Source organism: Clostridium yunnanense (assembly GCF_016595795.1).
In the GTDB taxonomy this organism is placed as follows: Bacteria; Bacillota; Clostridia; order Clostridiales; family Clostridiaceae; genus Clostridium_AR; species Clostridium_AR yunnanense.
Genome location: NZ_JAENHN010000006.1, coordinates 1 through 57,671, shown reverse-complemented (window position 1 = coordinate 57,671; position 57,671 = coordinate 1). Strand labels below are relative to the sequence as shown.

General features: G+C 30.7%; 57 protein-coding genes, 3 tRNA genes and 2 other annotated features (1 of these 62 running past the window's edge). Of the genes, 41 read left to right on the top strand and 19 right to left on the bottom strand.

Going from position 1 to position 57,671, the window contains the following annotated elements; genetic code table 11:
* Both JHL18_RS01325 and JHL18_RS01320 read right to left on the bottom strand, forming a co-directional pair.
* Nucleotides 1–407, bottom strand: partial view of a TIGR03915 family putative DNA repair protein gene (locus tag JHL18_RS01325; protein WP_200265833.1) — the 5' portion only. 334 nt of this gene lie to the left of the window's left edge; only the first 407 of its 741 coding nucleotides appear in the window; it begins with the start codon at nt 405–407; the stop codon falls past the left edge of the window.
* Between the two features lie 12 nt (nt 408–419).
* On the bottom strand, nt 420–1,775 hold the full coding sequence (locus JHL18_RS01320) for a putative DNA modification/repair radical SAM protein (RefSeq protein ID WP_200265832.1): 1,356 nt from the start codon (nt 1,773–1,775) through the stop codon (nt 420–422).
* A gap of 299 nt (nt 1,776–2,074) precedes the next feature.
* Here JHL18_RS01320 and JHL18_RS01315 point away from each other — a divergent pair, with 299 nt between their 5' ends.
* Nucleotides 2,075–3,271, top strand: coding sequence for a glycosyltransferase family 4 protein (locus JHL18_RS01315; protein WP_200265831.1), 1,197 nt, complete (start codon nt 2,075–2,077; stop codon nt 3,269–3,271).
* Between the two features lie 113 nt (nt 3,272–3,384).
* On the opposite strand, the gene JHL18_RS01310 is transcribed toward JHL18_RS01315, so the two are convergent.
* The 5 genes from JHL18_RS01310 to JHL18_RS01290 form a co-directional block, all read right to left on the bottom strand.
* Nucleotides 3,385–4,413 (bottom strand): lysylphosphatidylglycerol synthase transmembrane domain-containing protein, encoded by a 1,029-nt coding sequence (locus JHL18_RS01310; protein WP_200265830.1) that lies wholly within the window; start codon nt 4,411–4,413, stop codon nt 3,385–3,387.
* On the bottom strand, nt 4,414–5,451 hold the full coding sequence (locus JHL18_RS01305; RefSeq protein WP_200265829.1) for a glycosyltransferase family 4 protein: 1,038 nt from the start codon (nt 5,449–5,451) through the stop codon (nt 4,414–4,416).
* A 366-nt stretch (nt 5,452–5,817) separates the two neighbouring features.
* The gene (locus tag JHL18_RS01300; protein ID WP_200265828.1) at nt 5,818–6,462 is read right to left on the bottom strand and encodes a hypothetical protein; all 645 of its coding nucleotides are present in this window, start codon (nt 6,460–6,462) and stop codon (nt 5,818–5,820) included.
* 443 nt (nt 6,463–6,905) lie between these two features.
* On the bottom strand, nt 6,906–7,157 hold the full coding sequence (locus tag JHL18_RS01295) for a TIGR03905 family TSCPD domain-containing protein (protein ID WP_200265827.1): 252 nt from the start codon (nt 7,155–7,157) through the stop codon (nt 6,906–6,908).
* Between the two features lie 260 nt (nt 7,158–7,417).
* Nucleotides 7,418–7,948 (bottom strand): DUF4364 family protein, encoded by a 531-nt coding sequence (locus tag JHL18_RS01290; protein ID WP_200265826.1) that lies wholly within the window; start codon nt 7,946–7,948, stop codon nt 7,418–7,420.
* Nucleotides 7,949–8,085: 137 nt separating this feature from the next.
* Between JHL18_RS01290 and JHL18_RS01285 the strand changes: the two genes are divergently transcribed.
* Together JHL18_RS01285 and JHL18_RS01280 are read left to right on the top strand one after the other, a co-directional pair.
* Nucleotides 8,086–8,838 carry a polysaccharide deacetylase family protein gene (locus JHL18_RS01285; protein ID WP_200265825.1) on the top strand — a complete coding sequence of 251 codons (753 nt, stop codon included), beginning with the start codon at nt 8,086–8,088 and terminating at the stop codon, nt 8,836–8,838.
* Nucleotides 8,839–8,954: 116 nt separating this feature from the next.
* Nucleotides 8,955–9,614: a single-stranded DNA-binding protein gene (locus tag JHL18_RS01280; protein ID WP_183278219.1), complete on the top strand. Its 660-nt coding sequence runs from the start codon at nt 8,955–8,957 to the stop codon at nt 9,612–9,614.
* Nucleotides 9,615–9,668: 54 nt separating this feature from the next.
* Here JHL18_RS01280 and dapD read toward each other — a convergent pair whose 3' ends face one another.
* On the bottom strand, nt 9,669–10,379 hold the full coding sequence (gene dapD, locus JHL18_RS01275) for a 2,3,4,5-tetrahydropyridine-2,6-dicarboxylate N-acetyltransferase (protein ID WP_200265824.1): 711 nt from the start codon (nt 10,377–10,379) through the stop codon (nt 9,669–9,671).
* Between the two features lie 481 nt (nt 10,380–10,860).
* Between dapD and cobO the strand changes: the two genes are divergently transcribed.
* Together cobO and JHL18_RS01265 are read left to right on the top strand one after the other, a co-directional pair.
* Nucleotides 10,861–11,400 (top strand): cob(I)yrinic acid a,c-diamide adenosyltransferase, encoded by a 540-nt coding sequence (gene cobO / locus JHL18_RS01270; protein ID WP_200265823.1) that lies wholly within the window; start codon nt 10,861–10,863, stop codon nt 11,398–11,400.
* A gap of 1 nt (nt 11,401) precedes the next feature.
* Entirely contained in the window at nt 11,402–12,541 is a 1,140-nt protein-coding gene (locus JHL18_RS01265) for a pyridoxal phosphate-dependent aminotransferase (RefSeq protein WP_200265822.1), read from the top strand.
* 154 nt (nt 12,542–12,695) lie between these two features.
* Here JHL18_RS01265 and dapB read toward each other — a convergent pair whose 3' ends face one another.
* Genes dapB through JHL18_RS01250 form a run of 3 tightly spaced genes read right to left on the bottom strand, consistent with a single transcriptional unit; the run spans nt 12,696 to nt 15,383 of the window.
* The gene (gene dapB / locus JHL18_RS01260) at nt 12,696–13,457 is read right to left on the bottom strand and encodes a 4-hydroxy-tetrahydrodipicolinate reductase (RefSeq protein ID WP_200265821.1); all 762 of its coding nucleotides are present in this window, start codon (nt 13,455–13,457) and stop codon (nt 12,696–12,698) included.
* Nucleotides 13,458–13,470: 13 nt separating this feature from the next.
* A complete protein-coding gene (gene dapA / locus JHL18_RS01255; RefSeq protein WP_200265820.1) occupies nt 13,471–14,352 on the bottom strand; it encodes a 4-hydroxy-tetrahydrodipicolinate synthase in 882 nt (293 codons plus the stop codon).
* Nucleotides 14,353–14,393: 41 nt separating this feature from the next.
* On the bottom strand, nt 14,394–15,383 hold the full coding sequence (locus tag JHL18_RS01250) for an aspartate-semialdehyde dehydrogenase (protein ID WP_200265819.1): 990 nt from the start codon (nt 15,381–15,383) through the stop codon (nt 14,394–14,396).
* A gap of 423 nt (nt 15,384–15,806) precedes the next feature.
* Between JHL18_RS01250 and JHL18_RS01245 the strand changes: the two genes are divergently transcribed.
* The 12 genes from JHL18_RS01245 to JHL18_RS01190 all read left to right on the top strand — a co-directional run bounded on the left by JHL18_RS01245 (nt 15,807) and on the right by JHL18_RS01190 (nt 21,910).
* Nucleotides 15,807–16,058: an alpha/beta-type small acid-soluble spore protein gene (locus JHL18_RS01245; protein ID WP_183278212.1), complete on the top strand. Its 252-nt coding sequence runs from the start codon at nt 15,807–15,809 to the stop codon at nt 16,056–16,058.
* 260 nt (nt 16,059–16,318) lie between these two features.
* A complete protein-coding gene (locus JHL18_RS01240; RefSeq protein WP_200265818.1) occupies nt 16,319–17,068 on the top strand; it encodes a class I SAM-dependent DNA methyltransferase in 750 nt (249 codons plus the stop codon).
* 2 nt (nt 17,069–17,070) lie between these two features.
* The gene (hslO, locus tag JHL18_RS01235; RefSeq protein ID WP_200265817.1) at nt 17,071–17,955 is read left to right on the top strand and encodes an Hsp33 family molecular chaperone HslO; all 885 of its coding nucleotides are present in this window, start codon (nt 17,071–17,073) and stop codon (nt 17,953–17,955) included.
* Nucleotides 17,956–18,016: 61 nt separating this feature from the next.
* A tRNA-Asp gene (locus tag JHL18_RS01230) sits at nt 18,017–18,093 on the top strand.
* 3 nt (nt 18,094–18,096) lie between these two features.
* A tRNA-Phe gene (locus JHL18_RS01225) sits at nt 18,097–18,172 on the top strand.
* Nucleotides 18,173–18,191: 19 nt separating this feature from the next.
* A tRNA-Cys gene (locus tag JHL18_RS01220) sits at nt 18,192–18,266 on the top strand.
* A gap of 230 nt (nt 18,267–18,496) precedes the next feature.
* A complete protein-coding gene (locus JHL18_RS01215) occupies nt 18,497–19,156 on the top strand; it encodes a nucleoside deaminase (protein ID WP_200265816.1) in 660 nt (219 codons plus the stop codon).
* The gene (locus JHL18_RS01210) at nt 19,140–19,823 is read left to right on the top strand and encodes a hypothetical protein (protein WP_200265815.1); all 684 of its coding nucleotides are present in this window, start codon (nt 19,140–19,142) and stop codon (nt 19,821–19,823) included. Before JHL18_RS01215 ends, JHL18_RS01210 begins: the two co-directional genes overlap by 17 nt.
* A gap of 166 nt (nt 19,824–19,989) precedes the next feature.
* Nucleotides 19,990–20,310, top strand: a complete 321-nt coding sequence (locus JHL18_RS01205; RefSeq protein WP_200265814.1) for a rhodanese-like domain-containing protein — start codon at nt 19,990–19,992, stop codon at nt 20,308–20,310.
* A gap of 144 nt (nt 20,311–20,454) precedes the next feature.
* Nucleotides 20,455–20,733, top strand: coding sequence for an ArsR/SmtB family transcription factor (locus tag JHL18_RS01200; protein ID WP_200265813.1), 279 nt, complete (start codon nt 20,455–20,457; stop codon nt 20,731–20,733).
* A 101-nt stretch (nt 20,734–20,834) separates the two neighbouring features.
* Nucleotides 20,835–21,290 (top strand): 8-oxo-dGTP diphosphatase, encoded by a 456-nt coding sequence (locus tag JHL18_RS01195; RefSeq protein ID WP_200265812.1) that lies wholly within the window; start codon nt 20,835–20,837, stop codon nt 21,288–21,290.
* An 83-nt stretch (nt 21,291–21,373) separates the two neighbouring features.
* Complete coding sequence (locus tag JHL18_RS01190; protein WP_200265811.1) at nt 21,374–21,910, top strand: cysteine hydrolase family protein; 537 nt, start codon at nt 21,374–21,376, stop codon at nt 21,908–21,910.
* A gap of 145 nt (nt 21,911–22,055) precedes the next feature.
* Here JHL18_RS01190 and JHL18_RS01185 read toward each other — a convergent pair whose 3' ends face one another.
* Both JHL18_RS01185 and zupT read right to left on the bottom strand, forming a co-directional pair.
* Nucleotides 22,056–22,574, bottom strand: a complete 519-nt coding sequence (locus tag JHL18_RS01185) for a nitroreductase family protein (RefSeq protein ID WP_200265810.1) — start codon at nt 22,572–22,574, stop codon at nt 22,056–22,058.
* A gap of 259 nt (nt 22,575–22,833) precedes the next feature.
* On the bottom strand, nt 22,834–23,628 hold the full coding sequence (gene zupT / locus JHL18_RS01180) for a zinc transporter ZupT (protein ID WP_200265809.1): 795 nt from the start codon (nt 23,626–23,628) through the stop codon (nt 22,834–22,836).
* A 551-nt stretch (nt 23,629–24,179) separates the two neighbouring features.
* Between zupT and JHL18_RS01175 the strand changes: the two genes are divergently transcribed.
* The 6 genes from JHL18_RS01175 to JHL18_RS01150 all read left to right on the top strand — a co-directional run bounded on the left by JHL18_RS01175 (nt 24,180) and on the right by JHL18_RS01150 (nt 31,109).
* Nucleotides 24,180–24,926 carry a nitroreductase family protein gene (locus tag JHL18_RS01175; RefSeq protein ID WP_200265808.1) on the top strand — a complete coding sequence of 249 codons (747 nt, stop codon included), beginning with the start codon at nt 24,180–24,182 and terminating at the stop codon, nt 24,924–24,926.
* Between the two features lie 365 nt (nt 24,927–25,291).
* Nucleotides 25,292–26,650: an ABC transporter substrate-binding protein gene (locus JHL18_RS01170; RefSeq protein ID WP_200265807.1), complete on the top strand. Its 1,359-nt coding sequence runs from the start codon at nt 25,292–25,294 to the stop codon at nt 26,648–26,650.
* A gap of 84 nt (nt 26,651–26,734) precedes the next feature.
* Nucleotides 26,735–27,577: an ABC transporter permease subunit gene (locus tag JHL18_RS01165; protein WP_200265806.1), complete on the top strand. Its 843-nt coding sequence runs from the start codon at nt 26,735–26,737 to the stop codon at nt 27,575–27,577.
* Nucleotides 27,577–28,410: a carbohydrate ABC transporter permease gene (locus JHL18_RS01160; protein WP_200265805.1), complete on the top strand. Its 834-nt coding sequence runs from the start codon at nt 27,577–27,579 to the stop codon at nt 28,408–28,410. Before JHL18_RS01165 ends, JHL18_RS01160 begins: the two co-directional genes overlap by 1 nt.
* Before the next feature lie 40 nt (nt 28,411–28,450).
* Nucleotides 28,451–29,929, top strand: coding sequence for a 4-alpha-glucanotransferase (malQ, locus tag JHL18_RS01155; protein WP_200265804.1), 1,479 nt, complete (start codon nt 28,451–28,453; stop codon nt 29,927–29,929).
* A gap of 151 nt (nt 29,930–30,080) precedes the next feature.
* Entirely contained in the window at nt 30,081–31,109 is a 1,029-nt protein-coding gene (locus JHL18_RS01150; protein ID WP_200265803.1) for a LacI family DNA-binding transcriptional regulator, read from the top strand.
* A 122-nt stretch (nt 31,110–31,231) separates the two neighbouring features.
* Here JHL18_RS01150 and JHL18_RS01145 read toward each other — a convergent pair whose 3' ends face one another.
* Both JHL18_RS01145 and JHL18_RS01140 read right to left on the bottom strand, forming a co-directional pair.
* A complete protein-coding gene (locus JHL18_RS01145) occupies nt 31,232–31,531 on the bottom strand; it encodes a hypothetical protein (protein ID WP_200265802.1) in 300 nt (99 codons plus the stop codon).
* A gap of 22 nt (nt 31,532–31,553) precedes the next feature.
* Entirely contained in the window at nt 31,554–32,396 is an 843-nt protein-coding gene (locus tag JHL18_RS01140) for a GNAT family N-acetyltransferase (RefSeq protein WP_200265801.1), read from the bottom strand.
* 307 nt (nt 32,397–32,703) lie between these two features.
* Between JHL18_RS01140 and JHL18_RS01135 the strand changes: the two genes are divergently transcribed.
* The 5 genes from JHL18_RS01135 (at nt 32,704) to JHL18_RS01115 (ending at nt 37,638) form a co-directional block, all read left to right on the top strand.
* Nucleotides 32,704–33,594 carry an NUDIX hydrolase gene (locus tag JHL18_RS01135; protein ID WP_200265800.1) on the top strand — a complete coding sequence of 297 codons (891 nt, stop codon included), beginning with the start codon at nt 32,704–32,706 and terminating at the stop codon, nt 33,592–33,594.
* A 20-nt stretch (nt 33,595–33,614) separates the two neighbouring features.
* Nucleotides 33,615–34,409 carry a ribose-phosphate pyrophosphokinase gene (locus JHL18_RS01130; RefSeq protein WP_200265799.1) on the top strand — a complete coding sequence of 265 codons (795 nt, stop codon included), beginning with the start codon at nt 33,615–33,617 and terminating at the stop codon, nt 34,407–34,409.
* A gap of 12 nt (nt 34,410–34,421) precedes the next feature.
* Nucleotides 34,422–34,961 (top strand): cysteine hydrolase family protein, encoded by a 540-nt coding sequence (locus JHL18_RS01125; RefSeq protein ID WP_200265798.1) that lies wholly within the window; start codon nt 34,422–34,424, stop codon nt 34,959–34,961.
* Between the two features lie 60 nt (nt 34,962–35,021).
* Nucleotides 35,022–36,494: a nicotinate phosphoribosyltransferase gene (locus JHL18_RS01120; RefSeq protein ID WP_200266017.1), complete on the top strand. Its 1,473-nt coding sequence runs from the start codon at nt 35,022–35,024 to the stop codon at nt 36,492–36,494.
* 334 nt (nt 36,495–36,828) lie between these two features.
* On the top strand, nt 36,829–37,638 hold the full coding sequence (locus JHL18_RS01115; protein WP_243277753.1) for a putative ABC transporter permease: 810 nt from the start codon (nt 36,829–36,831) through the stop codon (nt 37,636–37,638).
* A gap of 139 nt (nt 37,639–37,777) precedes the next feature.
* On the opposite strand, the gene JHL18_RS01110 is transcribed toward JHL18_RS01115, so the two are convergent.
* From JHL18_RS01110 to JHL18_RS01095, 4 genes are all read right to left on the bottom strand, one after another.
* Nucleotides 37,778–38,944 carry a hypothetical protein gene (locus JHL18_RS01110; protein WP_200265796.1) on the bottom strand — a complete coding sequence of 389 codons (1,167 nt, stop codon included), beginning with the start codon at nt 38,942–38,944 and terminating at the stop codon, nt 37,778–37,780.
* Between the two features lie 263 nt (nt 38,945–39,207).
* Nucleotides 39,208–39,780 (bottom strand): GNAT family N-acetyltransferase, encoded by a 573-nt coding sequence (locus JHL18_RS01105; protein WP_200265795.1) that lies wholly within the window; start codon nt 39,778–39,780, stop codon nt 39,208–39,210.
* Between the two features lie 508 nt (nt 39,781–40,288).
* Nucleotides 40,289–40,684 carry an HsmA family protein gene (locus JHL18_RS01100; RefSeq protein ID WP_200265794.1) on the bottom strand — a complete coding sequence of 132 codons (396 nt, stop codon included), beginning with the start codon at nt 40,682–40,684 and terminating at the stop codon, nt 40,289–40,291.
* Nucleotides 40,685–40,997: 313 nt separating this feature from the next.
* Entirely contained in the window at nt 40,998–41,702 is a 705-nt protein-coding gene (locus JHL18_RS01095) for a DUF6873 family GME fold protein (protein WP_200265793.1), read from the bottom strand.
* A gap of 271 nt (nt 41,703–41,973) precedes the next feature.
* Between JHL18_RS01095 and ytxC the strand changes: the two genes are divergently transcribed.
* The 13 genes from ytxC to JHL18_RS01030 all read left to right on the top strand — a co-directional run bounded on the left by ytxC (nt 41,974) and on the right by JHL18_RS01030 (nt 57,472).
* Nucleotides 41,974–42,864, top strand: a complete 891-nt coding sequence (gene ytxC / locus JHL18_RS01090) for a putative sporulation protein YtxC (protein ID WP_200265792.1) — start codon at nt 41,974–41,976, stop codon at nt 42,862–42,864.
* A 42-nt stretch (nt 42,865–42,906) separates the two neighbouring features.
* Nucleotides 42,907–43,029: a sequence feature (ribosomal protein L20 leader region), on the top strand.
* 36 nt (nt 43,030–43,065) lie between these two features.
* Entirely contained in the window at nt 43,066–43,578 is a 513-nt protein-coding gene (gene infC, locus JHL18_RS01085; protein ID WP_200266016.1) for a translation initiation factor IF-3, read from the top strand.
* A gap of 20 nt (nt 43,579–43,598) precedes the next feature.
* Nucleotides 43,599–43,796: a 50S ribosomal protein L35 gene (gene rpmI, locus JHL18_RS01080; protein WP_183278181.1), complete on the top strand. Its 198-nt coding sequence runs from the start codon at nt 43,599–43,601 to the stop codon at nt 43,794–43,796.
* Nucleotides 43,797–43,821: 25 nt separating this feature from the next.
* On the top strand, nt 43,822–44,181 hold the full coding sequence (rplT, locus tag JHL18_RS01075; RefSeq protein WP_200265791.1) for a 50S ribosomal protein L20: 360 nt from the start codon (nt 43,822–43,824) through the stop codon (nt 44,179–44,181).
* Between the two features lie 295 nt (nt 44,182–44,476).
* Nucleotides 44,477–45,823 carry a TrkH family potassium uptake protein gene (locus JHL18_RS01070; protein WP_200265790.1) on the top strand — a complete coding sequence of 449 codons (1,347 nt, stop codon included), beginning with the start codon at nt 44,477–44,479 and terminating at the stop codon, nt 45,821–45,823.
* Between the two features lie 11 nt (nt 45,824–45,834).
* Nucleotides 45,835–46,500 (top strand): potassium channel family protein, encoded by a 666-nt coding sequence (locus tag JHL18_RS01065; RefSeq protein ID WP_200265789.1) that lies wholly within the window; start codon nt 45,835–45,837, stop codon nt 46,498–46,500.
* Nucleotides 46,501–46,516: 16 nt separating this feature from the next.
* The gene (locus tag JHL18_RS01060) at nt 46,517–47,293 is read left to right on the top strand and encodes a TrmH family RNA methyltransferase (protein WP_200265788.1); all 777 of its coding nucleotides are present in this window, start codon (nt 46,517–46,519) and stop codon (nt 47,291–47,293) included.
* 50 nt (nt 47,294–47,343) lie between these two features.
* Nucleotides 47,344–47,550 (top strand) — a binding site (T-box leader).
* A gap of 60 nt (nt 47,551–47,610) precedes the next feature.
* Nucleotides 47,611–48,630, top strand: a complete 1,020-nt coding sequence (gene pheS, locus JHL18_RS01055; RefSeq protein ID WP_200265787.1) for a phenylalanine--tRNA ligase subunit alpha — start codon at nt 47,611–47,613, stop codon at nt 48,628–48,630.
* Between the two features lie 12 nt (nt 48,631–48,642).
* Nucleotides 48,643–51,021, top strand: a complete 2,379-nt coding sequence (gene pheT, locus JHL18_RS01050) for a phenylalanine--tRNA ligase subunit beta (protein ID WP_200265786.1) — start codon at nt 48,643–48,645, stop codon at nt 51,019–51,021.
* Between the two features lie 392 nt (nt 51,022–51,413).
* Nucleotides 51,414–52,088, top strand: coding sequence for a cell division protein ZapA (gene zapA, locus JHL18_RS01045; RefSeq protein WP_200265785.1), 675 nt, complete (start codon nt 51,414–51,416; stop codon nt 52,086–52,088).
* A gap of 164 nt (nt 52,089–52,252) precedes the next feature.
* Nucleotides 52,253–54,613, top strand: coding sequence for a U32 family peptidase (locus JHL18_RS01040; RefSeq protein ID WP_200265784.1), 2,361 nt, complete (start codon nt 52,253–52,255; stop codon nt 54,611–54,613).
* 12 nt (nt 54,614–54,625) lie between these two features.
* Nucleotides 54,626–56,983: an endonuclease MutS2 gene (locus JHL18_RS01035; RefSeq protein WP_200265783.1), complete on the top strand. Its 2,358-nt coding sequence runs from the start codon at nt 54,626–54,628 to the stop codon at nt 56,981–56,983.
* Between the two features lie 45 nt (nt 56,984–57,028).
* Nucleotides 57,029–57,472 (top strand): 2-thiouracil desulfurase family protein, encoded by a 444-nt coding sequence (locus JHL18_RS01030; RefSeq protein WP_200265782.1) that lies wholly within the window; start codon nt 57,029–57,031, stop codon nt 57,470–57,472.
* Nucleotides 57,473–57,671 lie beyond the last annotated feature (199 nt).

Below are 57,671 nucleotides of genomic sequence, written 5' to 3'. Positions count from 1 at the left end.
ATCTCTTTGAATCTAACAAAGCCTTTAAATCTATGAGCCTCATAGGAGACTCTTTGATGGTATTTATCAACCTTCATAATGGTATCGTTATTTTTGGCTAGATTTACTTTTACTCCATATGAAAAACATAATCTTAGGTATTCTAAAATTAAATCTTCACTATCTGGATATTCACTAAGATATAGATTATATACATTTTCTAGAGTGCTGGAGCTAAGTTTAAGCTCTATTGAAGTATATACTCTATCATATTTATCTTCTTCTGTAGCAACATCTACACTTTCAGCAAGAAGGCTAGGTGTATAGTTAATATTTCTTTTGATTGTGCATTGTTGCTTACAAGAAAATGCATAAAATATTGAAGTAAGTAAACCTTCGAAGGTACCATCGTAGACAAATTCCTTCATAAAATAGACCTCCTAAATTTCACCAGTTAACGAAGTGGATTTATCGTTAAGTAGTAAAAGTTTTTTACTTGAATTAATTGCACTAAAATCCTTTGGAAGTAAGAACTTTTTATCAATATGATCAAATAAGTTTAATTGTTCTCCTTCTTGCTCTATAATGTTTAAGTCAAATTTAGGAGTAAGTACATCTTTTATCCTTTCTTCATCAAGAGGAACAGAACCAAAATACTTTCCTTTACACGTTATAAAATATTGGGCTCTCTTTAATACAACTCCAAGTTTTTTTAAGTCGTAAAAATTAAGAGAGTTTATCTTTCTCGCACTCATTATTTTTTGCGCACCTCGTATTCCGATGCCAGGGATTCTAATAAGCATTTCATAAGGAGCTCGATTAATTTCAATTGGAAACAAGTGTATATTGTTTAAAGCCCAAAAGGTTTTAGGATCAAAGTTTATATCAAAGTTAGGATTTCTATCAGATAATAGCTCGTCAGCTTTGAAGCCATAAAGTCTTAGAAGCCAATCACCTTGATAAAGTCTATGTTCTCTTAAAGTAGGTGGATTTCTGAGCTCTGGTAGGTTATTCCCCGTATTTACTGGAACATAGGCAGAGTAATAAACTCTTTTTAATGAATATTTATTGTAAAGTCCTTCAGAAAGATTAAGTATATTTAAATCACTTTCTTTAGTAGCACCTACTATAAGCTGTGTACTTTGTCCACCAGGAACAAATAATGGAGCTTTCTTAAAAAATCTATTTTCCGTTTTACTTATTTGGATATTATTTTTAATTAGTTTCATCGGCTGAAGAATAGTTTCTTTTGTTTTTTCTGGTGCTAGAAGCTTTAGAGATTGTGAAGATGGAAGCTCCAAGTTTACACTCATTCTGTCAGCAAAAGAACCAGCCTTTTTTATAAGCTCATCATCTGCTCCAGGAATGGCCTTTAGGTGTATGTACCCTTTAAAACCATGCTCAACTCTAAGTTTTTCAACCACTCTTGTTAAAGTCTCCATAGTGAAATTAGCATTCTTAAAAACTGCAGAGCTTAAAAATAATCCTTCTATATAATTTCTTCTGTAAAAATTCATAGTAAGTTCTACTACTTCATCTGCAGTAAATGCAGCTCTTTCGACATCGTTACTTCTACGGTTTATGCAATAAGCACAATCATAAATGCAGTAGTTGGTTAAGAGTATCTTGAGCAGAGAAATACATCTTCCATCAGGAGTAAAGCTATGACATATCCCTGAGCTAGCTACAGATCCTAAGTCGCCTTTTTTTGAAGATCTATTTGAACCTGAAGATGAGCAAGATACATCATATTTCGCAGCACCACTTAGGATTCTTAGTTTTTCATTTATATCCATATAATCACCATCTTTATGTTAATAAATATATTATAACTAAATAGATTCGATAGAACAAGTGTTCTTGATATGTTTTGCTGAAAAACAATTTTATATACAAATCGAAAATAAAAAGAAAAATATGGGCCTGCCAAGTTTTCCATATATGAATTCGAAAAGGCTTATGCATAAAAAATCACTAAAGAAAGTCACTTCAACGATTTTTTACTCTATTAATGGAAACACTAGTTAATGTTTAGAGGAAATTTGTAGTTTAGAGAAAAGAATGTTTTAAATAGCAGTAACAGGAGGCAAAGCTAATGAAGATTTTAATAACCACAGATACGTATTTCCCAATGGTAAATGGTGTAATAACCTCGGTGAATAATTTATATAATGAATTGATAAGAATGGGGCATAAGGTTAAAATTCTGACTTTATCTCATAATGGCAATGAAGAAATATATGGGGATGTATATTATTTGAAATCTTTTGGAGTAGGGGTTTATCCTGATGCTAGAATTAAATTTCCTTTACAGAATAAGTTAGTAAGCGAAGTTATAAGATGGAATCCAGACATTATTCATTCTCAAACAGAATTTTCTATGATGATGGTATCAAAGTATATTTCAAATAAGTTAGATATTCCGCATATACACACTTATCACACAATGTACGAGGATTATTTATGCTATTTATTAGGTGGAAAACTTATAAATAAAAATACTTCAGCTAAGATAATAAAGCTGTTGTTAAATAGCTTGGATAGTATTATAGCCCCAACTGAAAAGGCTAAAAAATCACTTGTGAGTTATGGAATTAATAAGCCGATTTATGTTATTCCAACAGGGATTGATTTAAGTAAGTTTAAACAGCAAGTGTCAATAGAAGAAAAACAGGAAATTATGAATAAGCTCAATCTTAGAAATGATGATAGAATTGTAGCATATATAGGTAGGATAGGACAGGAAAAAAACATAAGTGAAATAATTTCATTTATGCCTAATATAATGAAAACGAATAAAAACTTGAAACTCCTAGTTGTAGGTGGTGGACCATATTTAGATAGCTTAAAAAATCAAGTAGTTAATAAAAAGATAGAGGATAGAGTTATATTTACTGGAATGGTAAATTCAAATGAGGTATATAAATACTATAAAATAGCTGAAATATTTGTTACAGCATCAACTAGTGAAACTCAAGGACTAACTTATCTTGAAGCCTTAACTAGTGGGTGTCCAGTGGTATGCAAATATGATCCCTGTATAGATGGAGTTATTGATGAAGGGAAAAATGGTTATACATATAATGATGAGTTGGAATTTGAAAAATATCTTGATAGAATTTTAAAGGATGATTCTTTGAGGGGTGATATGAAAAAGTATGCTGAAATTAAATCCAATGAATATTCAAGTGAAATTTTCGCAAGCAAAGTTTTAGAAAAATATATTAGCGCAATAAATAGAAGTGAAGAAATAGGATTAGATGTAGGTGCTTTGATAAATCATAAAACTTAATATAATAAGACTCTAGAAGCAAATAAAAGAATTTATAGAGTAGATTACTTTAAATACAATTATGCTTAAAGTATAAGTCTATAAGTAAAAACTAGTATAATCTATTAATTATACTAGTTTTTATTCATGTTTCTACTTGAGTTACTATTTGGAAGGAGTAAAGTAAATATACTACCAATTGCAATTGAAGAGTAGTATGTGATTAATCTCCATAAGAAAATAGCAGTTATGATGGTTCCGGACTTGAAGAATAAACCATATATAAGATAAAAACCACCTTCAGCCCCTCCTTCAGCGCCAGGAAGAGGTATTATAGCCATGAAGTTTACCAAGAAAACTTGAGCTGCTACCATTGTGAATATATCAGAATAATTAAAGCCAAAGCCTCTATAAATGCAATAAGGTATACTAAAGTATGCTAACCACTGCAGAAGTGTGAGGATAGATGAATAAAGGCATAATTTTTTATATTTGATAATCATGAAAACAGTTTTATGAAAAGTCTTTAACTCAGTTTCTAATTGTTTATAAGTTTCTTCCGGATTCTTCAGTAATTTAACTTTTTTAAGTAGATTTAGACAATAAATTACTATGGTACTTGTTAATTTTTTGTTTAATAAAAATAATGTTGCTATTATCATAATCATTACATGAACCACAAGGCCAGATATACAAAAATATAAGAAATATGGCACTTTTGAATAGAAATATTTAAACTTAAATAATATTGCTAAAACTAAAATAATAATATTTATAACTTGGTGAATCATAAACTTAATCATTAATATAGAAACACCAGTCCCACCAGAAATTCCACTTTCACTCATTTCATATAATTGTGCAGGATGACTAGCAGCTGCAAAGGGAGTAATGGCTCCAAAAAATTGACCAATGATTTCGAATCTTAAACATTTTACAAACAAGTTATTTATCCTATGAAATTGCCTAATTATTACGTATAATACCAACGTCTCGAAAAACAAAAACATAATCATCATAAGAGCTGATAATATAATCCAGCTGGTACTTAAGGTTCTTATTTCATTAATTAATGTTTTAAGACCTTTGGTAAAAAGAAAAAATGATAGGAAAATACAAATAGATACGACTACAATGATTATGTTTAATATCTTACTTTTCATTTAACTTCTCCTGAGCTTCTTGTTATAAATTTCATCATAAAACTGTTTCCACATTTGCAATACATAGTCTTTAGAATAAAAATCATGGCACTTAGCTGAATTATCACACCAAAGTTGATAGTTTTCATTCTTATTTTGAATAGATCCTATTATGTTAGTGAACTCTGCGTTACTATTTCCTTTTAAATAACTATCAAATAGAATGTTCTTATATATATCTAAATCTCGTAAAAGTATAGGCGTTTTTAATGCCATAGCCTCTAGAATTGACATAGGAAAAAGTTCATTATATGATGGCAAGAACATTAAATCACAAATATTATAAATATCATTCATCTTGCTTCTTTCCACTATACCTAAAAATTTAACATTAGAAGGTGGATTTTCAATGACCTTTTTTAACTCTTTATAACCATCAGTTATTGAACCAAAGGAAAAGCCACCAGCCCATATAAACTGTATATCAGGAAGGGTTTTGGCAACTTCGATAAAATCCATTACACCTTTTCTAGTTTGAACTTGCCCAACTCCTAAAACAACGAATTTATCTAAAGGAATTTCGTATGAACTCCTTATATTCTTGATTTTAGAAGCCTCATATCTATAAAAATTATCTTCTGACACAAAGTTTGGAATATAGGTTACCTTATGTTCATCAATTTTATAACTTTTTAGCACATCTATAAAATAAGGATTAACTACCACTAAATGGTCAACACTCCTGTAGAACCAAATCATATATTTATAAAATATCTTTTTTATAAATGAAGGTAGTTTTAGGCTTTCTTCTATGGTTTCTGGAACAAAATGTACATATGCCACGCTTGTTCCTAGAAGTTTTGCTAGTGGAATACTTAGAAAAAATTTGAAATCAATTGTATGATAGTGCATTATATCACAAAAGAATATGTTATTTACCTTTACTTTATAGTTTTCTGTAAGTCCTTGTCTTACTAGATTTACTTGTTCAATGTAGGCAGACATAACTCCTTGGCCTTTTACCTTTTCAGCAGAGGAGAGCATATTAATAGTAGGCATGAAGGTTCCTCCTTTAAAAGTTATTAAATTACTTTCATGCTTAGTTTTTGTAAATTTTAATTACATATTCTTGATTACACTATTTAATATAAAAATATATAGATATGAAGATGCCCTTGTACATATGGATAATAAATTTAGATATAAAAGATAAAAAATACGTGAAGAAACTGCCCATGATATACCGAAGTAACATGAGCAGTTTTATAGAGTATGTGTTTATACATCTTTTATATTATTAGTTATTAACTATTTAACTTGAAAGTGATAATTTAATAAAAGTTAAATTAATTGGTTATATCAGAGAAACTCATTGAAGCATCATATGTATGGAAACTTCAATTGGGATTTCAAAAAACAATTTATTTAAGTAAAATATGCCAATCTTATTATGTCCTTAGGTCGTCTGTTATTCCAAAGTAAATCTAAATCAATTTCGTGAAATTCTCCGTAAGTTGAAACTGAAATATAATACTTGCTATTATTAGAGTCAAAACGCAAATTTGTTATTGTCATCCAATGCCAAGTATAATCTTCTAGTTCCTTTACTGGATGTTTAAGTACTAAAATAGCAACTGGCAACTTAAGGTGAAGGGCTTCTAGGATAAAGTCCATAGCTTCTTGCATGTTTGCTTGTTCGTCTAATATATGGGGAACCAATGATACGCCCCTGCTTTCACTAAAAGCTAAAATGTTATCGCTAAATTGAGTTACAGAAGTAAGTCCAAACATACCTGGAACTACAAATTTTCGGACTTCTATCATATGTTCTATAAAATCTTGCTTATTTATAATATCCTTGTATGGATAAAGAGTGCTAAACTTATCAGGAGCTAACTTGGATAGGTAGGCAGTTATATTAGCTGCAGCAACAGGGCCGCAACCGCTTAATTGGTGATGCTTTTTAGGGAACCAATGCTGACTTCCACCATAATGTATGTTGTCAAAATCGTAAATTGAAAGTTTTATTTCTACAAGTTCAGGGTGATTTTTTGTATTAAAGTCTTCCATGGCTACCACCTTTCTGCATAATATTCATTACTTTTTAAAAATATATAAGTCTTGCAATTGGTTTTATTAAGATAGCATGTACTATTAAAATTAAAGCTATTAAGTATATTACAAAAAAATATCTTAAAATCAAAATATAAATTAGCTAGTATTAATACTATACTATATTTTTATACCATAGAAAAGTCTAAAAATATTTAAGTTAGTTTGATATATACTTCATCGGGTTTATTTATATTTTTTAATATATATTAAAAAATAAAACTTATCAACTTGTAAGATTTCTCATATATGCGGAAAGGGTAATGTACCCAAAAACATTTTAGTAATTTTTTTATTAAAATAGAAGCTAAGACATGGATATGTTATGTGAACCTCGAATATAAAAAAAGCATGAAGGATATAAGATATCTTTTCATGCTTTTCTTTAGCTGACTATATAATTAAACAGTGGTGCTTAAATATTCTTCTAAGGCTTTCGACAATTGGTCTGGACATGAAGTGCCCTTAGTACCGCAAGTAATGCCTCTTAACTTGTTCATAGCATCATTAACTTCCATACCTTCGATAAGTGAAGATATTCCTTTTAGGTTACCATTGCAACCACCTACAAAGTTTACACTAGATATTTTGTTGTCAACTATTTCAAAACTAACTTCTTTTGCACACACGTTAGATGTTTTGTATGAGTTCATTTAAGGCTTCCCCCTCTTAATTTTGATTTTATTTGAACATAATCTGTAGAAATTATATCCAATCTCATTCTAAAGTAATTATACTACATTACTAGGTTTTATTAAAGAGTCATTAATCATTAGGAGTAATTTCTTAAATTGTAAGCTTATAATTTTTTCGTTTTTTTGTATAAATGGACTACACAGTAAAAAAATATACATGCGTAATAACAATCTTAATAAGAGTGTTTTTAGCATGCATTTTACGTGTATCAAATTTCTTAATTATCTTCTATGAGTACGTTGATTATATTATTGTAGATTGTGGAAGGATTTTCTTTCCACTTGCTACACAATGCAACGGCTTGTTTTTTTGAAGCTACACTTACCTTTAACTCCATCAACAAACTATCATCTTCCACTGCTTTTAAATTAACTATAAAGGTATTATTTTGGTCTGGTGTATAATCTGCAGATATAGTGAGTTCTCTTTTTATCTTTTCTATACTTGATTTTAGATAATCATCTATTACGTTTAATCGCTGAGGAGAAATTCTATCCTTAAATAAAGTTAAAACTTTATTCCCTACATCCGTAATATATAACAGTTTCTTTTCATTTGTATCTTCATATTTAATAAAACCCGAAGAGATAAGCTCTGTAAGATACTGTTGAAGGAAAAAGTAATTAATGAAACTATTTTCTAAAACAATTTCAGTTAATTGGGCATTAGATATTGGATACTTAATAGATTTAATTATATATAAAAGCAGAAGCTTGTTTTCCGCTAGTTCTAATGTGTTATCATTCATACGTTTATCCTCCCACTCACCAGTATAGCTTTATTATAGCATAAAACTTAACTATTTCTCTATGAAAATTTTTATTGTCATTATTTAATAACTTACTGAATATTATTTTAAAGAGACTTCATTGTGGAGGAGTTCATTTGAGAAAAAATAAAAAAATTATATTTTTGATTGTAGTACTAATATTTGTTACAACAGCAATTGCTTCAAGAGTAGTGAATGCTTGGATGGTAAAAAAGTCCCTGCCTATATATTCTGTTGATACTGAGGATAAGAAGATTTCTATAACCTTTGATATCAATTGGACAGATGAGGATAACCTTGGAAGTATATTAGACATAATGAAGGAATATAATGTAAAAGGTACATTTTTCATCATGGGAGGCTGGGTAAATTCAAATGAAGAAAATGTAGAGAAACTTAAACAAATAAAGGAAGGGGGGAATGAAATAGCCAATCATAGCTATATACATCCAGATTTCATTAAGATATCAACTGATAGGATGATTTCTGAAATAAAAAAGACCGAAGATATTATATATAATAATACTGGCTATAAGACCAAGCTTTTTAGGTGTCCAAGCGGTTCTTATAATGATACTGTGGTAAATACAGTTAAAAATATGGGGTACTATTGTATACAATGGGACGTTGATAGTGTTGATTGGAAAAATAAAGGAGCAGATGAAGAGTATGAAAGGGTAATAAAAAATGTAAAACCAGGATCCATAATACTTTTCCATAATAACGGAAAGTATACTCCTGAAAATCTTAAAAGAATTTTTAAGAAATTGAAGGATGAAGGTTATGAATTTGTACCTGTAGGTGACCTTATTTATAAGGATAATTTTGATGTGGACAACGATGGTAAACAACATAAAGTTAACCAATAAAAAAACATATTGTAAAAAAGGCATTAAATGTATTATAATGGAAATAAGTTGTTTTCTAATTTATACTTTATAACAAAAAATAAAAATTTTAAAAAACGAGGGAGAGAGGGGTTTAAATGGATAATTTAATGTTAAATAATAAAATTTACCTTGAGGGAACTGTTGCTTCAGGATTGGATTTTAGCCACGAAATGTATGGGGAGAAGTTCCTTACTTTTTCTTTAGAGGTAATGAGACTAAGTGATTCAAAGGATATGTTAAACATTACAATATCTGAAAGATTACTTACTAGTTTTGATTTAAGCATAGGTACTGATATAATTGTTGAAGGACAATTGAGGTCTTATAATAAATTTGTAGATGGAGCTAACAAGCTTATATTGACAGTTTTTGCTCGTGACATTAGACCATGCGATGAAAGAAGCAAAAACCCAAATGAAATTTTTTTAGACGGGTATATATGTAAGGAACCAGTATATAGGACAACTCCTTTTGGCAGAGAGATTGCTGATGTACTGCTTGCTGTAAACAGAGCTTACAACAAATCCGACTATATACCTACAATAGCATGGGGAAGAAACTCTAGATTCTGCCAAACTTTAAGCGTTGGAGACAATATTAGAATATGGGGAAGACTTCAAAGCAGAGAATATCAAAAAAAGGTTTCTGATGAAGAAGTAATTAGAAAAGTAGCTTACGAAGTTTCCATTTCAAAGATGGAAAGAGTAAATGGGGAAAATGAATTAGTAGATGATGATCAAATAGGTGCAGTTTAAAAGCTGATTTGAACATATTAAAAGGGCGAATATTTCGCCCTTATTTTTTTATTATTATTTTCTTAAATCGTCAAGTATTTTAGTCTTATCTTTTGTCTTATCATCAACTCTTTTAATTATCTTTGCAGGAGTTCCAGCAACAACAACTCCTGATGGAACGTCGTCTACTACAACTGATCCGGCTGCAACAACTGATCCAGCACCAACTTTTACTCCTTCAAGGATAACTGAGTTTGCACCGATAAGAACATCATCTTCTATTATACAAGGGCTTTTGCTAGGTGGTTCTAAAACACCAGCTACAACAGCTCCTGCACCAAGGTGAACTCTCTTTCCTAGCTTTCCTCTAGCACCTACTACTGCGTTCATATCCACCATAGTAGCTTCGCCTATTTCAGCTCCTATATTAATTACTGCCCCCATCATTATTACAGCATTTTTTTCTATTGTAACCTTATCTCTTATAATTGCACCTGGTTCAATTCTAGCATCTATATCAAGTAAGTTTAGCATAGGAATTGCTGAGTTTCTTCTATCATTTTCAACTCTAAAATGTTTTACTTTATGTTTATTATCAAGAATCACTTTTGTTATGTCGTCACTTTCTCCGAAAAGCACGTAGAAATTGTCAGAGCCATACCATTCGATATTTTTCATGTCGCTATCTTTTAAATCTCCATTAACGTAAACTTTTACTGGAGTTGATTTCTTTGATTCTTTTATAAATCTAGCTATTTCATATGGATCAGTAAAATTATAACTCATTATATCATCCTTTCCTCTATTGCGTAGTTATGTAATATGCAATAAGATAATTATAATAAAACTTAACTGATTATGAAAGGGGTAAGGAGAAAAAATTCATTTTTTATAAAATATTATGGCGAAATTGCCTTAGCTTATGTAAAATATAGTTTATAAGATTTTTAATTAATAATACATTTTTTTATCGTTTTAGTAATGTATTATGATTATATATAAGATATGAAAATTAGAAAAATCCTTGTATAATTGCTGATTTGCAGGGTGTGTCAAAAGTATTTTATATAACTGAAATATAAATAAAGGTCATAATAGCTATGGTTAGATATACTAGTATTTTTTATTTAAAAACTTATTTGTTTATACATATTAGATGTATTTTTATGCAATCCGGAAGAATAAATATGTATATTATATAATGGTGAGATGAACTAAGAATGAGTTTGTTTTCCTTGATTTAAAATCCAAAAAGGAGTGATAATTGATGGCGAAGTTAGAAAAAGGGTATGTTCAGATATATACAGGCAATGGAAAAGGAAAGACTACCGCGGCGTTAGGATTAGCTTTCAGAGCCGTTGGTGATGGAATGAAGGTAATAATGGTTCAATTTTTAAAGAGTAATAAAACTGGTGAACTTAATTCTTCAGAATTCCATGCACCTAATTTTAACATATATAGATTTGAAAAAAGAAGAGGCTTTGTATGGACTTTAAATGATCAAGAAAAACTTGAACTTAAGAGTGAAATACTGCAGGCATATAACTTTGTTGTAGAGGTAATAAAAGAAAGAAAATGTGATATATTGATATTAGATGAGATAATGGCTGCTATTTATAATAACTTTTTAGAAGTTTCAATGGTTACAGACCTTATAGATATCAAGCCTGATGATATGGAATTAATTTTAACAGGCAGAAATGCTCCGAAAGAATTAATTGAAAGAGCAGATTTAGTAACTGAAATGAAGGATATTAAGCACTACTATGAAAAAGGGGTAGCAGCAAGAGAGGGGATAGAATACTAATATGAATAGTAATGTAAATAAGATAGAGCTTTCAGGTATAAGGAAATTTTCTAATAAGGTTGCGAAAATACAAGGTGCTATATCACTTACCCTTGGACAGCCGGATTTTCCAGTGCCTAAGAAGATTAAAGAAGCTATGATAGAAGCTTTAGAGCAAGGGAAAACCACATATACATCAAATGCAGGATTAGAGCAATTAAGAACTGAGATAAGTAGATATTTAGGTAGCTTTGGAATTGATTATGACAAAGAAGAAGTTTGTGTAACAGCAGGAGGTAGTGAAGCCCTCTTTACAGTGTTTACCACACTGATAGACAAAGGAGAGAAAGTACTTATCCCTACTCCAGCATATCCTGCTTACGAAAACTGCGTTAAGCTTGTAGGTGGAGAAGTAGTTAACTATAAATTGAATAAGGACTTCTCTTTAAATATAGACTTTTTAGAGGAAGCTATACAAGATAGTGGATCAAGATATCTTTTATTATCTTTTCCTACAAATCCTACAGGTGCAATACTTGAGGAGAACCAGTTAGGTGAGCTTAAAGAGCTTATATTAAAATATGACCTTACTGTAATAACAGATGAGATGTATAGTGCTCTTTGCTACGGCAAATATCACTCAATAGGCCAAGTTAAGGAGCTTAAAGATAGGATTATATTCATTGGTGGATTTTCTAAAATCTTTTCAATGACAGGATTAAGATTAGGTTATTTCTGTTTAAATAAAGATATAATGGATGACTTTATGAAGGTACATCAATATAATGTTTCTTGTGCCACATCAATATCTCAATATGGTGCATATGTAGGACTAAGAGAGTGCCTTAACGATGTTGAATATATGAAATCTCAATTTATTAAAAGAAGAGATTATGTATATAATAGGCTTAAAGATATGGGCTTTGAGGTGGAATTGCCTAAGGGGGCATTTTATATATTTCCATCAATAAAGAAATTCAATAAAAGTTCTGAGGAATTTTGTGAAATGTTACTAGAGAAAAAGAAAGTAGCTTGTGTTCCGGGAAGTGCATTTGGTGAAGGTGGAGAAGGTTTTATGAGAATTTCTTATTGCTATAGTAATGAGGAATTAGAGAGAGCTTTAGATCTGATTGAAGAGTTTATAAATGAACTTGAAAAATAAAGCTAGTTTGGGTTTTGGAAATAGGCGCACTTAATTTCAACGATATTTTAAATATAGCCCAAAAACATTAAAAAGGCTGTAGTAGATTTTTAGTCTACTACAGCCTTTTTAATGTTTAACTGAACACAAAATTATGATTTGGAAAAGTAATATTTTAGAATGATATATTTAATACATCTTCCATATCATAATGTCCTGGTTTTGAGATTTTTCCCATGTAAGCACTTGCTTTTAAAGCGCCTACAGCGAAAACTTCTCTTGAAATAGCTTTATGAGTTATTTCAATAACTTCACCATCTCCGGCAAAAATAACATCATGATCTCCAACAATACTTCCACCACGTATTGCGTGGATACCAATCTCTTTATGCTCTCTTTTTGCAATTCCTTCTCTTCCATATATGAAGTGAGTATCTTCTTCAATTGAGTTCTTTATGGTTTCGGCAAGCATTACTGCAGTGCCAGAAGGAGCATCCACTTTTTGATTATGATGCTTTTCTATAACTTCAATATCAAAGTTTTCATATAGGACAGGTGATATTTTTCTAAGAAGCATGTTTACAAGGTTTACTCCAACACTCATGTTGGCAGATCTGAATACAGGAAGCACCTTTGATTTTTCTTCAATTAAAGCCAAGTCCTCGGCAGTATAGCCAGTAGAGCAAAGAACCACTGGTTTACTATTTTTTTCTGAAAAAGTTAGTATTGGTCTTAGTGAGTCTGGTCTTGAAAAATCAAGTAATACATCGTATTCTATAGTGCACTCATTTAAGTCACTAAAAATAGGATAGCTTCTGTCGCCTTTTGGAAATTTATCTATTCCAGCTACTATTTGAAGATTTTCATCTTTTTCTACAAGATTTGAGATAACGGTGCCCATCTTTCCACAGCAACCGTTCAATATTATTTTTGTCATAGCTTTACCTCCATTACTTTATAAGATTATGCTTTCTTAAAACATTGCTTAATTTATCAAGATTTTCGCCTTCCATTTTGTAAAGAGGTAATCTTAGAGGTCCAACATTGCAATTCATTAGATTTAAAGCTGTCTTTACTGGAATTGGGTTAGGTTCGATAAATAAGGTGTTTGCGAGTTCCAAAGTGCCTATTTGAAGAGCTAAAGCTTCCTTTATTTCTCCTGCTAAGAAAAACTCACACATATCATGAACCTCTTTAGGAATAACATTTGCAAGCACTGATATTACACCTATTCCACCTAAAGATAGTATAGGGATTATTTGGTCATCGTTGCCAGAATATATATCTATTTTATCACCACAGATAGACTTTATTTTTGCTATTTGACTTAAATCTCCGCTTGCTTCTTTAACTGCTACTACATTTTTTAGTTCAGTAAGCTTTAAAAGAACATCTGGGCTTATATTTACATTTGTTCTAGCTGGTACATTATAAAGCACAATTGGTGTATTTACAGCATTATCTATAGCTTTAAAATGTTCTATTAGTCCTCTTTGAGATGTCTTATTATAGTAAGGAGTTATTATTAAAAGTCCATCAACTCCGATACTTTCAGCCCATTTGCTCATTTCGATAGAGTAGGCAGTATTATTTGTTCCTGTACCTGCAATTACTGGTATTCTCTTTTTAACTACATCTACAGTAAACTTTATAGTTTCCTTCTTCTCACTTTCAGTCATAGTTGAAGCTTCACCTGTAGTGCCACATACAACTATTGCATCAGTTTTATTTGCAATATGCCATTCAAGAAGTTCTTCTAATTTTTTAAAATCAACTCCATTTTCCGTAAAAGGAGTAACTATGGCAACACCAGATCCTTTAAATAAAGACATAATTATACCTCCATGCCCAATAAATTAATTTTATCTTATAATTATTTGTTTTTAATCATTATCTCAGCAATTTGAACTGCATTTAAAGCAGCACCTTTTCTTATGTTGTCAGCTACAACCCAAAGATTTAAACCGTTATCTAAACTGAAATCTCTTCTGATTCTACCAACATAAACATCATCCTTACCGTCTACGTATAATGGTGTTGGATACTTTGTATTCTTAATATCATCATATACAACTACGCCTTGAGAGTTTCCAAGTAAAGTAAGAACATCTTCAATATTAAACTCTTTTAAAAGTTCAACATTAATGCTTTCGCTATGGCTGTTTAGTACTGGAACTCTTGCTGTTGTAGCAGTGATTTTTAAATCATCATTATGGAGAATTTTCCTTGTTTCAAGTATCATTTTTATTTCTTCCTTAGTGTATCCATCTTCAGTGAACACATCGATATGAGGAAGTATATTTCCTGCTATAGGATAAGGAAATTTCTTTGGTGCTTCTCCTTTAACTCCATCTTGAAGATCTAAGATTCCTTGAAGACCTGCACCTGACACAGCTTGATAAGTAGAATATACTATTCTCTTTATTCCATAATTATCATAGAGTGGCTTTAAAGCAACCACTGCTTGGATAGTAGAGCAGTTAGGATTTGCAATTATTCCGTTATGCCAAGATATATCTTCTGGATTAACTTCAGGAACTACAAGAGGAACTTTAGGGTCCATTCTCCACGCACTACTATTATCTATAACAACTGCACCTATTTCTGCGAATTTAGGAGCAAACTGAAGGCTTGCGTCTCCACCAGCAGAAAATAATGCAAAATCAATTTTCTTAGATTTAATATTCTCATCACATAATTCTTCAACTACATAATCAATATCTTTAAATTTCATAGTCTTGCCTGCAGATCTTTTTGATGCAAACAAGTACAGGTCTTTGATTGGAAAATTCCTCTCTGCAAGTATTTCAATAAATTTTCTTCCAACATTACCTGTTGCCCCAACAATTGCTACATTAAACAAAACAATCCCTCCTAAGTTTTTTTACATTTATGCATAAATATAAATTAGGTCTATTATATCACAACCTTAATGTTACATTAAATTAATTATACACTATAATTTATGACGAAGATGAAATTTTTTGAATTTTAAATTTTAATTTTCGCATAATATATGTATGTAACATCATAATAAAAAGTATATTTTAAAATCATATTCAAGATTCTTAAGAATACTTGGTTTAGTATAGATGGTTCAGTAAAAATAAGCTGAAAAAATATATGCAGTAGTATCTTCAAAAATATTCAAATGTGAATAAATAAAAAGCAGTAGTGATATTCAAAATAATAACTATAGTTATTATTTTCACTAAATTATAGTAGGGGTATAACTGTAAATTGATATGGCAATAATAGAAAAAAATAAGAAAAAGGAGACTTTCTTATGAGTAAAACACCATTAAAAAAGATAATAAAATCTAAAATCAAATCAAATAGAGAGCTTTCTGATGCTGAAAAGCTTAGAGAGTCTATGAAATATGAAATCGCAGAAGAATTAGGACTTAAAGATAAAGTTGATTCAGAAGGCTGGGGAGGACTTACAGCAGAAGAAACCGGAAGAATAGGCGGCATAATGACTAAAAGAAAAAAGAATCTTAAAATACCTAGTAATGATGAAATTTTAGGGAGAAAGTAATAAGAAGTTCATATGGCGAAACTCTATATAGATGTACCATTTCGTATTAAAACTTATATTTTAAAAATCTCTAATTTTAAAAACTTTAGAGTTTTTAAAATATACATGAGTCGAATTGGTACATCTTTAATATATAGCAATAAGTTAGAGATAATGATTTTAATTAGTGAATAAAAGGAGAAGATAAACATATATCATTGACTTAGCAGAAAATTAATAATATATTATTTAGTAGATTTAGTGTGGGGGATTATTATTAGATGGACAGTTATAATAAATTTGCAAATCTTTATGATCAATTGATATATGAAGATATTAATTATAATAATATAAGTGAATTCATTTTGGATTTATGTAAAAATAACAATATAAATTATGAATATTACTTAGATTTAGCTTGTGGAACAGGAAATGTAGCTGCAATTTTAGGGAAAAACTTTAAAAACATATTTTTAGTTGATTCATCTGACAGTATGCTTATAAATGCAGATAAAAAGTTTAGAGATGAAAGAATGAAATGCAAGATAGTATGCCAGGATATGAGCGAACTATCTCTTAATCGAAAATTTGATTTAGTGACTTGCGTTTTGGATTCAACTAATTACATATTAGACACTGAAGATTTAAAAAACTATTTTCTTTCTGTAAAAAAGCATATGAGTGAAAATGGCATATTTGTCTTTGATATAAATTCCTATTATAAATTAAGTGAGATTCTTGGTAACAATATTTTTACATATAATTCTGAAGAGATTTTTTACACTTGGGAAAATATATTTGAAGATGAAATAGTGGAGATGAATCTAACCTTTTTCGTGAAGGAAGGAGAACTCTATGAAAGATTTGAAGAAATTCATGAGGAAAGAGCTTACAAAGAAGAGTTTATAGAGTCAATGGTGAAGGACGCAGGGTTTGAAATAATTGGAAAGTACGATGGATATAAAGATAACTGTGTAGAGCAAGATAGTGAAAGAATAGTATATGTACTTAAGAATTTGGAGGTAAATTAATTATGAATGATAAGATTATAAGAGCTACGGCTAAAGATGGAATGGTTAGAATTATAGCTGGAATAACTACTAATTTAGTTGATGAAGGAACAAAAATACACGGATGTAGCACTACAGCAGCTGCAGCTTTTGGAAGAATGCTTACTGCAGGAACTCTAATGGGAGCAATGCTAAAATCTGAAAAAGAAATCTTAACACTTCAAATAAATGGTGGTGGAGATGCTAAAGGGATTACTGTAACCGCATATCCAGATTGTACGGTTAAAGGATATATAGGGAACCCAGCAGTTGAACTTCCTTTAAATATTAAAGGAAAGCTAGATGTAGGTGGAGCTATAGGAAAGAATGGTAACTTAACTGTAATAAGAGATTTAGGATTAAAAGATCCTTACGTAGGACAAGTGCCGATTTATACTGGAGAGGTAGCAGAAGATCTTGCGTATTATTTTACAGCATCTGAGCAAACACCATCAGCTGTTGCACTTGGAGTTTTAGTTAATAATGATTTATCAATTAAAGCTGCTGGTGGATTTATAATTCAAATGATGCCAGGGGCAGACGAACTTCTAGCAGATCTTCTATCATATAGAATGGAAGAAATACCTTCTGTGACAACTATGATAGCTGAAGGAAAGACTATTGAAGAAATAGTTGAATATATATTTGACGGAATGGATTTAAAGATCAATGATAGCATTGAGCCATTATATAAATGTGATTGCTCAAGAGAAAAAGTTGAAAGAGCCTTTATAAGTATTGGTCTTAAAGATCTTACTGAGATATATGAAGAAGGAAAAGAAGAAGAATTAAAATGTCACTTCTGTAATAAGGCTTATAAGTTCACTAATGAACAAATTGGAGAATTAATAAATACTTTGACGAAATAATTTATTGACAAAGTCTTCTAAAGTTCATATAATATAATACGTGGACGATAGAAGTACTTGTGGCTCAGTAGCTCAGTTGGTTAGAGTGCCGGCCTGTCACGCCGGAGGTCGAGGGTTCGAGCCCCTTCTGAGTCGCCACGTGGCTAGATAGCTCAGTCGGTAGAGCAGAGGACTGAAAATCCTCGTGTCCCTGGTTCGATTCCTGGTCTGGCCACCATTTATTTTAAATTTAATTTGGCGCTATAGCCAAGCGGTAAGGTCAAGGTCTGCAAAACCTTTATGCCCCGGTTCAAATCCGGGTGGCGCCTCCAAATTAATATTGATAAAAAGCGGTCTATATTATAACTTATAAAAAGTTGTAATATAGATCGCTTTTTTACTGTATAAAAAATTATAAAGACAAAGTTTTTATAATTTTATGCTGTGATAAGAATAGAAAGCTGAAGAGCAATTCAAGTTTTTGAATAATTAAGAATGTAAAACTTACGGAATAATGTGCTATAATAACTATAAATTGTAAGTTGAAAAAGGGGAGATTTTAATGTGGAAAGATTTAAATTATGCTTGGCAGGAGGCATTCTCTTTAGCTTGGGAGTCTTTTAAGAAAAATACTATTCCAATTGGTGCTGTTATAGTTGATGAGAACGAAAAGATTATATCGAGAGGCAGAAATAGAATCTTTGATACTTCAAGTAGCAATCCATTGGCTGGTACTGGGATGGCACATGCGGAAACTACTGCTATGTTAACTTTAAAAAGAGATGAACATATAAATATAAAAAAATACACATTGTATACCACAATGGAGCCATGTCCAATGTGTTTTGGAGCTATGGTTATGGTAGGAATAAGAAACGTAAAATATGCAGCGAGAGATGGTTATGCTGGAGCAACGGAACTAAATGATAAGACGAGTTATATAAAAGGTAAAAATATGAGTATTAGTAGAGAAAATGAGGAGCTAGAGGCATTTCAGATTTGTCTTCAATCTGCGTATGAATATAAAAGCAGACACAGCATAGCGCAAGCTGTACTAGATTCTTGGAGTGAGTATTGTAGTTGTGGGATTTTATTAGCAAAGGAGTTATATGAAGAAGGATATTTTCAAAATGCTTTAAGTATATGCAAACCGATTGAGGAAGTATATGATGAAATAATTAATAGATTGTATAAGGGAGAAAGTTTTGAAAAAGTTATCTAAAATGCAAAAAGTAATACTTTGCTACTTAGGATTAGCAATATTGTTTGTATTAGAAGGAAATAGCAATAATACAAAAGATATATTTTTAGAAAGAATATTTAAACCCATTAGAGGAGAGAATTGGGCGTTTCATTATGCTGCATTAATACTTATAATAGGAATATATTTTTGTTTAAAACAGCTTAATGAAATAAAAGAAAAAGCGCCTATTAAGACAGCTTTCAGAAGAGTAATAGTGACCATAATATTGATAATTATTTTTCCCTCAATGTGGGGGCTTTGCACTCAATTTTATAAAGGATTTTATAAAGATTTAAATTCAATATATCTTGATAGAGAGAGAACTTCAGTGAACTTTAGTAAAAACAATGACAAACTAACTGTAAGTGGAAATATAGAAATAAAAAATTGCAGCAATGATATACAAAAGTTTTACATAAAGATTAAGGCACCATCCTTAGTGAAAGAGGATATAAACGAAGAGTATATTACTTTAAAGAATGAATTTATAGTGCATCCTAAAGAAAGAAAAAGGTTATTATTAAATGAAGAGTTGAGTCTTGATAAAGAAGTTCAGTATTTAGGATATGGTTCAAAGACCTTTGGATATATATTATTTAATGATAAAGATGAAGTTGTTTTTCAAGGAATGTCAGAAGAATATTAAACAAAATTGTATGATTAATTATCTTATTAGTTGATGTATTGACGTAAGTAGAAAGTTAGAATATGATATAACTAAATAAGTAAGTTCTAATATTCTTATATTATACTTTTAGTAATTATGGGCAAAATATAAAAAAGTATTTTAGTTATATCAAAGGAGAAACTGTATGTTTTCATTCATTAAAAGAGGAAATTTTAGAGCAATAAGTGTGCATGATGTTGATGATGTTATAAATAAGATAAACTTAATAGATATAAGAGAGCCCTACGAGTATGAAGAGGGGCATGTTCCTAGGGCAATGAATATACCAATGGGAACGATACTTAGAGATCCAGAAAAGTATTTAGATAGAGAAAAAGAGTATCATATAATATGCCAATCTGGAGGTAGAAGCGCAAAGACTTGTAGTGAACTTAGTACAAGGGGATACAAGGTAGTAAATATATCAGGGGGAACTGGATCGTATTTAAGACCACTAGAGAAGTAGGATATAAATACATAAAGATGCTTCAGTATAAATTAAATAGAGCTTGAAGATTATGATTTAATTATAATGTAAAAAAACAAAGTCGTATTTATTAAATTAGGGGACCCTATATAAATCGAATGATAGGAAAGTCAGGGGTAAATAATGCTAGACAAAGCTAAAGAAGTTTCCGAAGTTTTAAAAGTACTCGCAAATGAAAATAGACTCCTAATAGTATGTCATTTACTAGAAAAACCTATGACAGTAAGTGAATTAAATGAGAGTTTGAGTAATTTGACTCAATCAGCTATTTCTCAGCATTTAGCTATGCTAAAAGCACATAAGATAGTTGATTATAACAAAAAAGGATTAACAAGTACTTACTTTATTTTAGATCAAAGAGTAAGCAAACTAGTAGAAGTACTAAAAGACAATTATTGTTAAATAACTTAATATAAAGTCCTATCATGACTTAAAGTTTTGGTAGGATTTTTGTATTATAGATAACCTATGAGTTAAAATTGAGTCTTACGGAGAGGAAATAAATGAGTAAAGTTGAATTAACTAATATGTGCATGATTTATGATAAAATAAATAACAAGGTTTTAGTTCAAAATAGGATTAAATCTTGGAAAGGAATATCGTTTCCAGGAGGACACATAGAAGATGGAGAAAGTATAGTAGAATCAACTATAAGGGAGATAAGAGAAGAAACAGGTCTTACAGTATATGATTTAGAGGCCTGTGGAGTTGTATATTGGTATAATGATGAAACTAAAGAGAAATATTTTGTGTTCAATTTTAAAACAGATAATTTTACAGGGGAGATCACAAAAAACACAGAAGAAGGTAAAGTATTCTGGGTAGATAAAGATATTCTGCAAGATCTTGATCTTGCTGAGGGATTTAAAGAGAGATTGCCTATGTTTTTCGAAAATAAGTACTCTGAAGGTTTTGGGGTTTGGAACGAACATACTTTAAGTAAGTTAAGATTGTTGTAGAGTTAAATAGTATAATATATGGATAAGTGTTATAATTTAACTTTAAATAATTTTTATATTACTTTGAAAGTGAGGAGTTTGTAATGTCTAAAGATACTGCGTTATTAATTGTAGATGTACAAGTTGCTATGTACTCCTATGAGAATCAATCCTTATATAACGGTGAGAAGGTTCTAGATAATATTTATATTTTACTTCAAAAGGCTAGAAAAACAGGTACTCCAGTAATATACATTCAGCATACTAGTGAAGATGATGACGAATATAATAGAGCAAAGCCAACGTGGCAGATTCATCCTAAAATAGCTCCGTTAGATAACGAAACTGTAATAGAGAAGACAACTTGGGATTCTTTTTATAAAACAAGTTTAGATGATACATTGAAGAAGAAGGGAATTAAAAGACTTATTATAGCAGGAATGCAGACGGAGTTTTGTTTAGACACTACTTGTAGATGTGCTTATAGTTTAGGATATCATGAAAATGTATTGGTTAGAGATGCAAATAGTACTTTTGATGGACCTATACTTACTTCAAAGCAAATAGTTGACCATCATAACACTCTTTTAGGTGGAAGATTTGTTAAGTCTATGTATACAAACGAAATTGAGTTTGATTAAGGGTGATGTGTATAGAAAATTAAGTTTTTATAGTGAAGATAGGCTGAGTTTAATATTAAAAGAAAGAATCAATAAAGAAGGTATTAATATTTATATATAAAGACACTCAATAGGATTTAAGTGAAACCTATTGAGTGTCTTTATATTAAAATTCATTATAAAAAACAGTTTCAGAAATATCTTTTCTCTTTTCATGATTAGGATTTGGCTTTGAATCATTACTTGGATATCCCAATGGCAAAATGCATACTGGAACTAAGTTTTCAGGGATATTGAAAGTTTTTATAACAGATTCAGGATCAAAGTGACCAACCCATGTTGTACCTAGACCAAGCTCAGCAGCTTGGAGCATCATGTGAGTTGCGACAATACTGCCATCTATATCGGTATGTATTTTTTCGTCATATTTACGTTTCCAAGCTTCATTTTTATCAGCACATACAATTAGTGCCATAGGAGCATTAAAAGAATAAATTGTGCAATCTTTTAACTTAGCAACAGCCTCATCACTTTCGATAACTAAAATTCTTTGAGGTTGAAGATTAGCTGCAGTAGGTGCTATTCTACCGGCTTCTAAAATTAAAGCTAGTTTATCTTTTTCTACTTTTCTTGAATCAAAATTTCTTACAGAGTATCTTTCTTTAGCAAGTTCTATGAAGTTCATAAAATACCTCCTCATAATAAAATATATAATTAAAGATTATATATCAACATGGTAGACAATGTAAGTATGCACATATTTGTTATTTACTAACCTTACAGTTAGTAAGGTGTTATTATATTTTTTTGTTTAACTGCAAATTTTAACTGATATTTTAAATATTCTAAGAAGTAATAAGTTAGACACTTTGGGAAAAAACAAATTTTATTTGACTTGGATTATCATTCTTATAAATACAGTTTTAGAATATATGATAGGTTTACTATAAGAATAAGAGCAAACTAACAGCCATTACAGCCATTCCTGAAATAAGACCATATATGTAGAGATTTTGGTCGCCATAGTCTCTTGCTGCTGGGATTAACTCATTCAAAGATATAAATACCATAATACCAGCTACCGCTGCAAATATGATACCAAAGGTAAGGTTGTTTATAAAAGGCATAAGGATTAAGTATCCAATAATTGCACCTAAAGGTTCGGAAAGGCCTGAAAAGAAAGAATATAAAAAGGCTTTTTTTCTGTCGCCAGTTGCATAATATATGGGAACTGATACTGAAATACCTTCCGGTATATTGTGAATAGCAATAGCAATAGCGATTGGCACTGCTATCGAAGGACTATGTATTGCAGAGATAAAAGTTGCTATTCCCTCAGGAAAATTATGAATAGCAATAGCGACAGCAGTTAATAGTCCTATCCTAAGTAATTTTACATCAGAGTATCCATTATTAAAGTTAATGGTGTATGCAGCTGTAGAGTTTTCTTCACTTGGGATAAAGGTGTCAATGAGATATATAAGAAGAATACCACAGAAGAAAGATATTACAGTGAGCCAAGATCCATCTCTTACTCCAAGTTCAGCAGTTAAAGAGTCTTTTGCATTTACAAAGATCTCAACAAGTGAAACGTAAATCATCACTCCTGCAGAGAAGCCAAGACTTAATGAAAGAAATTTAGTGTTTGTTTTTTTTGTGAAAAAAGCTAAAGTGCTTCCTATGCCTGTAGATAAGCCTGCAAAAAGGCTTAATCCTAAGGCAAATAATACATTATTCATATAACATCCTCCTTTAAAGACGTAAAGTTTCAATAAATAATCGCCTAAAAAATTAATGAAAAAATGCTTGTCCGATGATTTTCCTAATAATTAGGTGCCGTAAAAGCACCATGTTGGAATTAAGTAATTGTTGTCAGATATTTTAATTAGCTTACTTTTAAAAATAGTCTTAAATATATCCAACAATTAAAAGGTTTATTGTGTTAAACACTAAGTATAGTATGAATGTTTGAGCTATAAATTTGCTATACCTTGATAAATATGATTTTTATAAGTGGATTATGATTAATATCATATATGAGGTGAATAGAATTATTCTGATTGGGATATAAATGACTAATAAAAATGACAATATTATAGATAGTATAGTAAATATTTGATATATAATATAATTATGTTAATTTAGATACGCAGTATAGATGGAGATAAGCTCTAATATTAAGTTGTATATGTATGAAAATTATTTAATGAGAGGATTTTTTAACTATAAGTAAGTTATGTATAGAGGAAATCATGATTGGAAGAAAATAAAATAGGGGAGGATAGATGAAATGAATGAAGTTTTAGAACAAATAAAAACAAGAAAGTCAATGAGGATATTTGAGGATAGGAAAATTGAAGATAATATTAAGAATGAAATATTGCAGGCTGCTTTTGAAGCACCAACTGCAGGAGCTATGATGCTTTATAGCATAATAGATGTAACTGATAAAAAACTTAAAGAAAGGTTATCGATACTTTGTGATAACCAACCGTTTATAGCAAAGGCTCCAATGGTAGTAGTATTTCTTGCTGATTATCAAAGGTGGTATGATTCATTTGTTTATACAGAGTGCAACCCTAGAAAACCTGGGGAAGGAGATATCCTACTAGCCATGGCAGATGCAATGATTGCAGCCCAAAATACAGTAGTTGCAGCTCAGTCGCTAGGGGTGGGGTCCTGTTATATTGGTGATATAATTGAAAACTGCGAGAAGATTACAGAAATATTGGATTTACCTGAATATGTTATACCTGCTTGCATGTTAGTTTATGGCTATCCAGTTGATGCTCAAGAGAATAGAAAGAAACCTGTGAGATTTGAGAAGCAATATGTTGTTTCTGAAAACAAATATCATAGACTTTCACAGGAAGAACATCTAGAGATGCATAAAGCCAAGAATGAAGGTTCTGGTATAAAAGATAAGAATATAAAAGAGCAAATTCAAGTTTTTTGCAAAAGAAAGTATATGTCTGAATTTGCTCATGAGATGAATAGATCCGCATCAAGTTACCTTGAAAAGTTTAGAAATAAATAAAGTGAATTTTTATAAATTTTATAATAATATTTTATAGCTATCAAAGTTTTTGTTTGATAGCTGTTTTTGTATACAGTTTTGTAATTAAGCAATAAATCATAAATTTTCAATGCTAGAATAATATGATATCAAGTTATGTAAGCTCAATAAGAAAATAGGTATAATATTTCGGAAAATGAATGAAAAGGGAAAAATATAGAAAATAATAATTTCCAATATATGGTTGTAAACGTATTTGAAAGATGTTATATTTAATTTGTAATAATTGGAAACGGTACCGATAACGGTGCCAATGATTAATTATTTATTCATCGATATATTTTGATGATGATTTTACAAATAATTAAAGGGGAGAGGAAATCATTATGAAAAAGAAGTTACTAAGTCTTATAATGTGTGTGGCTATGGGGTCTACTTTATTTGTAGGGTGTGGAAACAGTGGGAAAACATCAGCATCAGCAACAAAAGAAATTTATTTCTTAAATTTCAAACCTGAAATTGCTCAAGTATATGACAATATAGCAAAGGCTTATGAAAAAGAAAAAGGTGTTAAGGTAAAAGTTGTTACAGCAGCAAGTGGTACTTATGAAACAACTTTAAAATCAGAAATAGCAAAATCTGATGCGCCAACAATATTCCAAATAAATGGGCCTGTAGGATATCAAAGTTGGAAGGATTATACTTTGGATTTAAAGGATACAAAGCTTTATAGTTACTTAACAGATAAATCTTTGTCGGTAAAGAGTGGTGACGGAATTTATGGAATTCCTTATGCAATAGAAGGATATGGAATAATTTATAATGAAGCTATAATGAAAAAGTATTTTGCACTTACTGATAAAGCTGTATCAATAAATTCTACAACTGAAATAACTAATTATGATACTTTGAAGAAAGTTGTTGAAGATATGACTAAACATAAAGATCAACTTGGTATAAAGGGTGTGTTTGCATCAACTTCCTTAAAATCAGGAGAACAATGGAGATGGCAGACTCATCTAGCAAATCTACCTTTCTATTATGAATTTAAAGATAATACTAAATATGACAATACAATTTTAGCAGGACTAGCTGCAGATAAAATTGACTTCAAATATGCAAATAATTATAAAAATATATTTGATTTATATATTAATAACTCATCTACAGACAAGAAATTGTTAGGAAGCAAATCTGTTGATGATTCAATGGCTGATTTTGCACTAGGAAATGCTGCGATGGTTCAAAATGGAAACTGGGCTTGGAACCAAATAAAGGGAGTTAGCGGAAATAAGGTACAAGAATCAGATATTAAATTCTTACCAATATATACTGGAGTAGCTGGTGAAGAAAAGCAAGGTCTATGCATAGGTACAGAAAACTTCTTTGCAATTAACAGTAAGGTTTCAAAAGAAAAACAGAATGATTCGATTGCATTCCTTGAATGGTTATTCTCAAGTGATACAGGTAAAAAGTATGTGACAAAGGATTTAGGGTTTATAGCTCCATTTAATACCTTTAGTGATAGCGAAAAGCCATCAGATCCATTAGCTAAGGAAGTTTTAACATGGAACAGCAAAGGGGTAAATAGCGTAGTTTGGACATTTGCAGCCTTCCCAAGTGAAAACTTTAAAAATTCATTTGGTGATGCTTTGTTAGAATATAGCCAAGGTAATAAATCTTGGGATGATGTAGTAAAAACAGTTAAAGAATCATGGCAAACAGAAAAAGCAAATAAGAAGTAATCAATTTAAAATAATTAACTAATGGTGAGAATAGAGAAATAACTCTAACTCACCATTTTAAAATTGAGAGTAGGAGAAGATAACGTGGAGAAGATATTAAAAAAGTATTTTCATATATTTTTACTTCCAACCTTGATAGCATTTTTAATAGCTTTTTTAGTGCCATTTGTATTAGGAATGTATTTATCTTTTACAGAGTTTACAACAGTGACTAATTCTGAATTTGTAGGATTAAGCAATTATGTAAAAGCTATTAATAACAAAGATTTTATGAATGCGTTGATTTTTACTGCTAAGTTTACTGTAATATCAGTGATAACCATAAATATATTTGCTTTTATATTAGCACTATTGCTTACAAGAGGAAAAAAGGGTTCAAACATTTTTAGATCTGCCTTTTTTATGCCCAATTTAATAGGGGGGATAGTTCTCGGATATATATGGCAGCTTATTATAAACGGTGTTTTATTCAAATTTGGTGTTACTATGACCTATGATCCTAAGTTTGGTTTTTATGGTCTTGTAGTTTTAATGAATTGGCAACTTATAGGATATATGATGATTATATATATTGCAGGAATTCAAAATGTTCCTGAGGACCTTGTAGAAGCAGCAAAGATAGATGGAGCAAGCTCTTTTAGAATACTTAGAAATATAAAGATACCTATGATCATGCCTTCTATAACAATATGTTTATTTTTAACTATATCAAACTCTTTTAAGCTATTTGACCAGAACTTAGCGTTAACGGCAGGTGCACCTGCGAAAAAGACAGCTATGTTAGCATTAGATATATATAATACTTTCTATGGCTCAGTTGGATGGGAAGGAGTAGGTCAAGCAAAAGCAGTCCTGTTCTTTTTACTAGTTGGAGTATTTGCGTTTGCACAGCTTATATTTACAAGAAGTAGGGAGGTAGAAAGTTAATGAAGGACTCAAAGGTTAAAGATAGTGTAATATTTGTAATATTACTTGTACTTGCTATAGCATTTTTAGTTCCTATTCTAATAGTATTAATGAACTCCTTTAAAGGGAAATTTTTTATCAGTGATACTCCTTTTGTTTTTCCGACAAAACAGACCTTTACTGGATTAGAAAACTATGCTAATGGTTTAATAAAGACTGGATTTTTAAAGGCTTTCGGATACTCATTTTTTATTACTGTAGCTTCAGTGGTTGTTATAGTGTTGTTTACTTCAATGACAGGTTGGTATATAACTAGAGTTAAAACAAAAATAACTAAATCAATGTATTATTTATTTGTATTTTCAATGATTGTACCATTTCAGATGGTAATGTTCACTACAACTAAGGTAGCTAATATGCTTCATTTGGATAATCCTATTGGAATTATTGTCATATATCTTGGATTTGCTTCAGGTTTATCTGTATTTATGTTTTCTGGTTTTGTAAAATCTATTCCTTTAGAAATTGAAGAAGCTGCTCTTATTGATGGATGCAACCCTATTCAGACTTTTTTTAAAGTTGTATTTCCAATCTTAAAACCTATATCTATAACTGTTTCAATACTTAATACAATGTGGATATGGAATGATTATTTACTTCCATACTTGCTTATAGGTAGTGAATATAAGACTATACCAATTGCAATTCAATACTTAAAAGGTGGATATGGTTCCATAGATATGGGAGCTATGATGGCTATGCTAGTATTAGCTATTGTACCAATTGTGATATTCTACTTCACTTGTCAAAAACACATTATTAAAGGAATAGCAGCAGGGGCTGTTAAGGGATAAGGTGAATATAATATAAAATATACTATAAAGGAGGAGAGTTATGAGAGCCAGTGGTGTATTGTTGCCTATATCGAGTTTGCCAGGAAAATATGGCATAGGGACTTTTTCAAAATATGCATATGATTTTATAGATAAGCTAAAAGCATCTGGTCAAAAGTTTTGGCAGATACTGCCTCTAGGACCAACTGGGTATGGTGATTCACCTTACCAATCATTTTCTACTTTTGCGGGGAATCCATATTTTATTGATTTAGAAGCTTTGATTTATGAGGGATATTTGACTAAGGAAGAATGTGAAAGTTATGATTTTGGAAATAGTGATAGATACATTGATTATGAGAAAATATACCTATCTAGATTCAAGATATTAAGAACTGCATATGAGAGGAGTAATATTACTAGTAATATTGAATTTAATGAGTTTATAAGAGAAAATTCTTATTGGTTAGAAGATTATTCTCTCTATATGGCTGTTAAAAATAGTTACAAAGGTAAGAGTTGGAGCGAATGGGATGAAGACATAAAACTTAGAGAGCCGTCTTCCTTGGAAAGATACAAGAATAAATGCTCAGATGAAATATTATTTTATAAATACCAGCAGTTTATGTTTATAAAACAGTGGCTAAATCTAAAAGCTTATGCAAATCAAGAAGGTATAAAGATAATAGGTGATATTCCAATATATGTAGCTTTTGATAGTGCAGATGCTTGGGCTAATCCAGAATTATTTCAATTTGACTCAAATAGGCAACCTATTTCCGTAGCTGGATGTCCTCCTGATGCTTTTTCTGCAACTGGTCAGCTATGGGGAAACCCTTTATATGATTGGAAATATCATAAGAAAACCTCGTATGCCTGGTGGATTCAGAGGATTGCCTATTCTTTTAAACTGTATGATGTTGTTCGAGTTGATCATTTCAGAGGTTTTGATGAGTATTATTCAATTCCTTTTGGAGCTCTTACGGCACAAACTGGGCATTGGAGAAAAGGTCCAGGTTATGATATTTTTGATGCCATAAAGAAAGCTCTTGGTGATTTAGATATAATTGCTGAAGATCTGGGTTTTCTTACTGAAGGTGTGCTAGAACTTGTTAAAAAAACAGGCTATCCAGGAATGAAGGTGCTAGAGTTTGCCTTTGACTCAAGAGAAGCAGGGGACTATATGCCTCATAATTATAATAGAAACTCTGTTGTATACACGGGAACCCATGATAATGAGACTATAACAGAATGGTATCATAAGCTTAATTTTGAAGATAAAAAATTAGCAAATGATTATTTAGATATTGATGAAAATAATATAGATGATGTACATTGGAAATTTATAAGATTAGCCTTTTCAACAGTATCAGATCTTGCTATTATTCCAATTCAGGATTATTTAGGTCTTGGTAGCGAAGGTAGAATAAATGTACCTTCTACTTTAGGTAATAATTGGAGGTGGAGGCTTTTAGATAATGAGCTTACGCCAGAACTAGTAGAGAAGATAAAAAAAATCACAAAATTATATGGAAGATAAAGTGTGAAATCCTCGGTTTAATATTGAGGATTTCAAAATTTGTTAAAAGATACATTTTATTTACAAATTTTTGTTATTATAATAGAATTATACATAAGAAAGAGACTTTAATAGATTTTATTATGTTTTAAGAATGAGAAGGATGAGTAGAATGGAGATAATTACAATAAAAGATATAGCAAGATTGTGTGGAGTAGGGGTGAGTACTGTGTCTAGAGCTATAAATAATCACCCTGATATTAATGAAGAAACCAAAGCAATGATTATGCAAGTTATTAGGGAAAATAACTATGTGCCTAATAATAGTGCTCGTAACCTTAAAAGAACTGACTCTAAAGCTATTGCTGTTCTTATAAAAGGTATTACAAATCCTTTCTTCAGTAACATGATCAAAATATTCGAAAAGAAGATAAAAGAAAAGAAATATTCCTTCATTCTTCAGCACGTTGATAATAAAGAGAATGAAGTAGATATAGCTATTGAGCTTATAAAAGAAAAAAAGCTAAAAGGTATCGTATTCCTAGGAGGGCACTTTTCTCATCCGGACGAAAAATTAAGAATGTTAAATGTACCCTTTGTATTAAGTACGATTGCAACTATGGAAAACTTAGATAAATCTATTTGTTCTTCGGTATCAGTTGACGATTTTAAGGAAAGTTATAAGATTGTAGACTATTTATGTAAACAAGGTCATAAAAAAATAGCAATAATAACTGCTGCCACTGATGATGAAAGTATCGGTATGCTTAGGTTTAATGGATATACTAGCGCCTTAAGAGATAATGGAATTGAAATAAATGATGACTTAATAGGTATAATGAAAGATGAACTTGAAAGTTATTCTATGGAAAATGGTTATGCTGTTGCTACAGAGCTTTTACATAAGAAAGAGGATTTTACTGCGATTTATGCTATTTGTGATAGCATGGCTATAGGCGCATGTAAGGCTATCTTTGATATGGGTAAAACTATTCCAGAAGATTATTCTGTGGCTGGCTTTGATGGGCTTGATATTGCTAGTTATTACAATCCGTCTATAACAACTATTAGACAGCCGGTTGAAGAAATAGCTGAAGAAACTATAAAGATTTTGTTCGATGTCATAGGTAAGAAAACTTTAGTTGAGCATAAAACTTTTCAAGGAGAACTTGTTGTTGGACAATCTACTAAAAACATATAAAAACAAGCAATGCAAAAAAGTTAAATAAAGTTTAGGATACTAAAGTAGATAGGTTTGCCATAACTTTGCAAACCTATTTTTTATACTTATTACCTAAGTTTTTGAATTTTATTAGTGCATATCTATAAGCTCAATATAGTAAGAACAATAATTAGCACTATAAAAAATGTAGAAAGTATCTTTCCCGATTTAGCACCAATATTCTGGGTATACTTAATTCCAATAAAAAGAGAAATTAAGAATAATATCACAGAAACAATTGATGTTGCTCCATAGATATTCATTGAATTCAACACTACAGCACCTACAGGTCTTGTTCCATCACCAATGTATGTGAAGGAACACATTATAGCAATTATTGAGAATATTAAAGATAATGTTCCTATGCCTAGAGTTTTACTCTTTGATTTGAAATCCTCCATAAAGACCTCCTTAATATAGAATTTAAGTTGTGTAATTATAATTGTTTAAGTAAATATCAACAAATCTCTTATTTTCATGCCACCAATGCATTTGATAGGTTTCAACACTTTTAAAACCCAGTTTTTTTGCCAAGTTTTTAGATTCTTTATTGCCATTATCGCAATCCCATATTGGATTTATATTATGTTTTATACAATAGCTTATAAAGGCTGTGCAGGTCATAAGGGCAAAACCTTGATTTCTAAAACTATTTAGGGTAATAATATCAATTTCTGCTGATCCATATTTTACATAGTAAGTATTGCATACACTAACAAATTCGTTATCTTTTAATATGCAAAAACCAAAGCCATTTCTTATGAAGTTTTCTGCAGTTCCCCATAAATTAAAATAGGATTCATCAATTTCGTTAGCATATTTAATAAATAAGTCTTCATCCATCCTTCTTAACTCAAAATTGTCCGGAAGTTGTAGTTCATACTTTGATAATGAAGCAAGGTTTGAATAGTCGAAATTAAATAATTGCCTGCTTAGCTTAGCAGCATTATCAAAAAGTATTTCATCTAGTTTTTTAATCCAAGATTCTGATGAACTATATAGATCAAAATAGCAACCATGATTTTTTCTATTATATAAGTAGTCATCTAAAGATTCATTAAAAGTATCATTATCTGTGTTTCCACAAACTAAATACTTGCCACTTTTACAGCATATTAAACAATTTGTTGGATTAATAAGATCATCTACAAAAATTCTTCCTGGTTGTTTTTCTTCAACTACTGAATAAGCAAAAGTGCAGTGTACATGTTCGTCGTTTAGAAGATTCGTTACTCTTTTAAATTCATGTCTTGAAAGTTCTATCATAAAAATCCCCCTTTATATAAATTTAAATAAAAACTGGTTGTGTTTTAATAAAATATAGCCAATTATTAATATTTGTCTGTGACTATGCTCATACATTTGATATATGAAGCTAAGTATTGGTACAATATGGTTTATAAAATAGCCATGGATAATTATAACATATAAGTAAGTTAAACCTAAATAAACAATTTTATAAAAGTATAAAAATTATAAAAATCGGTTGACAAAAAATAGAATTAAGCATATTATAAATACATAATATCAATTTGATATTATCTAAAAGATAATAAGTTGGAGAGTGTAAAACTTGGATAAACATTTTATAGATAACGAAGCAGAATTTCTTAAAAATTATGATGTAAATCAATATGAAAGACCTAGTGTAACAAATGATGTAATAATATTTACCACAGATGATATAAAAGAAGCTAACCAAAGAAAGGTTCCTAAAAAGGGTATGCAGGTTCTGTTAGTTAAAAGAGATGAGTATCCTGATAAGGGTAAGTGGTCCATACCTGGTGGTTTTATCGATATAAATGAAGGACTTGAAGAGGGAGCTAAGAGAAAACTAAGAGAAAAAACAGGAGTAGAGGACGTTTATATAGAGCAGCTTTACACCTTTGGAGATGTAAATAGAGATAATAGAACTAGGGTTATCAGCATCGGAAACATGGCTTTAATTGAAAAAGAAATTATAAAGTTTGAAGAAACAGATGAATTGAAAGAAAGCAAGTGGTTTTGGATAGATAAGGTTCTTGTTGAAACTAAGAAAAATGATAGGTATATAGAAAATAATCACTTGCTCATTCTAAAATCTGAAGATAATGAAGTTGAGGTAAAATATCAAGTAACAGAGAAAATTGATAGAAATATATATAGAAAAAAAGAAATAAACTATGCTTTGTTAGATGAATCTACAGAAAATCTAGCGTTTGATCATTATAAGATTCTAGATTATGCAATTGATAGATTAAGAAACAAAGTGGAATATACCCCAATTGCCTTTAATCTACTTCCAAGGTTATTTACAGTAAAAGAACTCCAAAATGTCTATGAAGCTATTATGGGAAGAGAAATACTTAATTTTAGACGAAAAATGGAAGATATGATAATTGAAACTGATGAGAAAATAGAAGGAAAGCCTTTTAGACCTGCAAAAGTATTCAAGTTCAACGAAAACTGGGAACATAATTTTTAAAAATATGGAGGGAAGTTTTTATGATATATCTAAATAATAAAAAAGTACAAATTAAGAAGTTTCCTAATGGAGAAGCATTAATTGATAGTGAGAGTTTAGTTATTAATAGTTATGATAATGAAATAAAGATAAAGTTTGAAAGCGATGAAGATATAACTCATTTGATATTTTTAAAAGGACATTTAGATGAGCTAAATAAAAAATGTAGTCTTATAATCCCTTATATGCCGTATTCAAGAATGGATAGAACTGAGGGGATGACGGTTTTTACTCTTAAGCATCTTTGTAAGTTAATAAATAGCTTAAATTTCGAAAGAGTTACTGTATATGAGCCACATTCAGAGGTGTCTGTGGCATTGCTTGATAGAGTTAAGGTTGTAAATATGTCGCAAGCTTTGACAAAAGAACTCTTGAAAGATCTCAATGATGAGGATGAGATATATTTAGTTTATCCAGATGCAGGGGCTGCAAAAAGATATGAAAAGCAGATAGAACATGAAAAGGTGCTTACAGCAAATAAAGAAAGAGATTTTAAAACAGGACGTATTAAGAGTCTTAAAATAAATGGAGAGGTTTCCTCTAAAGCTTTTAAAGCAGTAATTGTTGATGATTTATGTTCAAAGGGTGGAACCTTTATATTAACTTCGGAAGAACTTAAAAAACTTGGAGCTAAGGAGATATATCTAATTGTAACTCACTGCGAAGATACAATTTTTGAAGGTGAAATATTGAAGACTGATTTGATTAAAGAAGTATTTACAACTAATAGTATACTAAGTAAAGCTCATGAAAAAATTAGAGTACATGAAATATAGGAGGGGACATTTATGAGAAAGTTATTAGTAGTAGTTGACTATCAAAAGGATTTTGTAGATGGAGCACTAGGGTTTGAAAAAGCTGTAGAGCTTGAAAATTGTATATATGATAAAGTTAATAAGTATCTAGCTGAAGGTGAAAAAGTTCTATTTACCTATGACACTCATCATGAAAATTATCTAGAAACAAGAGAAGGGAAAAACTTGCCTGTGATACATTGTATTGAAGGTACGGAAGGCCATGATCTTTATGGAAGTCTTAAGGAATTTAAGAATGTAAAAAACACCTATCATTATAATAAAGGGAGTTTTGGAATAAGCCCAGCAGGTATGATTAAGATTGCCAAGGAAATAGGTGATGAAATAGATGCTATTGAGATTATAGGAGTAGTTACAAATATGTGTGTTGTAAGTAATGTGGTAACCCTCCAATCTCAGTATACTAATGCCGACATAAGTGTTGATGGTGCATTGTGTGCAAGCTTCGATGAAGTTCTTCATGACAAAGCATTAGATGTAATTGAAAGCTTGCAAGTGAAAGTTATAAGATAAAATATTATTATATAAGCATTAACCTAAATAAATATATTTATAGAGGATAAAAGGGGAATAATTATGAATCCATTACTTCTTACAGATTTTTATAAAACAATTCATCATATATGTTATGCAGAAGGAATGACTAAGCTTGTTAGTTATTGGACACCAAGAATGTCTAGAAAAGAAAACATGAACAAGGTTGTTATGTTTGGGCTTCAATCTTTTCTAAAGAAATATTTAATTGAGTATTTTAATGAAAACTTTTTTAATGCTTCAAAAGATGAAATAGTATCAGAGTATAAGAGAATTATATCAAGGACAATGGGTGATATAGCTGCATATACAAAGCATATTGAAGCACTACATGATCTAGGATATCTACCAATACAGATTAAGGCTATAGAAGAAGGGGAGAGAGTCAATATAAAAACTCCTATGATTGAAATCACCAATACTCATGAGGATTTTGCTTGGCTTGTGAATTACTTAGAAACCTTCATGAGTTGCAATATATGGCAACCTATGACTAGTGCAACAATAGCTTATAGATATAGAGAAATAGTAGAAAGTTATTATAGTAAAACAGTAGATAATGGAGAGATTAGAAGAGCTTGTGGTGATTTCAGTATGAGAGGTTTCAGTTCTATAGAAAGTGCTGAGTCTAGCAGTTCAGGTCATTTACTTTCCTTTATAGGAACAGCAACAATACCAGCAATTGATTATTTAGAAAAATATTATAATTGTAACATTGATGAGGAAATAGTTGCGGTGGGCACTCCATCAACAGAGCATAGTGTCATGTGTAGCTATGGAGATGATGAAATTGGAGCGTATAAAAGCCTAATAAATGATAAGTTTCCAAAGGGAAATCTAAGTATTGTATCAGACACTTATGACTATTGGAATGTTATAACTTCCATACTTCCAGAACTAAAAGAAGATATACTAAATAGAGAAGGTAAAATAATAATAAGAGGTGATAGTGGAGATCCTGTTAAGATAATCTGCGGAGATAAGGATGCTTTAAAGGGCAGTCCAGAATATAAAGGAACCGTAGAGCTTTTATATGAAATCTTCGGAGGTCATATAAATAGTAAAGGCTATAAAGTGTTAAATGAAAAGATAGGAACTATATATGGTGATAGTATAACTGTTGAAAGATGTGAAGAGATATACAAGGGGCTAGATGAGAAAGGTTTTGCAGTAAGTAACTGCACTCTGGGTATAGGTTCGTATACTTATCAGTATAACACTAGAGATACCTTTGGATTTGCACTAAAGGCCACTCATGCAGTAATAAATGGGAAGGAAAAGTTTATATTTAAGGACCCAAAAACAGATACAGACAACTTTAAAAAATCTCAAAAAGGTATGTGTTATGTTTATAGAGACGGACAAGATATTCTATATAAGGACGAATTAACCTTAAATGAGCAAGAAAAACTAAGTGATAATCTTTTAAACACTGTATTTAAAGATGGAAAGCTTGTAAAAGAATATTCGTTAAAAGAGATAAGGGATAGATTGCACCTAAATAGATTTTAAAATATTAATATTTAAAATGTGACTAACCATTTAAATTCAACATGGTAAGTTAACATCCTGTAAGATATTTATTATAAAAGTAGATTATAGAAAGCTCAGCATTGATTTAATTGATGCTGAGTTTTTTATTTATCAAATTTAAATACAACTGCATATTAATAATTATAAGACTGAAATTAAGTATTCATTCCTATTAAGTTTAATAAGGGGGGTGTTAGAATAATATATTTTTTATAATACGTGCAACTTGGTATTACTTAGTATTTGTCTTAAATATAAATAGATATAATGGGAAATTCACGAAGTTGATTAATTAAGTAGTTTATTTTGATGGTTGGATCTCAAATTTGAAAAATATGTTTTTAGATATATTAATTTAGGATATGTGGAAGCGATTCAAAAGTATGGTAAGCGGAAATTGAGATTACAAGAATTTGAAGAAGGAGATATTAATATGTTATTTTCGAAAGATCCACTTAAAGAGGAAAATAAAACTTTTGCAGAAGGGCTTGATTTTTATAAGCTGGTGTGGATTTTCTTTATTGGCAGCATATTAGGAGTTTTGGTGGAAACCATATGGTGTTTCTTAACTCTACATAGGATAGAAAGTAGAAGTGGTTTAATCTATGGACCTTTCAATCTGGTTTATGGTTTTGGGTCAATGGCAATAACACTAAGTTTGTATTGGCTTCGTAAAAAAGACAGCATATACGTTTTTATAGGTGGATTTTTAGTTGGCGGAATCTTTGAATATATTTGTAGCTGGATACAAGAAGTGATATTTGGCACGGTGTCATGGGAGTACAGTGGAATTTTACTTAACATTCAAGGAAGAACCAACCTCTTTTACTGTGTATTTTGGGGGATTTTATCTGTAATTTGGATTAAAGTAGTTTACCCAGGGATGTCCACAATTATTGAAAAGATACCGTATAAAAAGGGAACAGTAATCACCTGGGTTATCATATTGTTTATGACCTTTAACTCTAGTATTTCTGCTATGGCAGTATTTAGAGGAACTGAGAGACACAGCGGATTGCCGCCTTCTAATTCTATTGAGAGATTTTTAGATAAACACTATCCGGATGAAAAGTTAAAAAAAGTTTATCCTAATATGATTTATGTTCAAAATGAAGCAAAGTAAGTGTAAAAGTAATATGATATATAGTGTGCAAATATTAACTAAAGGTTAAAGAAAATTAAGTTTTTGTAGGATTAAAAGATAGTTAACGTAATGATTAATTTGGTATAAGAGTATTAATGTCTGCAGTAAAGTAAGCTTTTTAGATAACGACCTTGTCCTTCTCGATAAAATGGATTTTCAACAAAACCTTACTAAGATACTCATTGGTAAAACCAAATATCTGATGCCATAATTCAATAGATATTTCTTTAATTGAAATGCCATGCCTTATAGGGGTGAAGTCACTTATAGCCTCGTTAAATTTATCTATTAAATCAGTAACTGCATCAGCGATGTTATCTAATATAATATTAGAAATCTGGTCTATTATTTGTAAGTCGTTACAATTAAAGATAGGTGTTAAACAATAAATATCGCTATTTTGTTCGTCCACAGATAAGTATTCTAATTCGATCAGAAAATCAATTAAGACCTTTTCTTTAGGTGATAGATTTTTGTAAGATATTACAGTATCTTTAGCTGCAATAATTAAGTCTCCACACAAATCAACCAGTTCTTTATTTTTTTCCTCAAGAATATTTATATATGCCATATTGAGTTCTTTAAATTCAGTAGCTGGTTCAATTGCTGTTATTAGCTTTCTGAAAAATCTATACATATCTTTTCGTGTACCGTTAGAATCACCGAAGCTGTTGAAGGTATATTTATTACCGCTGTAGTTATTGCTGCTGCATAGTATTAAGTTGCTATGGGTTTCTACGATATCGCTATCCTCATAAGCAAAAATCATATAATTTCGATTGCCAGGTTGAGGTTTTGATTCAGTAAAAAGGTCTTTTTGTATAAAAAAATCAAAGGCAGTTCCGTCGAATATTGAGTCACATATAATATGATAGAGTAATCTTTCATTAGTAAAATGACCATAGCTACTTAGTTCTTTTAATAAAGGAGCTATTAAAGGTAAGCAGTTTATTACAATATCACCAATAGGTTTTCCAGCTGAAGAAAAATATCTATCTAATAAAGGAATATCTTTTTCTAAAAAAACTGGGAAATTAAGTTTAAATGTATTACCTTTTACAGTTATAGCTTCTATATTTTTTAGATTATTTATAATCTCGTCTAAATACTCTTCGTTTATATTCAGCTGTTCTGATATTTGTTTTTTCTCAAGAGCAAAAGGATTATTTAATGCTAAAATATATAGGATCTCAGAAACATGAGGTTTATTGCATATATAGTCAGGATTGGACTTGTCATAATCACCTATATCACCAAAGTAATATAGATTGAGTTTTTTATTCATAAAAATCTCCCCTTAGTTAAGAAAATAATTAATTGAAAATGGTACATTCATAAGAAATTCATTGCATCTATATATTAATTTTTTATAAAAAACAAAAGAGATCAACAATACAAAATATTTTAATGAATGAGGCATAGGATTAATTAATTCAGATGCGATTACCTTATTATTGCATTTAAGGCAGAAACTTAACCATTTAACAATATATAAATATATAAATATATAAATATATAAATATATAAATATATAGGAAAAATCAGCGTTTACATAGAATATTGATTTTTTGTTAGTGCAAAAATAACCCTATCTTCAAATAAAGCAGTTTTAAAATTAAAAGAAATACCTTTTATCAAAAGCTCTTCCTTAAAGCCAAGTTTAACAACTAAATGTATAGAACGTTCGTTGTCAGGATTAATAGAGGCTTCTACTTTTGTTAGCTTTATTATATTAAAGGCGAAATCTAACACCTTTATTGCGCACTCAGTCATTATATTTTTATTTAAATAGTTGCTGTTAAGCATATAACCTATTTCTGCTCTAAAATTAAGAATGTCAAAGCTATGCAAGGATATTAAACCAACTACTTTATCAGTTAGTTTATCTGCAATACACCAACGGATAAATTTTTTATTTAAGTATCCTTTAAGAAAAGCTATGACAGATTTCTTTGCCTGATCTATATCGCTCATTGCCTCCGCTTGCTGATATTTAATAGCAAGAGGATCAGAGTACAATTCGTATAAATCTTCAAAATCTTTAGCTTTTACTTGCCTTAGAATAAATCTCTCTGTTTCTAGTTCAGGAAAATTCATAAAAATGTAATCTATAGAATTCATTGAAGCTCCTTTATTAAAGATATCTTGTTTTATAGTAAGTATAAAAATATTTTAGCATAAATTACAAGTTTTGTGCGACACCGTGTGCATTCTTCTTTTTCAGTTCTTTAACTTATAGATAAACTACTTCATATCAGAACTTATCCAAAATAAAGATTCGTAGAACCATCGAAATCTTTATTTGGAGTTTAATGACTGAAGTAGTTTATCAGTTCAGCGGAATAGATAATCCAGTTCTAGCTAATAAAACTAAGCGATATTTCTTCTAACTATATAATGGCAAAAGGATTATCAAATATATTCTATTTGGAACTGGCTTATCTATATATTACATTTTAAGACTATTATCCGTAATTATCCACAGCGGCTACGCAAACTATTCTCAAAACAATAAAAAAACTTAGCCGCTTACACAGCTAAGTAATAAATATGGGTGATTTTAAAGCTAAAACTATTTTTATGTTTAAATTATGTATGATAAAGTTGAAAGATGTGAATTACCTTAAGACTATTTGGATATGCCCATAAACATACCTATAAAATATGGGATCAGCCAAACGAGCCATACAAAAATGCTAAACTTATGAAAAACTTTTTTCTTTTCAACATCATTGGAGTATATAACATAAGTGGCCCAAAGTGCGTGGAAAGCCATAAGTAAAATTGCTAAAACTCCAGTTATACCATGTAAATTTTGAGTTACACTTGATTTTACAGAAGTGCCTTCCTTTGCAATCATAGTCATTAGACTAGTACCTACTGTATCGAATAAAAAGCCAGTCCAGAAAACGCATACCTGATACTTTGTTAAAATCTTTGTCTTTCTTTCCCAAAAGACCCCTATAGTATAAAACACTAATGCTAAAGTGATTGATATTATAGCAACTATTAATTTGAAATCCATTGTGGTACCCCCTCTGATTTAATCGTTAATATTATATAAATGAATTGTGGCCTAAACATGACCAGATTTCATTAAGAAAACATATTATCCCTTTTATACTATATAGATTAGTGCCAATTGTTATTGAAGTATGGTGTGTAATAAAAGCTTAATCTTTTATATGATGTTTAAAATATAACAGCATAATAATACTTTATACAACTACTTGTTGGTTTTTGTTTGGGGAATTATAAAATTTTTTGACATAAATAGAAATTATTTATTATATGCATATCTATCAACATTTATTCATTGTAAGCGTAAAATATATGGATTAGGCAGAAAAAAACATTAAGCTTCCTCTATCAACCAATGGAGTATCGCTAAGGAAGATTGGCTTAACTTGATGCTTATTTAAGAAACGTAACACTAGTTCACCATATTTATAATTTTTTAAATTTCCATAAAAGACAAGTTCTTTTTCAGAAATTAAACCACAGGTTCCGCCTATAAAACCATAATTTAGCCCAGGTAAATGAATATGACCAGGCGGAAGGAGTAAAACATCAAAATCTTTTGAAATTAGTTCATTATATATTTTTATATCAGAAGTCATTATAGCTTTATCGCTTACAACTGCACAGGAACATTTAGTGTATCCTTGGGTTACGTTAATAAGTTTTTTATTTATAGTATATTTTAGTAGCATTTTATCTGTAAATTTTATATTGTGTATAAAAGTATCTTTTAGGTTAACAGCATTTAATATTATATCTTCAGGGTATTTTGAAGATAAGCTTTTATCTGAAAATACTTGAGTTACCCCTGTACTTTTTAATTCATCTATGAAATTTGCTGACATATCTTTTTGAACTAAAACAGTATTGTTGTCCAATATATTAAGTTGTATATCTGGGTGGCCATCTATAGCAGAATATAAGTTTTCGCATCTGGGTACTTTAATAATATCAACGTTTAAAGATCTTAATTTTTTTTCTTCGACTGGTAAGATTCTGTAATCAACAAAGCAATAATTCAATATATCACTCCTTAAAGTTTAATTGTCACAATGTACATGTTTATATAATATTTTAAACATTAATATAAAAATTTACTTTGTCCTATAATTTAAAATCTATAAAAAAAATAAATTTTTTATATTAAAATTCAGTGAGTTTAAAGTGTGTTAACCCTAGTAAAGTAAGTGTAATAGATAAATTCTAATTATGCAATGTCGATTTGTGCATGTTTAATTTCTGTATATAGGAGAAATTTTAATACATACTATATTTAAGAAAGGAGTGAGCGGAATGTTATTGCTGAAGCTTGCTTACGAAGGAGAACAGTACTTCATAGAAGATATACAGAATATCAGAAATATGCTAAAAGAAAAAAATATAACAATTGGCATTTCTGAAAGTTTAGAGAATAATACCCACTTCGTAAAGATATTTTGTGATGATGATGACTACAATGATAGATTGAAATCAATAATATATCTCTATATAAGCAACATATTATATAGAGTTGTAATAGATGTATTTAAGAAAAGAGAAATGTTTGAATATCTTACAGATACCTATTTTTTCTTAAAGCATGATGAACTTCTAGAAGTTGAAGAAGATATAATGAGTGTACTAAATATGCAAGAAGCCATTTCTGATGAAACCAGTGTTTACTGTATGAACAGAATCAATTCAATAATTGAAGTAATAAGAGCTTGCATAGAGGAAAATGATGAGATTAATATAAATGGTTTTATTACGTTTAGAATGAAGGAACTAATAGGAGAAATAGAAAGGATAATTGATAAAGTAGTAGAAAAATATATGGTAGAGAAGGAATACAAAGAATTTATAAAACTTCTCAAATATTTTGTTGATATACAGGAAAGCAGAATAGAAGAAGTGAATATAATTATAGAAGATGACGGTGGATATAAGATAACTGACAGCAATGGAAAAGATATTTTTCAAGATTTTGTGAGTGACTTAAGTGAATGTAAGCTCGGTGCTGGAGTTAATGTAGAAGATGTTATAATAAGTGGTCTTATAACTAATTGTCCTGAAAAGATAATTATTCATAATAGGGAATTATGCCTAAATAGAGAGTTTTTAGATACCATATCAAATGTATTTGAAGAAAGAGTAGACTACTGCGATGATTGCAAAATTTGTGAAAAAAATAAAATAAAAATTTAATATAGTATTGACAGTAATTACTGCAAATGATATATTATTTATTGTGTCAAGAAGAAACAGCCGTTTCTCACCTTACAGCAAAGCTAGTAAGGTTATGAATTACTTACGATCTTTTCGGTGAATGTGGTAATTGAGGGCGGCTTTATGCCGCCCTTTTATTATTTATATAAAGGTGTTCTTATCTACCGGAGGTGAAAAAATATTAATAAAGATTTTGCGATCAATGAAGAAATTAGACAAAAAGAATTGAGAGTTCTTTCTGATGATGGTAGCCAGTTAGGCATAATGTCTACTAGAGAGGCATTGAAACTAGCTGAGGAAAAGGAGCTTGATTTGGTTCTGATTTCCCCAACTGCTAATCCACCTGTAGGTAGGATTATGGATTTTGGGAAATTTATATACGAACAGTCTAAAAAAGAAAAGGAAGCCAAGAAAAAGCAAAAAGTTATTAGTGTAAAAGAGATCAGATTTAGCCCTAACATTGAAGAACACGATGTTGAAATCAAAGCAAATAATGCCAAGAAATTTCTTGAAGATGGAGACAAGGTTAAGGTAACTGTAAGGTTTAGAGGTAGAGAGGCTGATTATGCACACGCAGGATATAAGATACTTGAAAACTTTTTAGCTAGAGTATCAGAATTATGCGTGGTTGAGAAGCCTGCTAAACTTGAGGGCAGAAATATGATTATGATTTTGGCTCCTAAAAAAGCATAACTTGAGAGGAGGAAACTATAATGCCAAAAATGAAAACTCATAGAGGTGCAGCAAAGAGATTTAAAAAGACAGGATCAGGTAAGTTGAAGAGAGCTAAAGCTTTCAAGAGCCATATATTAACTAAGAAGAGTTCTAAGAGAAAGAGAAATCTTAGAAAAACTGCTTACGTTTCAACTGCACAAGAAAAAGCAATGAAGAAATTATTACCATATCTATAAGAATACGGAGTAGGAGGTTTGTAATATGGCAAGAGTTAAAAGAGCCGTAAACGCTCGTAAAAATCATAAAAAGGTATTGAAACTTGCAAAAGGTTACTACGGTGGAAAGAGCAAGTTATTCAAGACAGCAAACGAATCAGTAGTAAGAGCATTAAGAAATGCTTACGTTGGTAGAAGATTAAAGAAGAGAGATTACAGAAAACTTTGGATAGCAAGAATAAATGCTGCTACAAGAATTAATGGTCTTTCATATTCAAGATTCATGAACGGAATCAAATTAGCTGGTGTTGATATAAACAGAAAAATGCTTTCTGAAATCGCTATAAACGATGCAAAAGCATTCACTGATTTAGTTGAATTAGCAAAAAAGCACTTAAACGCTTAATATAAAAATGCGACTTTATGTCGCATTTTTTTTCTTTATTCCAATTTCTTTATTGCAATTTTTTTATTTCCTTTTTTTGCAATACAAATTATTGTATAATAGATATAAATATTTATTTGTAGTATTTATAAAAGCATAATGCCGTATTTGTTGAATAAATTAATAACTATAATTGTAAAATATCATGATGAATTAAATTTTAGTGTTTTTGAACAGCGATTATATATTTTTATAAATTATTGTGAAGTGTTAAAGATATTATATAAAAAATTGCGTGAAGTAGGAGGTGGGATTGATGAATATGAATTTAAGACGTAAATTTAAGTTTAACGCCGTTCAGACTCTTTCCTTAGGGTTTGCAATTGTAATTCTTATAGGAGGGATTTTGTTAAGTTTGCCTATATCGTCGCAAGATGGGACAGCCACAGATTTTATAGATAGTCTATTTACTTCTACTACAGCAGTTTGTGTTACAGGACTAGTAACGTTAGATACTGGTACTCACTGGAGTTATTTTGGTAAGACTGTTATAATGCTGTTAATACAAGTTGGCGGGCTAGGATTCATGTCCTTTGCAACATTGCTAGCTATACTTATAGGCAAAAAGATAACTCTTAAAGAGAGGCTAGTAATGCAAGAAGCTATGAATACTTTTGGTATTCAAGGTTTGGTTAAAATGGTTAGATATATATTGATTTTTACATTTTCAGTGGAAGGGCTTGGTGCGCTTCTATACTCCACACAGTTTATTCCTGAATTTGGTCTGGCTAAAGGTTTATACTATAGTATATTTCATTCGGTTTCTGCCTTTTGTAATGCGGGGATAGATTTATTGGGGGAATTTAGAAGTTTAACTATATATTATGATAATTCAGTGATCATTTTAACTACAGCAGCATTAATAATAATTGGTGGTCTTGGGTTTACAGTTTGGATGGAGATATATAATTTTAAAGGCATTAAAAAGTTATCTTTTCATTCAAAGATGGTAATTCTAATTACAATTGTATTATTATTTGGTGGGGCAGTTTTGATGTTTTTATTTGAATTTAACAATCCTGGAACTATGAAAAATATGAATTTAAAAGATAAGTTGCTAAATTCATTTTTTGCTTCCGTTACGCCAAGAACTGCTGGATTTAATTCTGTTTCCACTGCGGATATGACTGCGGCTGGCAAACTGCTTACTATAATTTTAATGTTTATAGGAGGATCCTCAGGTTCTACTGCTGGTGGAATAAAAACAACTACCTTTGGTATATTGATTTTTACCTTAATATCAACTATAAAAGGTAGAGAAGATACAGAAGTGTTTAAAAGAAGAGTATCAAAAGAAACTGTTTATAAATCCTTTGCTATATTTAGTGTTGCATTAGCTTTAGTTTTGTCAGTAACTATGGTGCTATCAATTACTGAAGTATCTGCACCTTTTGAATACTTATTATATGAAGCTACTTCTGCTTTTGGAACAGTTGGCTTAACTCTGGGGTTGACGCCTAAACTAAGTTTGATTGGAAAGATACTTATAATATTAACTATGTATCTAGGAAGAGTTGGACCTCTTACTGTGGCAGTTGCTATAACGAAAGTAAAGAAAAAACAAAATTATAAATATCCAGAGGATAAGATATTAGTAGGGTAGGAGGAAATAAAATGAGTAATAAACAATTTGTAGTTATTGGACTTGGAAGGTTTGGTACTTCTGTCGCAAAAACGCTTTATGATTTAGGAAATGATGTCTTGGCTATAGATGTGGATGAGGATCTTGTTCAAGAAATATCCGACAGTGTGACTCATTCAGTTCAAATGGATGCTACGGATGAAAGTGCTTTAAAGACTTTAGGTATTAGAAATTTTGATGTAGCAGTTATTACTATAGGAGAAAACATCCAGGCAAGTGTTATGGTCACACTTTTAGTGAAGGAACTAGGGGTGAAATATATAGTAGCCAAGGGACATAGTGATCTTCATGCAAAGGTCTTACATAAAATAGGTGCTGATAGAGTAATACTTCCGGAGAAAGATATGGGAGTTAGAGTGGCACATAACTTAGTGTCTTCAACTATATTAGATTATATAGATCTTTCACCTGATTATAGTATAATAGAAATAGAAAGTCCTAAAGAGTGGCATAATAATAATCTAAGGGATTTAAGTCTTAGAACAAGATTTGGCATAAACATAATGGCTATAAAAAAGCAAAACGATATAAATATAACTCCAAATGCTGAAGAGGTAATCGAGCCTGGCGATATATTAGTTGCTATTGGTTCCACAGAAGACTTAGGCAAGCTGGAATCATTTATATCAAGAAAATAATTCAGAGGTGTAAGTAGTGCATTTGATTGAAAGTAACGATAATAAGCATTTTAAAGAACTAAAGAAGCTGAAAGAAAAAAAATATAGAAAACAGCTTGGTCTATATATAATAGAAGGATTAAGATTTGTTGAAGAAGCATTAAAAGCTGATGCGGCTATAGATGAGATTATCATAGATGAAGCAAAGCAAGAAAAGTTTGAAGACATATGTTTAAAAGTCAGTGATGATAAAGTTACCCTTTTAAAATCATCATTATTTAATCAATTATCAAGTACAGAAAATTCTCAGGGTATTATAGCGGTGATGAAAATCAGCACTAGTGAAAAAAATTATAAGGGCAGTTTTTATGTGCTTTTAGATAAACTACAAGATCCAGGGAATGTTGGTACTATAATAAGGACTGCTCATGCTGCGGCAGTTGATGGGATTATTGTTAGAGATGGTACTGTTGATATATACAATGATAAAACTCTTAGGAGCACAATGGGATCAATCTTCTATACTAATATAATAGAAGATAAAAATCTTGAGGTGGTACAAAGGTTTAAGGAAGAGGGTTTTAAGTTATTAGCAAGTTCTTTAGAAACTGATTTTAACTATTATGAAGTAGATCTAAGTGATAAAGTTATTTTAGTAGTAGGTAACGAAGGAAATGGAGTATCTGATGAGATTTATGAGCTTTGTGACTTGAAAGCCAAGATACCTATGCCAGGAAATGCAGAGTCTTTGAACGCTTCAGTTGCTGCTTCTATAATGATTTATGAAAAAGTTAGGCAAAACTTAAGCAAATAGTATTGAACTAACATGGATTAATATGTATAATAGGCTATAGAATTGAATATGAAAAAACTGTGAATGAGAGAGTAAGAATATTTTAGCTTTTCAGGGAGAAGAGATCAAAGACTGGAAGTCTCTTTATTGATATATATTCTGAAGTTCACTCAGGAGTTCTAACTGTGAAATAAAGTAGTAGTTAGCGGGGAACCGTTATATATATTAAGAGAGTATTAAGCTAATTAGGGTGGTACCGCGGAACCTCCGTCCCTTTATAGGGGCGGTTTTTATTTTGCAAAAAAATGCAGTTTTACTTTTTGAAAGGAGAAAACAATATGAAAGAAAAACTTTTGGAAATCAAGGATAGTGCATTAAAAGTTCTTGAAGATGTAAAAAACAGCAGTGAGATTGAAAATATTAGAGTTAAGTATTTAGGTAAAAAAGGTGAGCTAACTACAATATTAAGAGGTATGGGAGGTCTTACTAATGAAGAAAGACCAATCATAGGTAAGCTTGCGAACGAAGTAAGAGCAGAAATTGAAAATAGATTAGAAGAGATTTCCTCGGAAATAAAGAATATTGAAAAGAAAAAGAAACTAGAAGGTGAGGTAATAGATATAACTATGCCTGGTAGAAAAAATCTAGTAGGTAAGAGACATCCGCTAGATTTAACTCTAGAGCATATGAAGGAAATATTTATATCAATGGGCTTCACAATAGAAGAAGGTCCTGAAATAGAAAAAGATTATTATAACTTCGAAGCTCTTAATATACCAAAGAACCATCCAGCGAGAAGTGAACAAGATACATTCTATATAAATGATAATTTAGTTTTAAGAACTCAAACATCACCAGTACAGATAAGAGTTATGGAAAAACAAAAGCCACCTATAAAGATGATATCCCCTGGTAAAGTATTTAGATCAGATGCAGCTGATGCTACTCATTCTCCAATATTCTATCAGATGGAAGGCTTGGTAATTGACAAAGGGATAACTTTTGCTGATTTAAAAGGAACTCTAGAATTATTCGCTAAAAAGATGTTTGGAGAAAATGTTAAAACTAAGTTCAGACCACATCACTTCCCATTCACTGAACCTTCAGCGGAAATGGATGCAACTTGCTTCGTTTGCGGAGGAGAAGGATGTAGAGTATGTAAAGGAAGTGGCTGGATTGAACTTTACGGATGCGGTATGGTGCACCCTCAAGTTCTTAGAAACTGTGGTATAGATCCAGAAGAATATAGCGGATTTGCTTTCGGTATGGGTGTAGACAGAATGGTAATGCTTAAGTACGGCATTGATGATATAAGACAACTATATGAAAGTGATATGAGATTTTTAAATCAGTTTTAGGAGGAATTTAATATGAAAGTACCATATTTATGGCTAAAAGACTATGTAAATATAGATATAGATGCAAAAGAATTAGCTGATAGACTTACGCTATCAGGGTCAAAGGTTGAAGAAGTAATAACTTCAGGGGATGATATTACAAATGTTGTAACTGGTAAGCTTCTTAAGATAGAGCCACATCCAGACGCAGAAAAACTTGTTATATGTCAAGTTGAAGTAGGGCAAGAAGAACCTGTTCAAATAGTTACAGGGGCTAAGAACATGAAGGAAAATGATATAGTTCCAGTTGCTCTTCATGGTTCAACTCTTCCTAATGGATTAAAGATTAAAAAAGGTAAGCTTAGAGGAGTTCCATCAAATGGAATGATGTGTTCTGAAGAAGAACTTGGCATAGCTGGAGATGAACCAGTTCATGGCCTTATGATATTACCTGAAAACACACCACTTGGTAGGGATATAAAGGATGTATTAGGTCTAAGTAAGGCTGTAATAGATTTTGAAATAACTTCTAATAGACCAGATTGCTTAAGTGTACTAGGAATAGCTAGAGAAACAGCTGCTACTTTAGGGATAGAATACAAAAATCCTTCGGTAGAATATAAAACCAGTGGAACAGGCAATGTTGAAGACATGGTTAAGGTAGAAGTAAGAGATGCTTTGTGCAAAAGATATATGGCTAGAGCTGTAAAAGATATAAAGATAGAACCATCACCAACATGGATGCAAGAAAGACTTTTAGAGGCAGGAGTTAGACCGATAAACAATGTGGTTGACATAACTAATTTTGTTATGTTAGAGCTTGGTCAACCAATGCATGCTTTCGATAAAAGAGAAATTAAATCTAACAAGATAGTAGTTGAAAGAGCAAAGGAAAATGAAAAGTTTGTAACCCTTGATGAAATAGAAAGAAATCTAGATACAGAAGTTCTTTGTATAAAAGATGGGGAAGAAACTGTAGGTCTTGCTGGAATAATGGGTGGTCTTCAATCTGGCATAAAAGATGATACAACTGAAATAATCTTTGAAAGCGCTAGTTTTGATGGAACTAATATCCGTGTAAACTCTAAAAAACTTAACCTTAGAACAGAAGCTTCTTCAAGATTTGAAAAGGATATTGATCCAAACTTAACTGAACTAGCATTAAATAGAGCTTGTGCTCTTATAGAAGAACTTAAGGTTGGAACAATAGTAGAGGGAACGATAGATATATATAATGAAAGAAAAGAACCACATACTATGACAGTAGATTCTAACTGGATAAATGGATTCTTAGGAACAACACTTTCAAAAGATCAGATGAAGGACTATTTAGATAGATTAGAGCTTAAAACAACTATAGAAAACGATAATTTAGTTATAGCTGTACCAACTTTCAGAATTGACATTGCAATAAAAGAAGATATAGCAGAAGAAGTTGCAAGAATCTATGGTTATAACAATGTACCGATGACAGTAATTGGTGCTAATTCTCCGAAGGATGCTAAAAATAAGAAGCTAAAGTTAGATGATTTAGTTATAAATACTATGATTTCAAGTGGATTGAATCAATCTATTTCTTACTCTTTCGTTAGTCCAAAGGTATTTGATATGATAAACTTAACTACAGATAGTGAACTTAGAAATGTTGTTAAGATTAAGAATCCATTAGGTGAAGACTATAGCATAATGAGAACCTCAACTCTTCCTTCGATGTTAGAGTGTCTTGGAAGAAACTATTCAAGAAGTAACGAGTTCGCAAGATTATTTGAAATTGGTAAGGTTTATCTTCCAAAGGCTGATGAAAATCAATTGCCTAACGAAAAGAATATACTTACAATAGGTCTATATGGAGCTGTTGATTATTTAGATCTAAAGGGAGTAGTAGAAAATCTTATAGATGCAATGGGAATAAAGAATCCATCATTTAAGAGACAAAGTGAAAATGTAAGCTACCATCCAGGAAAAACTGCTGAATTATTTATAGGAAAAGAGAAGGTAGGAGTTCTTGGTGAAATACATCCTGATGTAGCTGATAATTATGGAATAGATACAAACGCTTATGTGGCAGAACTTGATTTGGATATACTATATGCAAATTCTAACACTGAGAAAAAGTATAAACCATTACCAAAGTATCCTGCTGTAACAAGGGATATAGCACTGCTTGTTGAAGATGAGATATTAGTTCAAGAAATTGAAGAAACTATAAGAAAAGCTGGTGGAAACTTAGTAGAAACTGTGAAACTATTTGACGTATATAAAGGTAAGCAAATACCAGAGGGTAAAAAGAGCATAGCTTATGCTATTTCTTATAGAGACGAGAATAAGACTTTAACTGATAATGAAGTTAATAAGGTGCATGATAAGATATTACGTTCATTAGAATATAAGCTTGGAGCACAATTAAGATAAAATAATCAATGATTACTTTATTAATAAAATAAAAATCAATCTCTCTGAATAAGCATATTTTTATGTGTCAGAGGATTGGTTTTTTTTACTGTATAAGATATGAAAGTTGGCTAAATCTGAAGATTTCAATTTGAAGTAGTTTATCAGTTCAGCGGAATAGATAATCCAGTTCTTATCAATACAACTAAGCTATATTTCTATTAACTATAAATTGTAATAGGATTATCAAATATAGATTCTATTTGGAACTGATTTATCTATATATACATTAAAAAATACAATTGAGTTTGTGGATAATTAAGTGAAATTAAAGTTTTGTAAATAAACTTTGAAATCATATATATTTATATGATAACATTAAAGAAAGATATTGATTATTAAGAGGTGTTGTTATGGGTTCCGTAACTGTAAGAATAAATGGAATTGATTATAATCTAAAAGGAAAAGATGACGAAGAATACTTAAATTATATAGCTAATTATGTTGATGAAAAGGTGAAAGAAATACTAAGTAAAAATAATAAACTTAGTTCTGTTGCAGCTACTGCTCTTGCAGCTATAAATATATCAGATGAACTTTTTAAAGTTAATAATGATTATAATGATCTTTTAGGGAATTTTGAAAGGCTTCAAAAGGAAAATGATGAGCTTAAACAACGATTAGAGGATATAGAGCGAAAAGAAGATGAAGAAAAAGAGGAATATGCATCTATGATGCAAGCTATAGAAGATCTAAAACTAGAGAAGCTTTCTTTAGAAGGAAAAAATTCATCATTACTAGAAGCATTAAACTCTAAAAGTGATGAATTAGAACAATTAAAGAATGGGGAATTAGATGAAGATAAGGAAGATTTAAGTGAGCAAATAACTGAGCTAGAAGTAGCAGCCAAGAAACTTTTAGAAGAAAACAACTCGTTAAAGTTGGTAAATAGAGAAATAAAATTTGAGCTTCAAAGTTCAAAATATAAGGTTATGGACTTGGAAAAGAAGTATTTGGATAGCCAAATCAAACTAGCCACTGAGATAAGAAAAAGAGAGCCTTATTTAAAGCTAAAGGATAATAAGTAGAATTATATACTGAAAAGCTTACTTGCATGACAAGTAAGCTTTTATTCTGATATAATAGTATAGTACGATTTTTTTATTATTTAGGAAATATACAGATATTTATGTGTTATACAATATTAGAAGGATAGCAGTTTAAACTGCATTATCATAGGAGAGATGAACTGATGAATAAAATTGAGCTTTTGGCACCAGCGGGAAGTAAAGAAAGTTTATACGCAGCAATAAACAAAGGCGCAGATGCTGTTTATCTAGGTGGGAGTAAATTTTCTGCAAGAGCATATGCTTCAAATTTTGATGATGAACAATTGGAAGAAGTTCTTGATTATGCGCATATATATGGTGTTAAAGTTTATATAACTATAAATACATTAATAAAAGAGAATGAATTTGATGAAGCTTTAGATTATATAGACTTTCTATATAGAATTGGGGTAGATGGTTTAATAATACAAGATTTAGGTGTATTTAATGAAGCTAAGAAAAGATATACACAAATTGAGCTTCATGGGTCTACACAAATGACGGTACATAATGGAGATGGTGCTTTATTCTTTAAAGATAGTGGCTTTAACAGAATAGTGCTTTCAAGAGAATTGTCTTTGAAAGAAATTGAATATATATCTAAAGAACTTAATATCGAAACAGAGATATTTGTTCACGGCGCTTTATGTGTATGCTATTCAGGACAGTGTCTTATGAGCAGCATGATAGGCGGAAGAAGCGGAAATAGAGGTAGATGTGCTCAATCTTGCAGACTTCCTTATAATATTATAAGGTTAGGCGATGAAGCAAAGAAAGAGGGATACCTGCTAAGCCCAAAAGACATGTGCACAATAGAGGATGTGGAACAAATTATAAATACAGGAACTGCATCTCTTAAAATTGAAGGAAGAATGAAAAGGCCTGAATATGTAGCTGGAGTAGTAGAGTCTTATAGAAATGCAGTAGATAGTGTAATAGATAAAGATAAAGGTTTTAATTTAAACACTTCAAAGGATACTCTTATGCAATTGTTTAATAGAGAAGGATTCTCTAAGGCTTATCTATATAAAAATGAAGGAAAAGATATGATGTCCTTTAAGAATCCTAAAAATACTGGTGTATATATAGGTTCTGTAAACAGCAAAGGTGAAGTGCTTTTAGAGAAAAATATTTCAGTCGGAGATGGAATAAGCTGTGGCAAAGACGGATTTACCATAAGCAAGATACTTTCTGGTAAGAATAACTTAGAAAATGCTGATAAAGGCATGAGTGTTAAGCTATTGCCAGCAAGGTATAAGAACAATGATAAGTTATATAAAACTTTAGATGTAGAACTTATGGAGAAATATAAAACATCTTACTTAAATCCTTATGAAAATAAGATTGAAATGAAGGCGTCGATGATCTTTAAAGTTGGAGATCCTATGATTATTACTTTAACTTATAACAATAAAGATTATGAGGTAAAGGGCGAGGTGGTTCAAGCAGCACTAAAAAAACCTTTATCGAAAGAAAAAGTTGAAGAAAATATAATGAAATCAGGAGAAACTGCTTACAAGATAAGTTCTATAGAATTCTTAAGCTTTGAAGAAGGGTTTGTACCAGTATCATCCATAAATTCTTTAAGAAGAGAGATACTTGAAGCTATTGAAACAAATGAAATAAAGAAATATAAAAGAGAAGTTAGTAATATAGTTTATGATAAGTCAAACTTTATCAAGAGAGATACTAAAGAATTCAACGGAGTTTTATATACTGTAAGAACTAAACAGCAGTTAAGAGCAGTTAATGAAAATAATTGTGAGAATTATGCAGTAGATGTTTTCGGAAAGAGTTTGAATTCTTTGTTAGAAGAAGATATAAAAAATATAGATTTATCAAAAGTATATTTAAAGGTACCTAATATAATAAAAAATGAGTATCAATATGTTTACTCAGTTATTGATAAATACATCGATAGTATTAAAGGAATTGTAACTGCAAATGCAGGGATTATATATAGATATAATAGTAAAACAAGCATAATTGGGGATTATAAACTTAATATATTTAACAGTAAAGCTGCAGAGTTTTATGAAAAGTCTATTGATGTGTTACCTATCAGTGTTGAACTCAATAGAAGTGAAATGATTTCTGTAGTGAGAGGAAAGAAATCTTCATATCAAGCTTTAATTTACGGAAGAGTTGAAATGATGGTTAGTGAGTATTGTCCTATAGGTAGTACCTTCGGACAGAAAAGTTCTAATAATAATTGTAATCAAAGCTGCGTAAAGGATGATTTTATCTTAGAAGATAGAATGAAGGAAAAGTTTGTGATGACTACTGATAAATTCTGTAGATCACATATATATAATAGCGTTCCTTTAAATCTTATAGATGAGATGGAAAGAATAGAGCATATTGGGATAAACAGTTTTAGAGTGGATTTTATTGACGAGGATTTTAATGAAGTTAATCGTATTATAAGGGTGATAAAAAAAGAAGAACAAGACAATAAAAATATTAATTATACAAAGGGACATTATAAAAGAGGAGTAGAGTAAAGGAGAAATCTTATGAATGATAAGGCATTAAGAGTTCTAGAATTTAATAAAGTAAAAGAAGAGATAAAAAAATATGCACTTACAGGTGCTTCAAAGGATACTATAGATGAATTAGCTCCATATGAAAACATACATGAAGTGAAAGAGCATCTTCAAGAAACCAAAGAAGCTCTTACGCTGCTTCAAAAGAAGGGAGCACCGCCTTTTGAAGGTTTATATGATGTAAGAGAAGCTGTCACAAGAGCTGGAAAAGGTGGTACATTAAATCCGGGGCAGCTACTGAGAATTGGTAATATGGTGAGATGTGCTAGAAGATTTATAGAATTTATAAAAAGAAAAGATGAAGAACAATCTTATAATATATTAGAAGACATATGTGCTGGTTTGACCCCTATAAGAAAATTAGAGGATACTATCTTCAATGCAATAATAGGTGAAGAAGAAATATCTGATAAAGCTAGTCAAACCCTTAATAATATAAGAAGATCTCTTAAAGAAAGAAATTCTTCAGTTAGGGATAAAGTTAATTCTATATTAAGAGAAAACTCAAAGTATTTACAGGATAATCTTTATACCATGAGAGGTGATAGGTATGTTATTCCTGTAAAAGCAGAGCACAAAGGTTCAGTACCTGGGCTTATTCATGATCAAAGTTCCACAGGAGCAACAGTTTTTATAGAACCAATGAGCTTGGTTAAGATAAACAATGAAATTAAAGAACTTATGTTAAAAGAAAAAGCTGAGATAGAAAGAATACTTCAAGAGTTGTCAGGTTTTGTTTATGATGAAATCATAGCGGTTAGAAATAATGCTAACATTTTAAATGAATTAGATTTTATATTTGCAAAGGCTAAATACGCAAGCGCTATTGATGCAATATGTCCTGCGGTTAATGGAAATGGAATAGTGGATTTAGTTCAAGCTAAACACCCACTTATAGATCCTAAAAGAGTTGTGTCTTCAGATATATATTTAGGAAGAGAGTTTACAAGTCTTGTAGTTACAGGTCCAAACACTGGTGGTAAGACAGTAACTTTAAAAACAGTTGGGTTACTTCATATAATGGCTATGAGCGGAGTTTTGATACCAGCTAGAGAAAATTCTACGGTTAGTTTCTTTAGAGAGATATATGCTGATATAGGAGATGAACAAAGTATTGAACAAAGTTTATCTACTTTTTCTTCACACATGACTAACATAGTATCAATAATGGAAGAAGCAGATAATGAATCACTTGTTTTATTTGATGAATTAGGTGCAGGTACAGATCCTACTGAAGGCGCTGCGCTTGCAGTAGCTATACTTGAGACCCTTAGACATAGAAACTGTAAGATAGTTGCTACAACTCACTACAGTGAGCTAAAAGGATATGCATTAAGAACTATAGGTGTTGAAAATGCATCAGTAGAATTTGATGTGGAAACCTTGAGACCAACCTATAAGCTTTTGATAGGTATACCAGGTAAATCAAATGCCTTCGAGATATCAAGAAGATTAGGGCTAAGTGATGATGTAATAGACAAATCAAAAGAATTAATCTCTAGTGAGTCACTTCAATTTGAAGATTTAATACAAAGTCTTCAAGAAAAGAGTATGAAAGCAGAGAGAGATGCAAGAGAAGCTGAAATGCTAAAGCTGGATGCTAGAAAACTCAGAGAAAAATATGAAGTTAAACTAGAAAATCTAGAGAAGACTAGAGAAAATGCTTTTGGAGAGGCAAGAAGAGAAGCTAAACAAATTCTTAGAGAAGCTAAAGAAGAAGCAGATCAAATTCTTAAGAATATGAGAGAACTTGAGAGATTAGGATATGACTCAGATGCAAGAAGAAAATTAGAAGAGCAGAGAAGTAAGCTAAGAGATAAGCTTGATAAAACAGAAACCGTAATAAATAAGGCTGAAAAGGATAATGGAGAAACAATTGAAGTGGTTAAGCCAGGAATGGAAGCATTTTTGCCTTCTTTAAATCAGAAAGTAATTATACTAACAATGCCAGATTCAAAAGGGGATGTTCAAGTTGAAGCTGGTATAATGAAAGTAAATGTTAAGCTAAAAGACCTAAGAAAATCTAAAGAAACTAAGGAAGCTAAGAAAAAGGTAAGACGTGAGGTAAATATCAATACTAAATCAGTAGCTAGTTCTGTGGATTTAAGAGGACTTGATGCGGAGGAAGCTTGTTATAATGCTGATAAATACTTGGATGAAGCATATATGGGTGGTCTTGGAGAAGTATCTTTAATCCATGGAAAAGGAACAGGAATTCTTAGGAAAAGCATAAATGATATGCTAAAGAGTCATCCGCACGTTAAGTCTTATAGACTAGGTGAATATGGCGAAGGTGGAACTGGAGTGACTGTGGTTCAGTTAAAGTAAAAGTATTTGCAAAAGCACCTTGCATGAAATTGAGGTGGAGTTTAAATGATTATAGTAAGTGCATGTTTATGTGGTTGTAACTGTAAGTATAATGGTGGGAACAACTATAATGAAAAAATAAAGAAGATTTATGATGAAGGTGAAGCAATCTTGGTTTGTCCAGAAGAGATGTCTGGTCTTAGCACACCTAGAGAACCAGTAGAAATACAAGGTGGAAGCGGAGTAGATGTTTTAGAAGGCAGATCTAAAGTGTTATCAGCTAATGGAACAGATGTTACTGATAAATTTATTAAAGGGGCTAATAAGGTACTGGAGATAGCCGTAAAGAATAATGTTAAGAAAGCAATTCTAAAAGCTAAAAGTCCTTCTTGTGGAGCTCGCAAGATATATGATGGCACATTTTCTGGGAAGACTGTCGAAGGTAATGGAGTAACAGCTGAACTTTTACAATTAAACGGAATAGAAGTATTGAGCGAAGAAGATTTTTAAAAAAGAAGAATATATCGCCTGCCAAATTTTCTTAATATGCATTCGGAAAGGCAGATGCGCAAAAAAAAATCAATGAAGAAGGTCACGAGGGCACTGAAAAACTTTAGTTTTTCAGGAGCGATTTATTTAAATAGTTTAAAAGTAGCTGATAAAACTAAGAGTTTTTAGTTTTATCAGCTGCTTTGTTTTAAAAACTGCT

Coding starts and splice junctions, on each gene's coding strand:
- JHL18_RS01205 (WP_200265814.1), top strand. CDS start 19,990: ATGTTTTCATTCATTAAAAGAGGAAATTTTAGAGCAATAAGTGTGCAT.
- dapB (WP_200265821.1), bottom strand. CDS start 13,457: ATGACAAAAATAATATTGAACGGTTGCTGTGGAAAGATGGGCACCGTT.
- JHL18_RS01140 (WP_200265801.1), bottom strand. CDS start 32,396: ATGATAGAACTTTCAAGACATGAATTTAAAAGAGTAACGAATCTTCTA.
- JHL18_RS01105 (WP_200265795.1), bottom strand. CDS start 39,780: ATGAATTCTATAGATTACATTTTTATGAATTTTCCTGAACTAGAAACA.
- zupT (WP_200265809.1), bottom strand. CDS start 23,628: ATGAATAATGTATTATTTGCCTTAGGATTAAGCCTTTTTGCAGGCTTA.
- JHL18_RS01100 (WP_200265794.1), bottom strand. CDS start 40,684: ATGGATTTCAAATTAATAGTTGCTATAATATCAATCACTTTAGCATTA.
- JHL18_RS01170 (WP_200265807.1), top strand. CDS start 25,292: ATGAAAAAGAAGTTACTAAGTCTTATAATGTGTGTGGCTATGGGGTCT.
- JHL18_RS01150 (WP_200265803.1), top strand. CDS start 30,081: ATGGAGATAATTACAATAAAAGATATAGCAAGATTGTGTGGAGTAGGG.
- JHL18_RS01185 (WP_200265810.1), bottom strand. CDS start 22,574: ATGAACTTCATAGAACTTGCTAAAGAAAGATACTCTGTAAGAAATTTT.
- cobO (WP_200265823.1), top strand. CDS start 10,861: ATGGCGAAGTTAGAAAAAGGGTATGTTCAGATATATACAGGCAATGGA.
- JHL18_RS01320 (WP_200265832.1), bottom strand. CDS start 1,775: ATGGATATAAATGAAAAACTAAGAATCCTAAGTGGTGCTGCGAAATAT.
- JHL18_RS01305 (WP_200265829.1), bottom strand. CDS start 5,451: ATGCCTACTATTAATATGCTCTCCTCTGCTGAAAAGGTAAAAGGCCAA.
- JHL18_RS01145 (WP_200265802.1), bottom strand. CDS start 31,531: ATGGAGGATTTCAAATCAAAGAGTAAAACTCTAGGCATAGGAACATTA.
- hslO (WP_200265817.1), top strand. CDS start 17,071: ATGAATGATAAGATTATAAGAGCTACGGCTAAAGATGGAATGGTTAGA.
- JHL18_RS01065 (WP_200265789.1), top strand. CDS start 45,835: ATGAGTAATAAACAATTTGTAGTTATTGGACTTGGAAGGTTTGGTACT.
- JHL18_RS01300 (WP_200265828.1), bottom strand. CDS start 6,462: ATGGAAGACTTTAATACAAAAAATCACCCTGAACTTGTAGAAATAAAA.
- ytxC (WP_200265792.1), top strand. CDS start 41,974: ATGTTATTGCTGAAGCTTGCTTACGAAGGAGAACAGTACTTCATAGAA.
- JHL18_RS01030 (WP_200265782.1), top strand. CDS start 57,029: ATGATTATAGTAAGTGCATGTTTATGTGGTTGTAACTGTAAGTATAAT.
- JHL18_RS01280 (WP_183278219.1), top strand. CDS start 8,955: ATGGATAATTTAATGTTAAATAATAAAATTTACCTTGAGGGAACTGTT.
- JHL18_RS01175 (WP_200265808.1), top strand. CDS start 24,180: ATGAATGAAGTTTTAGAACAAATAAAAACAAGAAAGTCAATGAGGATA.
- JHL18_RS01200 (WP_200265813.1), top strand. CDS start 20,455: ATGCTAGACAAAGCTAAAGAAGTTTCCGAAGTTTTAAAAGTACTCGCA.
- JHL18_RS01190 (WP_200265811.1), top strand. CDS start 21,374: ATGTCTAAAGATACTGCGTTATTAATTGTAGATGTACAAGTTGCTATG.
- JHL18_RS01110 (WP_200265796.1), bottom strand. CDS start 38,944: ATGAATAAAAAACTCAATCTATATTACTTTGGTGATATAGGTGATTAT.
- JHL18_RS01040 (WP_200265784.1), top strand. CDS start 52,253: ATGAATAAAATTGAGCTTTTGGCACCAGCGGGAAGTAAAGAAAGTTTA.
- JHL18_RS01125 (WP_200265798.1), top strand. CDS start 34,422: ATGAGAAAGTTATTAGTAGTAGTTGACTATCAAAAGGATTTTGTAGAT.
- zapA (WP_200265785.1), top strand. CDS start 51,414: ATGGGTTCCGTAACTGTAAGAATAAATGGAATTGATTATAATCTAAAA.
- JHL18_RS01215 (WP_200265816.1), top strand. CDS start 18,497: ATGTGGAAAGATTTAAATTATGCTTGGCAGGAGGCATTCTCTTTAGCT.
- pheS (WP_200265787.1), top strand. CDS start 47,611: ATGAAAGAAAAACTTTTGGAAATCAAGGATAGTGCATTAAAAGTTCTT.
- pheT (WP_200265786.1), top strand. CDS start 48,643: ATGAAAGTACCATATTTATGGCTAAAAGACTATGTAAATATAGATATA.
- rpmI (WP_183278181.1), top strand. CDS start 43,599: ATGCCAAAAATGAAAACTCATAGAGGTGCAGCAAAGAGATTTAAAAAG.
- dapA (WP_200265820.1), bottom strand. CDS start 14,352: ATGTCTTTATTTAAAGGATCTGGTGTTGCCATAGTTACTCCTTTTACG.
- malQ (WP_200265804.1), top strand. CDS start 28,451: ATGAGAGCCAGTGGTGTATTGTTGCCTATATCGAGTTTGCCAGGAAAA.
- JHL18_RS01315 (WP_200265831.1), top strand. CDS start 2,075: ATGAAGATTTTAATAACCACAGATACGTATTTCCCAATGGTAAATGGT.
- JHL18_RS01160 (WP_200265805.1), top strand. CDS start 27,577: ATGAAGGACTCAAAGGTTAAAGATAGTGTAATATTTGTAATATTACTT.
- JHL18_RS01070 (WP_200265790.1), top strand. CDS start 44,477: ATGAATATGAATTTAAGACGTAAATTTAAGTTTAACGCCGTTCAGACT.
- JHL18_RS01035 (WP_200265783.1), top strand. CDS start 54,626: ATGAATGATAAGGCATTAAGAGTTCTAGAATTTAATAAAGTAAAAGAA.
- JHL18_RS01290 (WP_200265826.1), bottom strand. CDS start 7,948: ATGAATGATAACACATTAGAACTAGCGGAAAACAAGCTTCTGCTTTTA.
- JHL18_RS01245 (WP_183278212.1), top strand. CDS start 15,807: ATGAGTAAAACACCATTAAAAAAGATAATAAAATCTAAAATCAAATCA.
- JHL18_RS01130 (WP_200265799.1), top strand. CDS start 33,615: ATGATATATCTAAATAATAAAAAAGTACAAATTAAGAAGTTTCCTAAT.
- JHL18_RS01195 (WP_200265812.1), top strand. CDS start 20,835: ATGAGTAAAGTTGAATTAACTAATATGTGCATGATTTATGATAAAATA.
- JHL18_RS01240 (WP_200265818.1), top strand. CDS start 16,319: ATGGACAGTTATAATAAATTTGCAAATCTTTATGATCAATTGATATAT.
- dapD (WP_200265824.1), bottom strand. CDS start 10,379: ATGAGTTATAATTTTACTGATCCATATGAAATAGCTAGATTTATAAAA.
- JHL18_RS01265 (WP_200265822.1), top strand. CDS start 11,402: ATGAATAGTAATGTAAATAAGATAGAGCTTTCAGGTATAAGGAAATTT.
- rplT (WP_200265791.1), top strand. CDS start 43,822: ATGGCAAGAGTTAAAAGAGCCGTAAACGCTCGTAAAAATCATAAAAAG.
- JHL18_RS01295 (WP_200265827.1), bottom strand. CDS start 7,157: ATGAACTCATACAAAACATCTAACGTGTGTGCAAAAGAAGTTAGTTTT.
- JHL18_RS01310 (WP_200265830.1), bottom strand. CDS start 4,413: ATGAAAAGTAAGATATTAAACATAATCATTGTAGTCGTATCTATTTGT.